Source organism: Phenylobacterium sp., assembly GCF_004799515.1.
GTDB lineage: Bacteria > Pseudomonadota > Alphaproteobacteria > Caulobacterales > Caulobacteraceae > Phenylobacterium.
In genome coordinates this window covers 54,489-109,945 of sequence record NZ_SSMX01000007.1, presented here as the reverse complement: position 1 = coordinate 109,945, position 55,457 = coordinate 54,489, and the positions used below count along the sequence as shown (strand labels likewise).

The 55,457-nt window shown below is 70.3% G+C and carries 54 protein-coding genes (2 of these 54 cut by a window edge); 32 read left to right on the top strand and 22 right to left on the bottom strand.

Going from position 1 to position 55,457, the window contains the following annotated elements:
* Positions 1-792, top strand: the 3' portion of a protein-coding gene (locus E8A49_RS03775; RefSeq protein WP_293376523.1) for an aldo/keto reductase family oxidoreductase. Its footprint begins 93 nt before the window's first position; 792 of the gene's 885 nt are visible here — the last part of the coding sequence; its start codon lies off the left edge, out of view; the stop codon is at positions 790-792.
* Positions 793-876: 84 nt separating this feature from the next.
* On the opposite strand, the gene rpoD is transcribed toward E8A49_RS03775, so the two are convergent.
* Entirely contained in the window at positions 877-2,817 is a 1,941-nt protein-coding gene (rpoD, locus tag E8A49_RS03770) for an RNA polymerase sigma factor RpoD (protein WP_293376521.1), read from the bottom strand.
* A 585-nt stretch (positions 2,818-3,402) separates the two neighbouring features.
* On the opposite strand from rpoD, the gene E8A49_RS03765 reads away from it, so the two are divergent.
* Positions 3,403-3,828: a response regulator transcription factor gene (locus E8A49_RS03765; protein ID WP_293376545.1), complete on the top strand. Its 426-nt coding sequence runs from the start codon at positions 3,403-3,405 to the stop codon at positions 3,826-3,828.
* Positions 3,822-4,055 (top strand): LuxR C-terminal-related transcriptional regulator, encoded by a 234-nt coding sequence (locus tag E8A49_RS03760; protein WP_293376519.1) that lies wholly within the window; start codon positions 3,822-3,824, stop codon positions 4,053-4,055. The genes E8A49_RS03765 and E8A49_RS03760 overlap by 7 nt, the downstream gene beginning before the upstream one ends.
* Here the strand turns inward: E8A49_RS03760 and E8A49_RS03755 are convergent.
* From E8A49_RS03755 to dnaG, 3 genes are all read right to left on the bottom strand, one after another.
* Positions 4,003-5,781, bottom strand: a complete 1,779-nt coding sequence (locus E8A49_RS03755; protein WP_293376517.1) for a hybrid sensor histidine kinase/response regulator — start codon at positions 5,779-5,781, stop codon at positions 4,003-4,005. The genes E8A49_RS03760 and E8A49_RS03755 overlap by 53 nt on opposite strands.
* 2 nt (positions 5,782-5,783) lie before the next feature.
* Positions 5,784-7,544 (bottom strand): hybrid sensor histidine kinase/response regulator, encoded by a 1,761-nt coding sequence (locus E8A49_RS03750; protein ID WP_293376515.1) that lies wholly within the window; start codon positions 7,542-7,544, stop codon positions 5,784-5,786.
* A 171-nt stretch (positions 7,545-7,715) separates the two neighbouring features.
* Positions 7,716-9,623, bottom strand: a complete 1,908-nt coding sequence (gene dnaG, locus E8A49_RS03745; RefSeq protein ID WP_293376513.1) for a DNA primase — start codon at positions 9,621-9,623, stop codon at positions 7,716-7,718.
* A 246-nt stretch (positions 9,624-9,869) separates the two neighbouring features.
* On the opposite strand from dnaG, the gene E8A49_RS03740 reads away from it, so the two are divergent.
* Positions 9,870-10,121 carry a hypothetical protein gene (locus E8A49_RS03740; protein WP_293376511.1) on the top strand — a complete coding sequence of 84 codons (252 nt, stop codon included), beginning with the start codon at positions 9,870-9,872 and terminating at the stop codon, positions 10,119-10,121.
* 3 nt (positions 10,122-10,124) lie between these two features.
* Here E8A49_RS03740 and E8A49_RS03735 read toward each other — a convergent pair whose 3' ends face one another.
* Positions 10,125-10,820: an HAD family hydrolase gene (locus E8A49_RS03735; protein WP_293376543.1), complete on the bottom strand. Its 696-nt coding sequence runs from the start codon at positions 10,818-10,820 to the stop codon at positions 10,125-10,127.
* Positions 10,821-11,023: 203 nt separating this feature from the next.
* Here E8A49_RS03735 and E8A49_RS03730 point away from each other — a divergent pair, with 203 nt between their 5' ends.
* On the top strand, positions 11,024-12,115 hold the full coding sequence (locus E8A49_RS03730; protein ID WP_293376509.1) for a response regulator: 1,092 nt from the start codon (positions 11,024-11,026) through the stop codon (positions 12,113-12,115).
* Here the strand turns inward: E8A49_RS03730 and E8A49_RS03725 are convergent.
* Positions 12,112-12,357, bottom strand: coding sequence for a DUF1272 domain-containing protein (locus E8A49_RS03725; RefSeq protein WP_293376507.1), 246 nt, complete (start codon positions 12,355-12,357; stop codon positions 12,112-12,114). The genes E8A49_RS03730 and E8A49_RS03725 overlap by 4 nt on opposite strands.
* Positions 12,358-12,417: 60 nt before the next feature.
* Positions 12,418-12,858 (bottom strand): DUF1330 domain-containing protein, encoded by a 441-nt coding sequence (locus E8A49_RS03720; RefSeq protein ID WP_293376505.1) that lies wholly within the window; start codon positions 12,856-12,858, stop codon positions 12,418-12,420.
* A gap of 116 nt (positions 12,859-12,974) precedes the next feature.
* Here E8A49_RS03720 and carA point away from each other — a divergent pair, with 116 nt between their 5' ends.
* Together carA and E8A49_RS03710 are read left to right on the top strand one after the other, a co-directional pair.
* Complete coding sequence (gene carA / locus E8A49_RS03715) at positions 12,975-14,141, top strand: glutamine-hydrolyzing carbamoyl-phosphate synthase small subunit (protein ID WP_293376503.1); 1,167 nt, start codon at positions 12,975-12,977, stop codon at positions 14,139-14,141.
* 56 nt (positions 14,142-14,197) lie between these two features.
* Entirely contained in the window at positions 14,198-14,479 is a 282-nt protein-coding gene (locus tag E8A49_RS03710) for a hypothetical protein (RefSeq protein ID WP_293376501.1), read from the top strand.
* A gap of 9 nt (positions 14,480-14,488) precedes the next feature.
* Here E8A49_RS03710 and E8A49_RS03705 read toward each other — a convergent pair whose 3' ends face one another.
* From E8A49_RS03705 to E8A49_RS03695, 3 genes are all read right to left on the bottom strand, one after another.
* Positions 14,489-15,217 (bottom strand): anti-sigma factor, encoded by a 729-nt coding sequence (locus E8A49_RS03705; protein ID WP_293376499.1) that lies wholly within the window; start codon positions 15,215-15,217, stop codon positions 14,489-14,491.
* A complete protein-coding gene (locus E8A49_RS03700; protein ID WP_293376497.1) occupies positions 15,214-15,780 on the bottom strand; it encodes a sigma-70 family RNA polymerase sigma factor in 567 nt (188 codons plus the stop codon). Before E8A49_RS03700 ends, E8A49_RS03705 begins: the two co-directional genes overlap by 4 nt.
* Before the next feature lie 121 nt (positions 15,781-15,901).
* Complete coding sequence (locus E8A49_RS03695) at positions 15,902-16,126, bottom strand: hypothetical protein (protein WP_293376495.1); 225 nt, start codon at positions 16,124-16,126, stop codon at positions 15,902-15,904.
* Between the two features lie 235 nt (positions 16,127-16,361).
* Here E8A49_RS03695 and carB point away from each other — a divergent pair, with 235 nt between their 5' ends.
* The 5 genes from carB to E8A49_RS03670 all read left to right on the top strand — a co-directional run bounded on the left by carB (position 16,362) and on the right by E8A49_RS03670 (position 22,134).
* Positions 16,362-19,652 (top strand): carbamoyl-phosphate synthase large subunit, encoded by a 3,291-nt coding sequence (gene carB, locus E8A49_RS03690; protein WP_293376493.1) that lies wholly within the window; start codon positions 16,362-16,364, stop codon positions 19,650-19,652.
* Between the two features lie 122 nt (positions 19,653-19,774).
* A complete protein-coding gene (locus tag E8A49_RS03685) occupies positions 19,775-20,335 on the top strand; it encodes a hypothetical protein (RefSeq protein WP_293376491.1) in 561 nt (186 codons plus the stop codon).
* A gap of 207 nt (positions 20,336-20,542) precedes the next feature.
* A complete protein-coding gene (locus E8A49_RS03680) occupies positions 20,543-20,710 on the top strand; it encodes a hypothetical protein (RefSeq protein WP_293376489.1) in 168 nt (55 codons plus the stop codon).
* Between the two features lie 126 nt (positions 20,711-20,836).
* Positions 20,837-21,625, top strand: coding sequence for a glucose 1-dehydrogenase (locus tag E8A49_RS03675; protein ID WP_293376487.1), 789 nt, complete (start codon positions 20,837-20,839; stop codon positions 21,623-21,625).
* A gap of 8 nt (positions 21,626-21,633) precedes the next feature.
* The gene (locus E8A49_RS03670; RefSeq protein WP_293376485.1) at positions 21,634-22,134 is read left to right on the top strand and encodes an ATP-binding protein; all 501 of its coding nucleotides are present in this window, start codon (positions 21,634-21,636) and stop codon (positions 22,132-22,134) included.
* 19 nt (positions 22,135-22,153) lie between these two features.
* Here E8A49_RS03670 and E8A49_RS03665 read toward each other — a convergent pair whose 3' ends face one another.
* The gene (locus tag E8A49_RS03665) at positions 22,154-22,786 is read right to left on the bottom strand and encodes a glutathione S-transferase family protein (protein ID WP_293376483.1); all 633 of its coding nucleotides are present in this window, start codon (positions 22,784-22,786) and stop codon (positions 22,154-22,156) included.
* A 92-nt stretch (positions 22,787-22,878) separates the two neighbouring features.
* Here E8A49_RS03665 and E8A49_RS03660 point away from each other — a divergent pair, with 92 nt between their 5' ends.
* From E8A49_RS03660 to E8A49_RS03615, 10 genes are all read left to right on the top strand, one after another.
* A complete protein-coding gene (locus E8A49_RS03660) occupies positions 22,879-23,256 on the top strand; it encodes an ester cyclase (protein WP_293376481.1) in 378 nt (125 codons plus the stop codon).
* 219 nt (positions 23,257-23,475) lie between these two features.
* Positions 23,476-23,949, top strand: a complete 474-nt coding sequence (greA, locus tag E8A49_RS03655; RefSeq protein WP_293376479.1) for a transcription elongation factor GreA — start codon at positions 23,476-23,478, stop codon at positions 23,947-23,949.
* Positions 23,950-23,983: 34 nt separating this feature from the next.
* Positions 23,984-24,949, top strand: a complete 966-nt coding sequence (locus E8A49_RS03650) for a mitochondrial fission ELM1 family protein (RefSeq protein ID WP_293376477.1) — start codon at positions 23,984-23,986, stop codon at positions 24,947-24,949.
* Between the two features lie 109 nt (positions 24,950-25,058).
* Positions 25,059-27,233: a calcium-binding protein gene (locus tag E8A49_RS03645; RefSeq protein ID WP_293376475.1), complete on the top strand. Its 2,175-nt coding sequence runs from the start codon at positions 25,059-25,061 to the stop codon at positions 27,231-27,233.
* A gap of 114 nt (positions 27,234-27,347) precedes the next feature.
* Positions 27,348-28,379, top strand: a complete 1,032-nt coding sequence (gene pseG, locus E8A49_RS03640; protein ID WP_293376473.1) for a UDP-2,4-diacetamido-2,4,6-trideoxy-beta-L-altropyranose hydrolase — start codon at positions 27,348-27,350, stop codon at positions 28,377-28,379.
* 88 nt (positions 28,380-28,467) lie between these two features.
* Positions 28,468-29,640, top strand: coding sequence for a DegT/DnrJ/EryC1/StrS family aminotransferase (locus E8A49_RS03635; protein ID WP_293376471.1), 1,173 nt, complete (start codon positions 28,468-28,470; stop codon positions 29,638-29,640).
* Positions 29,641-29,770: 130 nt separating this feature from the next.
* Complete coding sequence (locus E8A49_RS03630) at positions 29,771-30,781, top strand: 3-oxoacyl-ACP synthase III family protein (protein ID WP_293376469.1); 1,011 nt, start codon at positions 29,771-29,773, stop codon at positions 30,779-30,781.
* 16 nt (positions 30,782-30,797) lie between these two features.
* Positions 30,798-31,022 carry an acyl carrier protein gene (locus E8A49_RS03625; protein ID WP_293376467.1) on the top strand — a complete coding sequence of 75 codons (225 nt, stop codon included), beginning with the start codon at positions 30,798-30,800 and terminating at the stop codon, positions 31,020-31,022.
* Positions 31,022-32,089: a 3-oxoacyl-ACP synthase III family protein gene (locus E8A49_RS03620; protein ID WP_293376465.1), complete on the top strand. Its 1,068-nt coding sequence runs from the start codon at positions 31,022-31,024 to the stop codon at positions 32,087-32,089. Before E8A49_RS03625 ends, E8A49_RS03620 begins: the two co-directional genes overlap by 1 nt.
* Complete coding sequence (locus E8A49_RS03615; RefSeq protein ID WP_293376463.1) at positions 32,086-32,847, top strand: SDR family oxidoreductase; 762 nt, start codon at positions 32,086-32,088, stop codon at positions 32,845-32,847. Before E8A49_RS03620 ends, E8A49_RS03615 begins: the two co-directional genes overlap by 4 nt.
* 3 nt (positions 32,848-32,850) lie before the next feature.
* Here the strand turns inward: E8A49_RS03615 and E8A49_RS03610 are convergent, their stop codons facing one another.
* From E8A49_RS03610 to E8A49_RS03585, 6 genes are all read right to left on the bottom strand, one after another.
* Positions 32,851-33,897: an SRPBCC family protein gene (locus tag E8A49_RS03610; RefSeq protein ID WP_293376461.1), complete on the bottom strand. Its 1,047-nt coding sequence runs from the start codon at positions 33,895-33,897 to the stop codon at positions 32,851-32,853.
* Positions 33,897-34,517: a hypothetical protein gene (locus tag E8A49_RS03605; RefSeq protein ID WP_293376459.1), complete on the bottom strand. Its 621-nt coding sequence runs from the start codon at positions 34,515-34,517 to the stop codon at positions 33,897-33,899. Before E8A49_RS03605 ends, E8A49_RS03610 begins: the two co-directional genes overlap by 1 nt.
* A complete protein-coding gene (locus E8A49_RS03600) occupies positions 34,514-36,214 on the bottom strand; it encodes a hypothetical protein (protein WP_293376457.1) in 1,701 nt (566 codons plus the stop codon). The genes E8A49_RS03605 and E8A49_RS03600 overlap by 4 nt, the downstream gene beginning before the upstream one ends.
* A 75-nt stretch (positions 36,215-36,289) precedes the next feature.
* Positions 36,290-37,240 (bottom strand): hypothetical protein, encoded by a 951-nt coding sequence (locus tag E8A49_RS03595; protein WP_293376455.1) that lies wholly within the window; start codon positions 37,238-37,240, stop codon positions 36,290-36,292.
* Positions 37,241-37,305: 65 nt separating this feature from the next.
* Positions 37,306-38,361: a pseudaminic acid synthase gene (gene pseI / locus E8A49_RS03590; protein ID WP_293376453.1), complete on the bottom strand. Its 1,056-nt coding sequence runs from the start codon at positions 38,359-38,361 to the stop codon at positions 37,306-37,308.
* 49 nt (positions 38,362-38,410) lie between these two features.
* Complete coding sequence (locus E8A49_RS03585; protein ID WP_293376451.1) at positions 38,411-38,608, bottom strand: hypothetical protein; 198 nt, start codon at positions 38,606-38,608, stop codon at positions 38,411-38,413.
* Between the two features lie 33 nt (positions 38,609-38,641).
* Between E8A49_RS03585 and trxB the strand changes: the two genes are divergently transcribed.
* Both trxB and E8A49_RS03575 read left to right on the top strand, forming a co-directional pair.
* The gene (gene trxB / locus E8A49_RS03580; protein ID WP_293376449.1) at positions 38,642-39,667 is read left to right on the top strand and encodes a thioredoxin-disulfide reductase; all 1,026 of its coding nucleotides are present in this window, start codon (positions 38,642-38,644) and stop codon (positions 39,665-39,667) included.
* Positions 39,668-39,779: 112 nt separating this feature from the next.
* Complete coding sequence (locus E8A49_RS03575) at positions 39,780-39,986, top strand: hypothetical protein (RefSeq protein WP_293376447.1); 207 nt, start codon at positions 39,780-39,782, stop codon at positions 39,984-39,986.
* 28 nt (positions 39,987-40,014) lie between these two features.
* On the opposite strand, the gene E8A49_RS03570 is transcribed toward E8A49_RS03575, so the two are convergent.
* Complete coding sequence (locus E8A49_RS03570) at positions 40,015-40,860, bottom strand: MBL fold metallo-hydrolase (protein WP_293376541.1); 846 nt, start codon at positions 40,858-40,860, stop codon at positions 40,015-40,017.
* 156 nt (positions 40,861-41,016) lie between these two features.
* On the opposite strand from E8A49_RS03570, the gene E8A49_RS03565 reads away from it, so the two are divergent.
* A complete protein-coding gene (locus tag E8A49_RS03565; RefSeq protein ID WP_293376445.1) occupies positions 41,017-41,520 on the top strand; it encodes a GNAT family N-acetyltransferase in 504 nt (167 codons plus the stop codon).
* Here E8A49_RS03565 and E8A49_RS03560 read toward each other — a convergent pair.
* A complete protein-coding gene (locus E8A49_RS03560) occupies positions 41,517-42,689 on the bottom strand; it encodes a cell wall hydrolase (RefSeq protein WP_293376443.1) in 1,173 nt (390 codons plus the stop codon). The two genes, E8A49_RS03565 and E8A49_RS03560, sit on opposite strands and share 4 nt — an antisense overlap.
* 235 nt (positions 42,690-42,924) lie before the next feature.
* Here E8A49_RS03560 and E8A49_RS03555 point away from each other — a divergent pair, with 235 nt between their 5' ends.
* The 6 genes from E8A49_RS03555 to E8A49_RS03530 all read left to right on the top strand — a co-directional run bounded on the left by E8A49_RS03555 (position 42,925) and on the right by E8A49_RS03530 (position 50,541).
* A complete protein-coding gene (locus tag E8A49_RS03555) occupies positions 42,925-44,907 on the top strand; it encodes an ATP-binding protein (RefSeq protein ID WP_293376441.1) in 1,983 nt (660 codons plus the stop codon).
* A 170-nt stretch (positions 44,908-45,077) separates the two neighbouring features.
* Positions 45,078-46,163: a quinolinate synthase NadA gene (nadA, locus tag E8A49_RS03550; RefSeq protein ID WP_293376439.1), complete on the top strand. Its 1,086-nt coding sequence runs from the start codon at positions 45,078-45,080 to the stop codon at positions 46,161-46,163.
* On the top strand, positions 46,160-47,701 hold the full coding sequence (locus E8A49_RS03545; RefSeq protein WP_293376539.1) for an L-aspartate oxidase: 1,542 nt from the start codon (positions 46,160-46,162) through the stop codon (positions 47,699-47,701). The genes nadA and E8A49_RS03545 overlap by 4 nt, the downstream gene beginning before the upstream one ends.
* 10 nt (positions 47,702-47,711) lie before the next feature.
* Positions 47,712-48,557 (top strand): carboxylating nicotinate-nucleotide diphosphorylase, encoded by an 846-nt coding sequence (gene nadC, locus E8A49_RS03540; protein WP_293376437.1) that lies wholly within the window; start codon positions 47,712-47,714, stop codon positions 48,555-48,557.
* A 93-nt stretch (positions 48,558-48,650) separates the two neighbouring features.
* Positions 48,651-50,108, top strand: coding sequence for a coniferyl aldehyde dehydrogenase (locus E8A49_RS03535; protein WP_293376435.1), 1,458 nt, complete (start codon positions 48,651-48,653; stop codon positions 50,106-50,108).
* Positions 50,109-50,148: 40 nt separating this feature from the next.
* On the top strand, positions 50,149-50,541 hold the full coding sequence (locus tag E8A49_RS03530; RefSeq protein WP_293376433.1) for a GFA family protein: 393 nt from the start codon (positions 50,149-50,151) through the stop codon (positions 50,539-50,541).
* A gap of 3 nt (positions 50,542-50,544) precedes the next feature.
* On the opposite strand, the gene E8A49_RS03525 is transcribed toward E8A49_RS03530, so the two are convergent.
* Positions 50,545-52,158, bottom strand: coding sequence for an MDR family MFS transporter (locus E8A49_RS03525; protein ID WP_293376431.1), 1,614 nt, complete (start codon positions 52,156-52,158; stop codon positions 50,545-50,547).
* Between the two features lie 266 nt (positions 52,159-52,424).
* On the opposite strand from E8A49_RS03525, the gene E8A49_RS03520 reads away from it, so the two are divergent.
* Positions 52,425-53,216, top strand: coding sequence for a PEPxxWA-CTERM sorting domain-containing protein (locus E8A49_RS03520; RefSeq protein WP_293376429.1), 792 nt, complete (start codon positions 52,425-52,427; stop codon positions 53,214-53,216).
* A gap of 167 nt (positions 53,217-53,383) precedes the next feature.
* On the opposite strand, the gene E8A49_RS03515 is transcribed toward E8A49_RS03520, so the two are convergent.
* The gene (locus tag E8A49_RS03515) at positions 53,384-54,046 is read right to left on the bottom strand and encodes a YbhB/YbcL family Raf kinase inhibitor-like protein (RefSeq protein ID WP_293376427.1); all 663 of its coding nucleotides are present in this window, start codon (positions 54,044-54,046) and stop codon (positions 53,384-53,386) included.
* A 26-nt stretch (positions 54,047-54,072) separates the two neighbouring features.
* Positions 54,073-55,457 carry the 3' portion of a c-type cytochrome gene (locus E8A49_RS03510; protein WP_293376425.1) on the bottom strand. It continues 370 nt past the right edge of the window, so 1,385 of the gene's 1,755 nt are visible here — the last part of the coding sequence; the start codon falls outside the window, past its right edge — the gene reads right to left on this strand; it ends in the stop codon at positions 54,073-54,075.

The following is a 55,457-nucleotide window of genomic DNA, read 5'->3' as shown; positions in this document are numbered from 1 at the left end:
GTCTTCGGCCCGCCGAAGGACCGTGACCAGGCGCTCGCCGTCCTGCGCGAGGCGATCGCCAGCGGCGTCGACCACATCGACACCAGTGACTTCTACGGCCCGCACGTCACCAACCAGATCATCCGCGAGGCGCTGTCGCCCTATCCTGACAACCTGACCCTCGTCACCAAGCTCGGCGCTCGGCGCGGCGACGACGCCTCCTGGCTGCCCTGGAGCGAGCCCGCCGAACTGATCCAGGGGATCGAGGACAACCTGCGCAACCTGGGAGTCGAGGCCCTGGACGTGGTCAACCTGCGGATCATGGGGGCCATCCACGCCCCCAGCGAAGGTTCGATCGCGGAGAAGTTCAGCGTGCTGGCCGAACAGCAGAAGAAGGGCAAGATCCGCCACCTGGGCCTCAGCAACGTCACCTCGGCCCAAGTGGCCGAGGCCCGGGCCATCGCGCCCATCGTCTGCGTCCAGAACCAGTACAACCTCGTCCAGCGCGAAGACGACGCCCTGGTCGACGAGTTGGCGGGCCTGGGCGTCGCCTATGTGCCGTTCTTCCCCCTGGGCGGGTTCATGCCGCTGCAGGTGGAGGCCCTGTCGGCGATCGCGACGGAGCTGGGCGCGACCTCGATGCAGGTGGCGCTGGCCTGGCTGCTGCAGCGCGCGCCCAACATCCTGCTGATCCCGGGCACCTCGTCGCTGGCGCACCTACGCGAGAACCTCGCGGCGGCGGAGCTCAGCCTGTCGCCCGACGTGATCCGCCGCCTGGACGCCATCGCCGCCAAGACGCCCGCCCACGCCTAGGGCGCGAAAAAGCCCGGGACGCCTTGAGGGCTTCCCGGGCTGTTTTCTTCGCCGCCGAGCAAGCCTCACGGCTTCCCGGACCTCCTAGCTGTCGAGGAAGCTCCGCAGCTTCCGCGAGCGGCTCGGGTGTTTCAGCTTGCGCAGCGCCTTGGCCTCGATCTGGCGGATGCGTTCGCGGGTGACGCTGAATTGCTGGCCGACCTCTTCGAGGGTGTGGTCGGTGTTCATGCCGATGCCGAAGCGCATGCGCAGCACCCGCTCCTCACGCGGCGTCAGCGAGGCCAGCACGCGGGTAGTGGTCTCGCGCAGGTTCGACTGGATCGCCGCGTCGATCGGCAGAACCGCGTTCTTGTCCTCGATGAAGTCGCCCAGGTGGCTGTCTTCCTCGTCGCCGATGGGCGTTTCGAGGCTGATCGGCTCCTTGGCGATCTTCAGGACCTTACGGACCTTCTCCAGCGGCATGGCCAGCTTCTCGGCCAGTTCCTCCGGCGTCGGCTCGCGGCCGATCTCATGCAGCATCTGGCGGGACGTGCGGACGATCTTGTTGATCGTCTCGATCATGTGCACCGGGATGCGGATCGTGCGCGCCTGGTCGGCGATCGAGCGGGTGATCGCCTGACGGATCCACCAGGTGGCGTAGGTCGAGAACTTGTAGCCGCGGCGGTACTCGAACTTATCGACCGCCTTCATCAGGCCGATGTTGCCTTCCTGGATCAGGTCCAAGAACTGCAGGCCGCGGTTGGTGTATTTCTTGGCGATGGAGATCACCAGGCGCAGGTTGGCCTCGACCATCTCCTTCTTGGCCTGGCGGGCCTCGCGTTCGCCCTTCTGCACGGTCTGGACGATGCGGCGGTAGTCGTCGATCGGCACGCCGGTCTCTTGCGCCAGCGCCGCGATCTCGGTGCGGATGTCGCCGATCTGGCCGTTGTCGTTCTCGGCGAACTTGGTCCAGCGCACGCCCAGCGCCTTGACCTGGTCGGTCCAGTCCGGGCGCATTTCGGAGCCGAAGTAGGCCTTCAGGAACTCGCCGCGGCTGATGCCGTAGCTGTCCGCCAGGCGCAACAGGCGGCCTTCCAGACCCATCAGGCGCTTGTTGATCGCGTAGAGCTGCTCGACCAGGGCCTCGATGCGGTTGTTGTTCAGCTTCAGGGTCTTCAGGTGCAGGACGATGGCGCCGGTGGCGGCCCCATAGGCGGCGCGGTCCTTGTCGGACAGGTCCTCGCCCTTCAGGCGCTGGGCGACCAGCTTCTCCTGCAGCAGGCGGAAGCTCTCGAACTCGGCGGCGATGGCGTCCAGGGTCGCCATGACACCTTCGCGCAGCTCGGCCTCCATCGCGCTGATGGTCGGGCCCGCGCCGTCGTCGAAGTCGTCGTCGCTCTCGCCTTCCGGCTGGCCCTCGACGGCCTCGGCTTCTTCCTTCTCCTCTTCGGCCTCGGCGACGGCTTCCACCGGCAGGGCCTCGGCGCCGGCGTTCTGGCCGCCGTAGGTCTGTTCGAGGTCGATGACCTCGCGCAGCAGGATGCGGCCCGAGCCGAGCTCCTCGCGCCACACCATGATGGCTTCGAAGGTCAGCGCGCTTTCGCACAGGCCGCGGATCATGGTGTCGCGGCCGGCCTCGATGCGTTTGGCGATGGCGATTTCGCCCTCGCGGGAGAGCAGCTCCACCGAGCCCATCTCGCGCAGGTACATGCGCACCGGGTCGTCGGTGCGGTCGTAGGCCGCCTCCTTGGCGGTCTCGACGACGGCGGTCTCCTCGCGGACCGCGACCTCGCCGCCGCCCTCGGCGTCCTCCTCGGACTCCACGACGTTAACGCCCATCTCGTTGAGCATGGCCATGGTGTCCTCGATCGCCTCGGAGGTGACCTCCTCGGACGGCAGGACCTTGTTCAGCTCATCGACCGTGACATAGCCGCGGGCCTTGGCCTGTTTGATGAACTTCTTGACCGCGGCGTCCGTCAGGTCGAGCAGCGGACCGTCGCTGCTGGTCGGTTCTGGCGTTTCGGCTTCGGCGGTGGTGGTGCTCATCTAAGTCTCCGAAATCGGCTGGCGAGCCATGCAAGGCTCGGGCCGAAAATGGTTTACGGCGGTCTGACGACGCGGCCGCCGCGGTCTATACGACCCGTCGCCCGCCCCAATCGTTCCCAATCTGATCGTGCCTCGCAGTGCGCCGCGTCGTGTTTCCAAGCCCTGAACGTTTCAGATGCTCTACGCATCCCGCCACGCATATCCGCCCGCGAAGGTTTCCCCTCACGGCCAGCGTGGCGTCGTCCAGGGCCGCCGATAAAAAACCGGCGAACAGGCGCGACCACTGGGATCACCGCACATCGAGGGAGGCATCTGAAATCTCTGACGAGGGGCGCGTCCGAAAGATCGCGACGGCCCAATCGATGCCTGTCAACAGCGCGCTAAATCCGCAGGGGGCCAGATGGCGTCGAAGGCGGTCTGTGTCAAGGTAGCTGCGGCGGCGTCAGGGGCGATGGCGACCGGCCCGTCGTATAGGGCGCGTTAAATATCTGAGCCTTAAAGGATAATTTGTCGCACGGCATTCCGGCGCGGACTCGCCGTTCGCAACGGTCCCGGCGGCCTTGGACGGAGCGATTCGCGGTGAAGATGCTGGTGGTCGACGATCACGCGGTGCTCCGCCAAGGGCTCGCGGCCTTGCTGATGGATAGCGGCGCCGCGCGCGAGGTGCTGCACGCCGGCGATCAGGCCGCGGGGCTGGCGCACCTCCTGGCCCATCCCGACCTCGACGCGGTGCTCCTGGACCTGAAGCTGCCCGACAGCGAGGGTCTGGGCGCGATCACCGCCTTCGCCAACGCCGCGCCCACCGTACCGATCATCATCGTCTCGGCCTCCGAGGACCCGGCGGACGTGCGCCGGGCGCTGGAGATGGGCGCGCTCGGCTATGTGCCGAAGTCGGCCAGCCCTGAGACCCTGCTCTCGGCTGTGCGCCTGGTGCTGTCGGGGGCGATCTATGTCCCGCCGCTGATGCTCGACGCCGAGGAGGCGCCGGGCCCGATGCGGGTGGCATGCTGACGGCGCGCCAGACCGAGGTGCTGGCCGCGATGACCGCCGGCTATTCCAACAAGGAGATCGGCAGCCGCTTCGGGCTCTCGGAGAAGACCGTGAAGACCCATGTGGGCGCGATCTTCCGCGCGCTCGGCGTCGGCAACCGCACCCAGGCCGCCCGCGCCGCCCATGCGGCGGGGATCACCCTGCCGCCGGGGCCGGAGCATCCCGGCGCCGCCGAAGCTGACTGGTGACCGCCGCCCGCAGGCGCGCGTGCGGCACGGGCTTGTGCAGCAGCGGAAAGCCCGAGGCCTGCGCCTCGCGGATGCGGTCGGCGGCGGTGTCGCCGGTCATCAGGATCGCCGGGACCTGCGTCCCCAGAGCCCGCTGCAGGCGGCGGATCACCTTGACGCCGCTCTCCCCGCCCCGCAGGCGGTAGTCGCAGAGGATCAGGTCCGGCGCCGCGCGGCCGGCCAGGGCGGCCAGCGCCTCCTCGCCGCCGGCGGCCACGATCACCTCGTGGCCCCAACTGCGCAACAGCTCGGCCATGGCGACGCGGATCTGGGATTCGTCGTCGATCGCCAGGATGACGCCGGCCCCGACCGCCGCCGGCGCCGGTTCAGCCGGCCCGCCGATCGCGGCGCGCCACGCGGCGCGCTCGGCCTCGATGCGGAACACCGAGCCGCGCCCGGGCCGGCTCTCCAGGCTGAGCCGGTGGCCGAGGATGGCGGTCAGGCGCCGCACGATCGCCAGGCCCAGGCCCAGGCCCTTCGCCCGGTCGCGGTCGGGATTTTCGAGTTGGTAGAACTCCTCGAAGACCGCCTCCTGCTGGTCGGGGGCGATGCCCGGGCCGCTGTCCCAGACCTCGATGGCCAAGCGCCCGGCGCGGCGGCGAACGCCCACCAGGATGCGGCCCTCTTCGGTGTAGAGCACCGCATTGCCGATGAGGTTGCGCAGGATGCGTTCCAGCAGGATCGGGTCGCTGACCACCGCCGCCGAGGTGGGCGCGGCGGTCAGGGTCAGGCCCTTGGCCGCCGCCGCGTCGCTCAGGTCGCGCAGGATGCGGCCGATCAGCGGAGCCAGGGGCACGGCGGCCATGCGGCCCTCCACCACGCCGGCGTCCAGCCGCGAGATGTCGAGCAAGGAGGTGAACAGGCTGTCCAGGGCGCCGATGGAGCTGTCGAGGTGGTCGATGAGCGCCACCGAACGCTGCGGCAGCTGATGGCTGCGCAGCGCGCCGACCAGCATGCCCAGCGCATGCACCGGCTGGCGCAGGTCGTGGCTGGCGGAGGCCAGGAAGCGCGACTTGGCCACGCTCGCCAGCTCGGCCACCTGCTTCTGGCCGCGCAGGTCCTCGGCCAGGGCGGCGTTCTCGAACTGCAGGGTGAAGGCGCGCGACAGGCTGGCCTCGTGGCGCCGGGCCAGCACCACGATGGCCGGCGCCCAGATCACGCACAGCAGCGCGAACGCCAGGTGCGCCGCGTCGCCCTGCAGCAGGCTCCAGACCGCGGGGGGCAGCAGCGCGCAGACCGTGAAGACCATGAAGGCCGGGAACCAGGACCCGAACGCCGCCAGGGTGGCGTAGACGATGGAGCTGATCGTCAGGATCACGATCATCTGCAGGTCGAAACGGCCGGGCGGCATGATGGCCACCGCGCCAAGGCCCCAGGTGCCGCCGGCGACCGCCGCGCCGATGGTGAAGCGCCGCGCCCAGGCCCGCCAGCGGGTCTCCTGCGTCGCCGAGCGCTGATAGGCCGCGCGGATGCCCAGGCGCACGGTGATGTGGCTGGCCATGACCGCCAGCCAGACGCCCGCCACCCAGGGCTTTAGAACCCCAAGATAGATGAACAGGCCCGACAGCACGGCGGCCGCAAAGAGGGTCGCCAGTAGCTGGAAGCCGTTCGCATAGAGCAGCCTGACCTGCTGGGCGCGCACGGCGTCGGCCAGCGGCATGGACGCCGGCGTTGGGGCTGGCGTCATGGTCATTCCGCCGCCACCGTCGGGCTGGGCGTGGCCGCGCGGCGAAGCTGGCCGGTCACCGCCGCGCGCAGGCGGGTCGGCGTCAGCGGCTTGTGCAGCAGCGGATAGCCGCCCGCCTCGGCGGCGCGCAGCCTGTCCGGGGCGGTCTCGCCGGTGACCAGGATCGCCGGGATGCGGACGCCGAACGCCGCCTGCAGCCGCGCTATGGTCTCCAGCCCCGTCTCGCCGCCGCGCAGGCTGTAGTCGCAGACGATCAGGTCGGGCGCGGCGCCCGCCAGGGCGGCCAGGGCCGCCGCGCCGCTGCTGGCCGGCACGGTCCGATGGCCCCAGCTGGCCAGCAGCTCGGCCATGGCGGTGCGCACCGCGCTCTCGTCATCGACGGCCAGGATCAGCGCCGAGGCGGGGTTGGCAGGCGCGGGCGCCGCGGCCAGTTCGGCGACCGGCCGCGGCGCCGGCGAACGCGGCGCCAGCACCTGGAACACCGAGCCGCGGCCCAGCTCGCTGTCGAGGGTGAGCGGATGGTCCAGGATGCCGGTCAGGCGGCGCACGATGGCCAGGCCCAGCCCCAGGCCCATCCGGCCGCTGTCGCTGGTCTTGCCGGCCACCTGGTAGAAGTCCTCGAAGATCGCCTCGCGCTGTTCCGGGGCGATGCCGCGGCCGGTGTCCCAGACCTCCAGCGCGATCCGTCCGTCCCGCCGGCGGCAGCCGACCAGCACACGCCCGCGGTCGGTGTAGCGCACGGTGTTGCCGATCAGGTTGCGCATCACCCGCTCCAGCAGCATCGGGTCGCTGACCACCCAGGCCTTGGTGGGGACGAAGGTCAGCCGCACGCCCTTGGCCTCGGCCTCGCTCAGGACGTCGCGGCGGATGCGCGCCAGCATGGGCTGCAGGTCCACCGCTTCGGGCCGGCTCTCGATCACGCCCGCGTCCAGCCGCGAGACGTCCAGCAGGGCGGTGAACAGGCCGTCGAGGCCGGCGATGGAGCCGTCCATGTGCTCGACCAGTTCCGCCGAGCGGGGCGGCAGCGCGTGGCCGCGCAGGGCGCCCACGAACATGCCCAGCGCATGGATCGGCTGGCGCAGGTCGTGGCTGGCCGAGGCCAGGAAGCGCGACTTGGCGAGGTTGGCCTGTTCGGCGGCGCGCGCCAGGGCGGCGTTCTCGAAGCGCAGTTGCAGGGCCTCCACCAGGCTCGCGTTGTAGCGGCGGCCCAGCACCGCGACGGTCGGCAGCCAGAGGATGACGATGGCCGCGCAGACGAGGTGCAGGGTGTCGCCCTGGGCCAGCAGCCAGAGCAGCAGCGGCACGATCGGCAGGATGAAGGTGTAGAAGGCCGGCAGGTAGGCGCCGGCGGAGCTGATGATCCCGTAGGTGCCGCTGACCAGCAGGCCGATCACCAGCCATTGCAGGTCCAGGCGCCCTGGCGGCAGCAGCCACGGGATCCCCGCGCCCCAGGTCAGGCCGCCAGCCATGGTCCCGGCCACGAACCGATGGGCCCAGGCACGCCAGGCCTCCGGCCCCGGCCGCGCCCGAAGGTAGGCCCGCTGCAGGACCAGGCGCGCCACGGTGTGCAGGGCCATGAAGGCCAGCCATATCCCCGCCGCCAGCGGCGCCATGGCGCGCTGCCAGACCAGCAGGCTCGCCAGCAGGACGCTGGCCGCGAAGGTGGTGACGAGCGCCACGCCGCCGTCGGCGTAGAGCAAGCGCACCTGTTCGGCGCCTACCGCGTCGCGCAGCGTGACCTCTCCGGCGCTGTCCGCCGTCATGGCCGGCCCCCTTGGCCAAACCCGAACCTCAGCCCGCCCATCTTCGCGCACCCGCGCCGTCGCCGCCATGCTCAAGCTGGGGCGCTTTTGAATTTACAGCATAAGTGAACACCCTCGGCGGCCGGGGCGGTATCGGTCGAAAGGCCTAGGACCAGGGCTTTGCGGTGCGGCCTAGTGAGGCAGCACCGTCGGGCTCTCCTCGGGATGCGACCAGTCGCTGTTGAGGAGTTTGCGCAGGAAGTCGCGCTCGGTCTTCAGGTTGTTCAGGGTCGAGGAATCGCCGTCGCGGCCGAGGTCGCCGGCCGCCGCCTCCACCGCGCGCTCCAGGCTCTCCAGCCGCATCAGGAGGTCGAAGGCCTGACGCCACAGGTCGCGGGCGCGCTCGCCGGTGGCCGCCAGGAAGGGCGCGCTGACGCCGGCGCGGCCTGCGTCGCGCTCCAGGTCGGAGATCAGGGCGGTGTCGAAGCCGCGGGCCTGCAGGTGGCCCAGCGCGGCGTCGAATTCCATGCCGTCGGCCTCGTAGCGCAGGCGCACCAGCTCCTGGGCCAGCGCATCCAGCTTGTCGTCGCCGAAGCCGCGGGCGCCCACGAGCTCGATCTTCTCGTCGATCACGCCCGGATCGCGCACGGCGGCCAGCGCCAGGGCGGCGGCCAGCGGGCGGGGCGACTGGCGCAGCTTGCGGCTGGCGTCCTTGCCCTCCGGCGTCGCCCCGGCCATCTGCGCGCGGCGCTTGTCCCAGCGCGCCCGCGACATCTCCCGCGCCGCCGCGCCCACGGTGTAGACCGGCTCCCGCGTCGGCCAGAGCTGCTCGAAGCGGCTCAGCAGATCCTCCTTGTAGGCCTGCGACAGGTCGGCGTCGGCGATGGTGGCGGCGAGCTTGCGCAGCCGGGTCTTCAGCGCGGTCTTGCGCTCCGGCGTGTCCAGCGGCTCGGCGTCGCGCTCGCGGATGAACAGCGCCTCGGCGAAGGGCGTGGTGCGGGCGAGCTGCGCCTTCAGCGCCGCCGGCCCCTGCTCGCGCAGCACCTCGTCAGGGTCCTTGCCGCCTTCGACGATGGCGAACTGGAAGCTGCGCCCCGCGCGCAGCAGCGGCAGCGCCCGGTCCATAGTGCGGAACGCCGCCTGCTTGCCCGCCCGGTCGCCGTCGAAGCACAGGGTCGGCTCGGCGTGGTGGCGCCACAAGACCTCCATCTGCTCCTCGCCCAGCGCCGTGCCCATGGCCGCCACCGCCGGGATGCCGCCGCGCTGGCAGGCGATCACGTCCATGTAGCCCTCGACCACCACCAGCGGCGGGTGCTCGTCGGCCGGCGCCGCGGCGATGATCTTGCGCGCCTCGGCCAGGCCATAGAGCTGATGGCCCTTGTGGAAAATCGAGGTCTCCGGACCGTTCAGGTACTTGGCGCGGGCCTGCGGATCCATCGCCCGGCCGCCGAACGAGACGATCCGCCCGCGCGCGTCGCCGATCGGGAAGATGATCCGGTCGCGGAAGCGGTCGTAAGGCGCGCCCCCCTCCTCCGGCGCGATCAAGAGGCCGGACTCGACGAGCTCGCCCGGCCGCGCGCCCTTGGCGACCAGGTAGTCCTTCAGCGCCGTTCGACCGGAGGGAGAAAAGCCTAGACGAAAACGCGCCCAGTCCTTCTCCGGCAGGCCGCGGCGCTCCAGATAGGCCCGCGCCTCGCGGCCCGAGGGCCGGCGCAGCTCCGCCTCGAACCACTGGGCGGCCAGCTCCAGCCATTCGGCCAAGCCCTGGCGGACCTTCTCCTGCTCGGCGGCGCGGGGATCGACGGCCGGCAGCGGCACGCCCGCCTCGGCCGCCAGCCGCTCCACTGCCTCGACGAAGGAGAGCCGCTCGGCCTCCTGCAGGAAGGAGATGATGTCGCCGGTCTTGCCGGAGCTGAAATCGAAGAACTGGCCCTTGTCGTCGTTGACGTAGAAGCTGGGCGTCTTCTCCTTGGTGAAGGGCGACAGGCCCACGTACTCGCGCCCCTGGCGGCGCAGCTTCACCGTCTTGCCGATGACGTCCGAAGGACGCAGGCGGGATTTGATCTCGTCGAGGAAACGTTCGTCGAAGCGCCCGGCCATCGTATGCTGCTACGCGGCTCCCGCGCGCATCACGAGACCCCGCTGGCGACTCCTCGGGATAAGGGCGAGGCGTCTGTGGAAAAGTGTGTAAGTTCTTTATTTGTTCTGAGACGACTCTCGCCGACGGTCAAGCATCTGAACGCACGGCGTGAAGGTTTCTCCGCTGGGTTGAATTGACGTCAGCGTCCGCAAGGCCGATGTTTAACACTTCTGTCGCGTGCTGATTTGGGGGATGGGCGCTTGATCATGTGGCTCCGTCTCGCGGGCGCTCTGCTGGTGACGCTCGCCGCCATTGGCGCCCTCGAATACTTTGGCGTGAGCCGCATTCTGGGTCCCCGTGCGCCGGAGGAGACCCCGGCCGCCGCCTATGCCCCGGCCCGCGAGATCTTCTGGGTGATGATCTTCTTCGTGGTCATGGCGACCTCGCTGCTGGCGGCGGGCCGCCGCTGGGCCGGGCACCTGAAGCGCGCGCTCGCCGGGTCCAAAACCCGCCGCTAGGCGTCACCCCAGTCCGCTCAGCCACCCCGGCAATTCCGCGATCGAGGCCAGCTCGGCGAAGCGCGGATGGCCGAGCGGCGGGTCGGCCAGCTCGTGCGCCCAGGTCAGCGGATAGGGGATGTGCGCGGCGAAGGCCCCCGCCTCGAGGGCCGGCAGGACATCGGAGCGCAGGGAGTTGCCGCACATGGCCGCCTCGGCCGCGCCCGTGCCGTGGCGGGTGAAGACGCGGTCGTAGGTCGAGGCGTCCTTCTCGCTGACGATCTCGACGCCCACGAAGAACTCGCCCAGGCCGCTGGCGGCCAGCTTCTGTTCCTGATGCAGCAGGTCGCCCTTGGTGACCAGGACGAGGCGATAGTGCTGGGAGAGCTCGGCCATCGCCTGGCGGACGCCCGGCAGGGGCTCGACCGGATGGGAGAGCATCTCGCGCCCCGCGGCCAGGATGTCGGCGATCACCCGGCCGGGCGGCTGGCCGCCAGTGATGTCCATGGCAGTCTCGATCAGCGACAGGGTGAAGCCCTTCACGCCGTAGCCGTAGAGGGCGAGGTTGCGCCGCTCCACCTCGGCCAGGCGGGCGTCGAGGAATTCGGGCTCGGCGTAGTCGGCCATCAGGGCCCGGAAACGATCCTGCGTCAGCCGGAAGATCGTCTCGTTGTGCCAGAGCGTGTCGTCGGCATCGAGGCCGACCGTGGTGATAGCCATAAGCGGCATTTACCAGCGCCAGCGGTTCAGTCGAAGCCTGCCTATTCCGGCGGCGCGGCGCCCATTCGGGCGGCAGGCGGCGGTTCGCACAATTGTCCCTTTCGACCTTAACCCCCGCGGACCGCGTCGGGGCCGAGACTCTGGCGCGTTGAGTCGGGGGAGCGATGGCGGCGGAACGGGGCCCGGACCTTTGGCGGCGGATTGTGCGATGGCTGGCGCGCGGCGCGATCGAGGCCATGGCGGCCGAGGCGAAACTGGCGCGCGATCGTCTGCGCGACGCCATCGAGGCGATCCCCGAGGGCGTGGTCTTCCTCGACGCCGAGGGGCGTTACGTCCTGTGGAACCGCAGCTATGCCGAGATCTACCACCGCTCGGCCGACCTGTTCCGTCCGGGCGCGCGGCTGATCGACACCCTGCGCGAGGGTGTGCGGCGCGGCGACTATCCGGCCGCGTCCGGGCGTGAGGAGGCTTGGCTCGCGGAGCGCGAGGCCATGCTGAGCGCCGGGGCCGGCGACCGGCACGAGCAGCAGCTGGCCGACGGCCGCTGGCTGATGATCGAGGACCGCCGCACCTCCGACGGGGGTATCATCGGCCTGCGCGTCGACATCACCGCGCTCAAGGCCCAGGCCGACGCCCTGCAGCGGGCGCTGTCGCGGGCCGAGGCGGCCAGCCGCGCCAAGAGCGAGTTCCTGGCCGACATGAGCCATGAGCTGCGCACGCCGCTGAATGGCGTCAGCGGCCTCGCCCAGGCGCTGGAGGCCACGGACCTCGCCGGCGATCAGCAGGCGTTGTTGACCGACCTCCGCGCCTCGGCGGCCGAGCTGGAGCGGCTGGTCCACGGTCTGCTCGACTACGGCGAGCCCGGCCTCGGCCCCGCCGACGAGGGCGCCGCCGCGCAAGTCGCCGGCGCGATGCGGGTTCTGGTGGCCGACGACAACCCGACCAACCGCAAGGTGATCGAGCTGATGCTGGCGGCGGCGGGTGCGGCGGCGACCTGCGTCGAGAACGGAGACGAGGCGGTGCGGGCCTGGGGCGCCGGCGCCTTCGACGCGGTGCTGATGGACCTGCGCATGCCGGTGATGGACGGCCTGGCCGCCATCCGCGCCATCCGCGCCGCCGAGGCGGACGCCGGGCGGCGGACGCCGATCATCGTGCTCTCGGCCAACACCTCGCCGCAGGACCGCGCGGCCAGCGCCGAGGCCGGCGCCGACGCCCATATCGGCAAGCCGGTGCAGGCCGCCGACCTGGTCGCCGCGCTCAACGCCGCGGTCGGCCTGGAGGAGGTCGCCGCCTAGCCCGCGCAGGCCGCGTGGGCGCCGACGACCCGTTCCGTCGAGGCGGGGAACCTGGCGAGTAGGGCCGCTGGGCGGATCGGCCGGGCCGTGAAGCCGCCGCCGCAGTTGGGGCAGACGCCAGCCAGCCGGGTCTCCACGCAGGCGGCGCAGAAGGTGCATTCGAAGGTGCAGATGCGGGCCTCGGGGCTGTCCGCCGCCAGGTCGCGGTCGCAGCACTCGCAGTTGGGCTTGAGGATCAGCATCGGGCGATCCTGCGCCCGGCGGGGTCTGGGCGAAAGGACAGCTTTCCCTCGTTCGCGCCTTCAGTGACCGAGCTTGTCGTCCGGATTGAGGGGGGCGAGCCGCAGCAGTCGCGAGTCCGCCACCGCGGCGGAGCGGTGCGGCACCACATTGGCGCGATAGTCCGGGTCGCGGACCATGTCGATGAAGGCCTGCGAGCCGGGGTATTCGACGATGAAGGCCAGGTCCCAGGCCTCGTCGTGAGGTCCCGTCACCATCACCTGTGGGTCGCCCGCCCAGACCTGGCGGCCGCCCAGCCGGGCCAGGTGCAGGGCGATGGCGCGGCCGTATTCGCGATAGGCGTCCCGTCCGCTGATCGGCTTGCCGTGGTCCGGGTGGCCCTCCGGATAAGCCGCGGTCTCGCGCAGGCGGATCAGGTTCAGCATGTGGATCGGCCGGTCGCGCGGCAGGGACTTGAAGACATCCCACGCCGCGCGGTCCGGATCGATAAAGCCCTCGGTCATTTGACGTCCTCCCCGGGGTTATATTGCCGCGGCTCGCGTGCCATATGGCGCGATTGACCGCGCAGGCGTGACTCACTACCTACGCGCCCGTTTGCCCGCCTGAAAGGACCCCCGCCATGAGCCGCGATCTGCTGCCCGGATGCACCGGCGTGCTCGCCCTGGCCGATGGGACCATCCTGCAGGGGATCGGCGTCGGCGCGGTGGGCTCCGCGGTGGGCGAGGTCTGCTTCAACACCGCCATGACCGGCTACCAGGAGATCCTCACCGACCCCTCCTACATGGCCCAGATCGTCGCCTTCACCTTCCCGCACGTGGGCAACACCGGGACTACCGCCGAGGACCTGGAGCAGATGTCCGGCTCGGCGGAGACCGCCGCGCGCGGCGCGATCTTCCGCGACCTGCCGACGGCGCCGGCCAACTGGCGGGCCGACTCTGACCTGCCGGGCTGGATGGCCCGGCGCGGCGTGGTGGGCCTGGCCGGCGTCGACACCCGCGCGCTGACCCGCGCGATCCGCGAGAAGGGCATGCCGCACGCGGTGATCGCCCATTCGCCCGACGGCCAGTTCGACCTCGAGGCCCTGGTGGCCGAGGCCAAGGCCTGGTCGGGCCTGGAGGGCCTGGACCTCGCCAAGGACGCCTCCTGCCTGCAACCGTTCGTCTATGACGAGGGCCTTTGGTCCTGGCCGGACGGCTACGCCAAACCCGACCAGCCCAAGTACGAGGTCGTGGTCGTCGACTACGGCGTGAAGCGCAACATCCTGCGGGCCCTGACCAGCGTCGGCGCCCGCGCCACCGTGGTGCCGGCCTCGACCAGCGCCGAAGACATCCTGGCCCGCAAGCCGGACGGCGTCCTGCTCTCCAACGGCCCCGGCGACCCGGCGGCCACCGGCGAATACGCCGTGCCGGAGATCAGGAAGCTGATCGACTCAGGCACGCCGGTCTTCGGCATCTGCCTGGGCCACCAGATGCTGTCGCTGGCCGTGGGCGCCAAGACCGTGAAGATGGAGCAGGGCCACCATGGGGCGAACCATCCGGTGAAGGACCTGACCACCGGCAAGGTGGAGATCGTCTCCATGAACCACGGCTTCACCGTCGACCGCGACACCCTGCCCGAGCCGGTGATGGAGACCCACGTCTCCCTCTTCGACGGCACCAACGCCGGCATCGCGCTGAAGGACCGCCCGGTGTTCAGCGTCCAGCACCACCCCGAAGCCTCACCCGGCCCCACCGACAGCCTCTACCTCTTCGCGCGCTTTGCGGGCCTGATGGACGCGCGGAAGTAGGCGCAACCCCTTGGACAGATGACCGTTTGGTCCGAACGTTGTTCGGAGATTCGATCATGTTGAAGTTCCTTGTCCCGGCGGCGGCCCTCGCCCTGATCGCGGCGCCGGCGCTCGCCCAGTCGCAGCCGTCGTCCGCTCCGCCATCACCCAACGAACAGGTGGGCATCCACGTCGGCGACAACGCCACCAATGGCTCGGCGGTGATCGTCAACGACCGCAATGGCGTCCATCCGGAAGGCTATACGGGGCAGCCCACGCGCAACAACGCGACGTCAGGCGCCACTCACCCGCGACGCCACCACCGCCGGCATCCGGCCGAAACGCCCCCGCAGGGCTAGGGCCGCGCCTTAGATCTTGGCGAGCTTGCCTACGGCGGTGATCGGGCCGCTAGGCGCGTCGACCTTGGGGGAGCCGCCGGGCGGTTCGAGCGAGACGGCGAGCGCGGAGCCCGCGGCCAGCGAGGGCAACAGGCTCTCCGGCATCGGCATGGCCTTGGTCTTGCCCGGCTCCAGCAGGCCCAGCGGCCTGGGCTTGCCGTCGGCCGGGATCACCCACAGCTCGTGGACGTGGGCCGGATCGTTGCCCGGCGTCACCAGCGAAGTGACGATCAGCGCCTTGCGGGTCGGGTCGTAGGCCGCGACGAACAGCGGCACCGGCGCGCCCGACTGGCTGACCAGGCTGGCGTTGAGGAGCTGGCCCTGGGCGGCGGGCGGCGCCTGGACCACCACCGGCGCGCGGTTGGCGAGCATGACGGCTGCGGCGATGCTGGCGGCGGCCAGCGTGAGCGACCCGGCCGTCGCCCCGCGCCAGAAGCGCAAGCCCCGGACCGCGACCGCATTGTCGTTGGCGCCCAGGGAGCGTTCGATCCGCAGCCATAGCGCATGCGGCGCAGGAATGGACGGCAGGGTGTCGGCGATCGGGTTCAAGCGCTCGCGCCAGGCTTCGACCTCGGCGGCGAAGGCCGGCTCGGCGGCCATGCGCGCCTCGGCCTGCCGCCGCTCCGCCGAGCTCAGGACGCCCAGGGCGTGCTCGGCGGCGAAGGCTTCGGAGTCGGACAGTTCGGGAGCTTCGCTCATTGCGACAGACAGCCCTTAAGCTTGGCCAGGCCCCGGCGGACCCAGCTCTTTACTGTACCCAATGGCGTCTCCATGCGGCGGGCCAGCGCCTCATAGGTGACACCTTCGAAAAAGGCGGTGCGGATCACCGTCTCGGTGCGGGCGTCGAGCTCGGAAAGGCAGCGGTGCAGCCGTCCCTCCTCACCCGCGGTGACCAGCAGGCCCTCGGCGCTGACGCCGCCGTCGGGGATGTCCAGCTCCTCGACCTGGTCGGCGTAGGCCATGGGGCCACGGGCGCGCAGACGGTCGATCGCCCGGTTACGGGCGATGGTCGAGACCCAGGTCATGACACTCGCGCGCGCCGCATCGAAACGGTCCGCCCGACGCCAAACTGTGACGTAGACCTCTTGCAAGACGTCCTCTGCTTCCTCCCGGTCGGACAAGATACGGAGGCAGACGGCGAAAAGCTTCGCGGAGGTGGCGTCATAAAGCTGCCGCAGGGCCGCGCGTTCGCCTTGGGCGACGCGGCCCATCAGGGCGGCTAGGGCTTCGGGCGTGGTCGCAAAGGCCAAGGTCGGGCTCAAATCTCGTGCAACTTTAAGGGCGAACCTGCCCCCTCAAACGCAAGGGGGCAACCCTCTACACCCAAGCTTGACGCAACGGAACCATCGGCCCCGGATGGCGGATGACAAGCTGTCGCAGGTCTCAGGCCGCCGCGCGGGGCGGCCGGCGCGCCGCGGCGCGCTTGATCTGGGCCGCGGCGATGCGTTCGGCGCGGCGTTCCTCACTCGCAGCCTCCAGCGCCGGCAGCAGCTCGGCAGCCGCGGCCTTCTGCCGTTCGTCGCCTGCCGCGCTCAGGCGGCGCGCATTGGCGAGCAGGTTGGCGACCTCCTGGTCGCTGAGGGTCGGGATCCTGTCGGCGAGGGTCATGGGCGGGCCCCTTCAAACTTCCGCCGCGAAAAGCGCGGCCGCACAGGAGCTATATGGCCGGAGCGGGATTTGGTTTCGGCGTAACTGAAATAATCCGCCGCGCCGCAGGTGTTTGCCGGGCGCCGGCCACGCGGGGTTGCGCCCTGCGCCCGTGGTCTCTAAACGGGCGGCTTAACCTGCAGATTTGGCCGGGCGGCGCGTTGCAAGCGCGTGCGCCCTCGCGCGCGAGACGAAGTTGCCCAAACGTACCGACATCTCCTCGATCCTGATCATCGGCGCCGGGCCGATCGTCATCGGACAGGCGTGCGAGTTCGACTATTCCGGCGTGCAGGCCTGCAAGGCGCTGCGCGCCGAGGGCTACCGGATCGTGCTGGTGAACTCGAACCCCGCGACGATCATGACCGATCCGGACGTCGCCGACGCCACCTACATCGAGCCGATCACGCCGGCCATGGTCGAGAAGATCATCGCCAAGGAGCGGCCCGACGCCCTCCTGCCGACCATGGGCGGCCAGACGGCGCTGAACACCGCGCTCGCCCTCAACGCCTCGGGCGTGCTCGCGAAGTACGGCGTCGAGATGATCGGGGCCAAGGCCGAGGTCATCGACAAGGCCGAGGACCGCCAGAAATTCCGCGACGCCATGGACCACCTGGGCCTCGAAAGCCCCAAGTCCAAGGCCGCGCATTCCATGGAAGAGGCCCTGGAGGGCCTGGAGTTCGTGGGCCTGCCGGCCATCGTGCGGCCCAGCTTCACCCTGGCCGGCACCGGCGGCGGCATCGCCTACAACGCCAAGGAATTCCGCGAGATCGTCGAACGCGGCCTCGACCTGTCGCCCACCACCGAGGTGCTGATCGAGGAAAGCGTCCTCGGCTGGAAGGAGTACGAGATGGAGGTCGTCCGCGACAAGGCGGACAACTGCATCATCGTCTGCTCCATCGAGAACATCGACCCGATGGGCGTCCACACCGGCGACTCGATCACCGTCGCCCCGGCGCTGACGCTCACCGACAAGGAATACCAGCGCATGCGCGCGGCCTCGATCGCCGTGCTGCGCGAGATCGGGGTGGAGACCGGCGGCTCCAACGTGCAGTTCGCGGTGAACCCGGCGGACGGCCGCATGGTGGTCATCGAGATGAACCCGCGGGTGTCGCGCTCCTCAGCGCTGGCGTCCAAGGCCACGGGCTTCCCGATCGCCAAGGTCGCCGCGCGCCTGGCGGTGGGCTACACCCTCGACGAGCTGATGAACGACATCACCGGCGCGACGCCCGCCTCGTTCGAGCCCTCCATCGACTACGTCGTCACCAAGATCCCGCGCTTCGCCTTCGAGAAGTACCCGGGCTCCGAGCCGTACCTGACCACCTCCATGAAGTCGGTGGGCGAGGTCATGGCCATCGGCCGCACCTTCGCCGAGAGCCTGCAGAAGGCCCTGCGCGGCCTGGAAACCGGCCTTTCCGGCCTCGACGAGGTGGAGATCGAGAACGCTTCGGACCCGGAGATGGGCCACGCGGCGATCCTCCGCGCCCTGGGCCAGCCGACGCCCGACCGCCTGCGGGTGATCGCCCAGGCCTTCCGCCACGGCCTCTCCGTGGAGGACATCCACGCGGCCTGCTCCTACGAGCCCTGGTTCCTGCGCCAGATCCAGGCCCTGGTGGCCGAGGAGGCGCGGGTGCGCTTCGAGGGCCTGCCCAAGACCGCCGAGGGCGTCCGCGCGCTGAAGGCGCAGGGCTTCTCCGACGCGCGCCTGGCCCAGATCACCGGCTCGACCGAGGCCCGGGTGCGCGACGCGCGCCGCGCGCTCGGCGTGCGGCCGGTGTTCAAGCGCATCGACACCTGCGCCGGCGAGTTCCGCGCCGAGACGCCCTACATGTACTCGACCTATGAGACCGGCGCGCTGGGCCAGGCGCCGGACTGCGAGAGCGAGCCCTCGGACCGCCAGAAGGCGATCATCCTGGGCGGCGGTCCGAACCGCATCGGCCAGGGCATCGAGTTCGACTACTGCTGCTGCCACGCGGCCTTCGCGCTGGACCAGATCGGCGTGGAGTCGATCATGGTGAACTGCAACCCCGAGACCGTCTCCACCGACTACGACACCTCCGACCGCCTCTACTTCGAGCCGCTGACGGCCGAGGACGTCCTCGAACTGATCCACGTCGAGCAGTCCAACGGGACGCTGCTGGGCGTGATCGTCCAGTTCGGCGGCCAGACGCCCCTGAAGCTGGCCAAGCCGCTGGAGGACGCCGGCATCCCGATCCTCGGCACCACGCCGGACGCCATCGACCTGGCCGAGGACCGCGAGCGCTTCCAGCAGTTGCTGCACCGCCTGAAGATCGCCCAGCCGATCAACGCCATCGCCCGCAGCCGCGACGAGGCCTTCGCCGGCGCCCACCAGGTGGGCTATCCGGTGGTGATCCGGCCCTCCTACGTGCTGGGCGGCCGGGCCATGGAGATCGTCCGCGACGACGAGCAGCTCGACCGCTACATCCGCACCGCCGTGCAGGTCTCCGGCGACAGCCCCGTCCTGATCGACCAGTACCTCAGCCGCGCCACCGAGGTGGACGTGGACGCCCTGTGCGACGCTGACGGCGCGGTCTTCGTGGCGGGCGTCATGGAGCACATCGAGGAGGCCGGCGTGCACTCCGGCGACTCAGCCTGCTCGCTGCCGCCCTTCTCGCTGAAGCCCGAGACCATCGCCGAGCTGAAGCGCCAGACCGAGGCCATGGCCCGCGCGCTGGAAGTGCGCGGCCTGATGAACGTGCAGTTCGCCATCGAGGAGCCGCACTCGGAGAGCCCGCGGATCTTCGTCCTGGAGGTCAATCCGCGCGCCAGCCGCACGGTGCCCTTCGTAGCCAAGACCATCGGCCGGCCGCTGGCCGCCATCGCCGCCAAGGTGATGGCCGGCATGAAGCTCGCCGAGTTCGACCTGACCGAGACGCCCTACGACCATATCGCGGTGAAGGAGGCCGTGTTCCCCTTCGCCCGCTTCCCCGGCGTCGACACCGTGCTGGGCCCGGAGATGCGCTCCACCGGCGAGGTCATGGGCCTGGACTGGGTCCGCCCCGGCGAAGGACCGGGCCCGGCCTTCGCCCGCGCCTTCGCCAAGAGCCAGCTCGGCGGCGGAACTGTGCTGCCCAAGACCGGGACCGTGTTCGTCTCGGTGAAGGACGCAGATAAGCCCTGGGTGCTGGAGCCGGTGAAGCTCCTGATCGCGCACGGCTTCAAGGTGCTGGCCACCGGCGGCACCTGTACCTACCTGGCCGGCGAGGGCCTGAAGGTCGAGGCGGTCAAGAAGGTGCTGGAAGGCCGCCCGCACATCGTCGACGCCATGAAGAACGGCGGGGTGCAGCTGGTCTTCAACACCACCGAGGGGCGCCAGTCGCTGACGGACTCGTTCGAGCTGCGCCGCACGGCCCTGATGATGAAAATCCCCTACTACACCACCGCCGCCGGCGCGCTGGCCGCCGCCCAGGCGATCATCGCCACGGTGGAGGACACCCTCGAAGTTCGGCCCTTGCAAAGCTACGCCTGAGCGAGTTCTTCTCGTAACGGGTGAATCATCCGGCGCCGGACGGATTCATGGTGTAGCACTGGTATTTGGGCGCGGCCTGGGCCGCGAATGGGGACGTTCAGGCGATGGAATCTGCAAACAAGATGCGGCGTTTTCTGCCCGCGGCGGCCTGTGCGGCCGCCCTGCTGGGCGCGGCGGCCCTGCCCTCGGCGGCTAGCGCCGATATCCACTGGACGGTCAGCGGGACCTTCGACGACACCGGGACCCTCAGCGGCTGGTTCAACATCAACCAGTACGGCTATCTGGACGGCTATGACCTGACCACCACGGCGGGCGCCGCGGAGGCCGGCTTCAACTACACCCCGGCCGACAGCTATTTCGCGAACGGCGACTTCTACGTCGACGCTCAGCCCGGCTACCAGGCCGACCTGCATCTGACCTTCGCCGACACCCTCACCACGCCCGTGGCGAACAACCCCATTGAAGGTGGCGAGGGCGGCCCGTCCTACGAATGCACGGGCTCGTACAGCTGCTATATCCCGGAGGGCGGGACCACGCGCTACCTGGCCAGCGGCGAGGCCAGCGCGGCCGGCGCGGCTCCGGAGCCCGCGATCTGGATGACCATGGTCCTGGGCTTCGGCCTGCTCGGCGGCGCCCTGCGCGCGGCCCGGCGGCAGGGCGGCGCGGTTCCCTCCGCCGCCTGACGGGCCGATCACGTTCTGGCGACTGAAGCTTGGCTTTCGTTGACCCGCGTTAGGCGGGGGCGCACCCTGACGCTCAGAAGCCTGACTCGCGCAGGCTCCGCGGGCCCGCTCCGGCAGCCCGAAACGACAGCCGGAAGACCGCCGCGTGGCGTCTGACGCAGTCTGGCGGGGGCGTAGAACCCCCAAGCAGATTGGGAAGGACGCTTTATGCATTCCGATAACCAGGACGTCAGGCCGCACCGGAACAAGCATGTGGCCGAGAACATGGAAGGCCTGCTCGGCAAGCTGATGGTCGCCGCCATCGTCGTGCTCGCGGTGTTCATGATCTACGCCATCGCCACCGGCGGGGATTCGCCCCCGAGCTGGATGCGCTGAGCCGACGCTAGCCTAGCGGCCGGCGCGGTGTCGCCGGCCCCGCAGTCCTAAGGTTCCCAACCGCGAAGCGCTGGCGGCGCGGCGACGGCTGGGTTAGGCCTCCTTTCAAAGAACGGGAGGACGACCATGGCTGGGCGCGTTCAGGGAAAGGTGGCGCTGGTCACCGGCGGGGCGAGCGGGATCGGGCGCGGCTGCGCCGAGCTTCTGGCCGCCGAGGGCGCGGCGGTGCTGGTCACCGACCTGCAGGACGACAAGGGGGGAGAGACCGTCGCGGCCATCCAGAAGGCGGGCGGCCGGGCGGAACACCTGCGCCACGATGTCACTGACGAGGCGGCCTGGGAGCGCGTCATCGCCCACGCGAAGGACCGTCACGGCCGGCTCGACATCCTGGTCAACAACGCCGGCATCGGCCTGGGCGGCTCGATCCTGGACATGACGCTGGCCGACTGGCGCAAGCAGACCGCGGTGAACCTCGACGGGGTGTTCCTCGGCGTGAAGCACGCCATCCCGCTGATGCGGGTCTCCGGCGACGGGGGCTCGATCATCAACATGTCCTCGGTGGCGGGCCTGAAGGGCGCGCCGAACCTGGCCGGCTACTGCGCCACCAAGGGCGGGGTGCGGCTCTTCACCAAGGCGGTGGCCATGGAATGCGCCAACGCCAAGGACAAGATCCGGGTGAACTCGGTGCACCCGGGGATCATCGAGACGCCGATCTGGCTGGGGATCATCAACCCGGCCACCCCGGGCGTGAACGCCCCGCCGGACCTGGACGCCATCTCATCCATGGCCGTGCCGCTGGGCGTGAAGGGGCTGCCCCTCGACATCGCCAACGGCGTGCTCTGGCTGGCCAGCGACGAGAGCCGCTACGTCACCGGCGCGGAACTGGTGATCGACGGCGGCCTCTCGGTCCGCTAGCGACCGCCATGACCGCGACGTTGCATGTGATCGTTGGACCCTGCGGGGCCGGCAAGACGACCTACGCCCACGCCTTCGCCCGCCGCGAAAAGGCGGCGGCCTTCATCCTGGACGACTGGATGGCGCGGCTGTTCGGCCCGGACATGCCCGAGCCGCTGGAGTACGCGTGGATGCTGGAGCGGGTCGGCCGGTGCGAGGCGCAGATCTGGTCGGCCGCCGCCGCGGTCCTGGCGACCGGGACCTCGGTGATCCTGGACATTGGGCTGATGCGCAAGGCCGACCGCGACCGCGTGCGCGAGATCGCCGAGGCGACGGAGCTTCCCCTCCAGTGGCACGTGGTCGACGCTCCGCAGGAGGTGCGGCGCGCCCGCGTCGCCGGCCGCAACGTCGTGCGCGGCGAAAGCTTCGCCATCGAAGTCCCGCCGGACATGTTCGACTTCATCGAGGGCGTCTACGAACCGCCCGCGCCGGACGAGCTGGCCGGCGCGGTGATCAGCCTCAGCGACTGACGCCGCCGCGGGCGGGCGCCTAGGCCAGCGCGGTGTAGAACTGCGCCGGCCAGGTGGCGTCGGCGGCGCGGTGGAAGGCCTCGCGCTGGGTCAGCCGGTCCCGGTAGTCCAGGAAGATCGGCTCCTCCGGCAGCACCTTCTGGTACACCAGCCGCGCGATCGTGCCGCCCAGCACCACGTCGGCGGCCGAGAACCGTTCCCCCAGCAGGAACTCGCGGTCCTTCAGCACCCCGGTCACCACGCGCACCATGTCGTCGAAGGCGCCGAAGCTGACGTCGAAGCCCGGCAGGTCGATCTTCTGCTGGTGCAGGGTGGCGACGGGATCGACCACTGCGGTCGAGAACACCATCCACTTCAGATAGGCCCCGCGCTTCGGATCGTCGATCTTCGGCGCCAGGGCGCCGTAGCCGTAGCGGTCGGCCAGGTAGATGGCGATGGCCGGGTTCTCGCTCACCACCACCTCGCCGTCGGTCAGGGTGGGCACCTTGCCGGCCGGATTGAGCTTCAGATAGTCGGGGTGTTTCTGCTCGCCCTTGGTGATGTCCACCAGCTTGACCTTGAACGGGACGCCGAGCTCCTCGAGCATCCAGTAGGCGGCGAACGCCCGGCTGGCCCTCGAATGGTAGAGGGTTATTCCACGCGGGCTCGCCATGCCTATCTCTCTCCTGTCGCAGCCCTAAGCTAGGGCGGCGCTTCGTCCGCTGCCAGCCGTCATCCGCCCAGCCCCTCCGCAAAGGCCGCCAAATGCCCGATCGCGCCCGCGCCGAAGCCTTCGTCGCCCTGGTCGAAGCCGCCAGGTTCATCGAGGCCATGGAGCAGTTCTACCATCCGCACGCCTCCATGCAGGACAACCAGCAGGAACCGCGCCGCGGCCTGGACCAGCTCATCGCCAACGAGCGGGCGACCATGGCCATGTTCCCCCGGATGGAGACCGACAAGGTCACCGACCTCCTGGTCGACGGCGACAAGGTGATGATCCGCTGGCGCTTCACCTTCACCCCGGCCGAAGGGCCGCCGGTGATCATGGAGGAGCTGACCCTGCAGCGCTGGGAAGGCGACCGCATCGCCGAGGAGCGGTTCTTCTACGATCCGCGCCAACTTCGCCCACCGGCGGCGAATTAGGGGCTTAAGTCGTCCATCGTGTTGACAGACGGTCCAGAAGATCAAAGGCTGCGGCGTGGCGGCGGACCTCGGCGCCGGCCGTTTTGAACCTGTCGCATATCCGCGTCACCTTGCCTTTTGCGGCGCACAATTCTATCCTCTTTCCCCCTGGACGCCTGCGCCCGCGGCCGGCTTCCGACGGAACTTCCAACTTAGGGCGAACTCGAGTCACCATCTGCCATGGATAAAGTCCCGATGACCGCCGAGGGCTATCACGCCCTCGACGATGAGCTGAAGCGTTTGAAGACTATCGAGCGGCCCGCCGTGGTCGCCGCGATCGGCGAGGCGCGCCAGCATGGCGACCTCTCGGAGAACGCCGAGTACCACGCCGCCAAGGATCGCCAGGGCTGGATCGAAGGCCAGATCGCCGAGATCGAGGACAAGATGGCCCGCGCCCAGGTGATCGACGTCTCCAAGCTTTCAGGCAAGCAGGTGAAGTTCGGCGCCACCGTCAGCGTGGTCGACGAGGACACCGAGGAGAAGGCCCGCTACCAGATCGTCGGCGAGCACGAAGCCGACGTGAAGAAGGGCCGTGTCTCCATCACTTCGCCGATCGCCCGCGCCATGATCGGCAAGGAAAGCGGCGATGTGGTCGAGGTGAACACCCCCAGCGGCGTGAAGGCCTACGAGATCACCAAGGTGGAGTGGGTCTAGCCCACCGCGGATGCCGCCGGGCGCTTCGTCTCCCTTGAGCATCTGGGCCGTCTCGGACGGCCGCGTCGGCATCGAGGCCCAGGCGCTGGGCCTGGCGGAGGCGGTCGCGCGCCAGCGGCCGGCTGAGATCACCTGCAAGCGGATCGTCTGGCCGCTTAGCCTGGGCCGGCTGCCCGAGCGGCTGATCCCTTTTCCGCGCGCCACGGTGCGCGCCGACGGCCCCGTCGCCCCGCCCTGGCCCGACATCTGGATCGGCGCGGGCCGCGCCAGCCTGCCCCTGTCGCGGCGGGTGCGCGGCTGGTCGGGCGGGCGGACCTTCGTCGTCCAGACCCAGGACCCGCGCGGGCGGCTGGCCGACTTCGACCTCGTCGTCCCGCCGGCGCACGACGACGTCGCGGGCCCCAACGTCTTCCCCATCGTGGGCGCCCCCAACCGGATGAGCGCCGCGGGCTTCAGCCGCGACCTGGCCCGGTTCCGCGGCCGGATCGACCCTCTGCCGCATCCGCGGGTGGCGATGATCGTCGGCGGCAAGTCCAAGACCCACGACCTGCCGCCGGAGCGCGCCCGGGCCATGGGCGCCGAGGTGGCCCAGGCCATGCGCGCCAGCGGCGGCGCCCTCCTGCTCAGCTTCACCCGCCGCACCCCGGAGCCGGCCCGGCGGATCCTCACCGAGGCCCTGGCCGGCGTCCCGGGCTGGACCTGGGACGGCCAGGGCGACAACCCCTACTTCGCCTTCCTGGCCGCCGCCGACCGGGTGCTGGTGACCGAGGATTCCACCAATCTCGCCACCGACGCGGCGACCACCGGCAAGCCGGTGCAGGTGCTGGCCATGGCCGGCGGCGGGCGCAAGTTCGACCGCTTCCACGCCGACCTGCGGGCGCGCGGAATCAGCCGTCCGTTCGAAGGCGCCTTCGATGACTGGGCCTATCCGCCCCTTGACGAGACGAACCGGGCGGCGCGCGAGCTATTACGCTGCTTTGACGCGAGAATTTCCGGCTGATGCGGCCTAGAGACCGCTTGCGTCATGGTAAACGAGGCCGCAATTTGGAAAGACTTTCGCAACACCATCGGGGCATGGTGCCGTAAACCTTCCGAGTCGGGGAACTCACGTGGCGAACTTCTTTTTCGATCAGATGACGCAGGCCGAAGCCAACAGCTTCCAACCGGGCGTCGACCAGCTGGTGTTCCTGACGGCCACGGCGTCGCAGACGACCGTGATCTTCAACCCGCTGACCCTGACCGCGGCCCCCAGCATCACCATCATCGCCGAGGGCAACACCCTCAACTTCGCAGAAAGCCTCGCTGGCGCCCCCGGCACGGGCATCAACTTCAACCTGTTCCAGGACAGCTCCGACCTGTTCATCGGCACGACGGGCAACGACAGCGTCATGGGCACGGCGGCGTCGGACGGCCTGTTCGGCGGCGACGGCGCCGACACCCTGAACGGCGGATCGGCCGGCAACGACCTCCTGCAGGGCAACCAGGGCAACGACAGCCTGGTCGCCAGCAGCGGGATCGACACGATCTTCGGCGGCCAAGGCGACGACAGCATTGTCCTGTCGGCCGGCGGCGCCTCGGCCACGGCGACCAATTTCGCCCAGGGCAACCTCGGCAACGACACCATCGTCGGCAGCAGCCACGCCGACACCATCCTGGGCGGCCAGGGCGACGACAACATCACCGGCGGCGGCGGCGGCGACTACCTGGACGGCAACCTGGGCAACGACACCGTCCACGCCTCGAGCGCCGGCCCCGACACCCTCTCGGGCGAAGGCGGCAACGACAGCCTGGTCGCCACCGGCTCGGGCCACGACTCGATCAGCGGCGGCGCGGGCGACGACACCATCAGCGACTCCACCTCGGCCGGTCACGACACCATCGACAGCGGAGCGGGCAACGACCAGATCACGGTCGCCAACGGCAGCGACCAGATCACCGCGGGCGACGGCGTCGACAGCATCACGGTCACCACCGGAGGCCACGACACCATCACCGCCGGTTCCGGAAACGACGTCATCTCGACGGCCGGCGGCGGCGACCTGATCACCCTCGGCGATGGCAACGACCATGTCACCATCACCGGCGGTTCGGGGGACGACACCCTGACCTTGGGCTCTGGCAACGACGTCATCGTGGGTTCCAGCGCGGGTGACGACAGCATCTCCGCCGGCCTCGGCAACGACGATGTCACCTTCGCGGGCGGTTTCCACACAGTCACCCTGGGCAATGGCGACGACTCCATCGACCTGGGCGGCGGCAGCGGCGTCATCGGCGTCGGCAACGGCAACGACAACATCTCCGGCGTCGGCGACGACAGCACCATCACCGCCGGCACGGGCCACGACTCCATCGACATCACCGGCGGCAGCGCGACGCTTTCGTTCGCCGGCAACGACACCATCACCGACAGCTCGGCCTCGGGTCACAACGTGATCACCAGCACCGGGTCGGGCAACGACGACATCCACCTGAGCGATACGACCTCCACGTCCGGCGGTGACACCATCAGCCTGGGCAACGGGACCAACACCGCCAGCGATCTCGGCTTCCATGGCGCCACCATCACCGCCGGCAACGGCCAGGACTCGATCACGACCGGCGCGGGCGACGACAACATCACCGGCGGCAGCGGCGACGACACCATCACCTCCGGCGGCGGCACCGACATCATCAGCAGCGGCGCCGGCAACGACAGCATCCACTTCCTCGGCCAGGGCGGCATCCAGGGCGGGGCGGGCGACGACACGATCAACGGCGCGACCGCGACCGGCAACTCCCTGATCGATGGCGGCGCGGGCAACGACCAGATCACCATGGGCTCGACCGCCGACACCATCACCGGCGGCGCGGGCAACGACACCATCACCGCCGGCGGCGGCGGTACGGGCCACGACCAGATCTCCGGCGGCGGCGGCAATGACCTGTTCGTCTTCTCGCCCGGCCAGTCGATCGCCAATCCGAACACCGCGGAGGTGATCACCGACTGGACCTCCAGCGACCACTTGCAGATCGGGACCCTCGGCGCCGGCGGGGCCGTCTTCGTCGGCACCGACACGGTCGTCGCCGCCAACTTCAACGCCGCGATCACCCAGGCCAACGCCGATCTTTCCGGCACGGACAAGTACGTGGCGATCCAGGTGTCAGGAGTCGGCGTGGTGGTCTTCGCCGACACCAGCACCCCGGGCACCATCGGCACGCCCGACCACCACATCACCGTCGACGACGACGCGATCATCCTGCAAGGGGCGTCGCTATCCAGCATCAGCGGGACGAACTTCATCTGACGGCCCCTCCAGGCCGCAGTTGCGGGGCCGCCCTTCGGGGCGGCCCTTTGCATTTGGGGGCTCGGCGCTTTTGGCCTTGGGGGCCAGCGCGGGATTCCCGTAGACAGGCGCGGAATGAGCGGTCCCAACATCCTTTTCGTGGCCGACGCTGGCGCGGCGGTCGGCGGCGGCCACGTCATGCGCTCGCTCACCCTGGCGGGCGCGCTCGCCGACCAGGGCGCGCACTGCCGCTTCGTGACGCCGCCGGCGGTGGAGGCGATCCTGGCCGCCTTCGCGCCCAACATGCCGCGTGCCCCCGCCGAAGGCCCCTCGCCCGCCGACCTGGCCGCCGCGGCCCGCCGGGAAGCCTTCGACGCCATCGTCTTCGACCACTACGGCCTCAGCGAGGATGACCACCGCGGCATGGCCCGGGGCAAGCCGGCCCTGGTGATCGACGACCTGGCCGACCGGCCCCTGGGCGCGGACCTGCTACTGGATTCGGGCCCCACCCGCCGCGCGGAGGACTACCTCGGCCTGACACCGGAGGGCGTGCGCCTCCTGCTCGGCCCGCAATACGCCCCGGTGCGCCCGGAGTTCGCGGCCCTGCGCGACACCGCCCTCGGCTGGCGTGGCGAGCCGGTGGGGCGGGTGCTGGTCTCCCTGGGCCTCACCGACGTGGACGGGATCACCGGCCGCGTGGTCGAGAAGCTTCGGCCCAAGGTGAACGAGGTCGGCATCGACGTGGTCCTGGGCGCCGAGGCGCCTAGCCTGCCCAGCCTCACCAAGATCGCCCGGCGCGACATCCGCATCGTCCTGCACGTCGACACGCCGCTGATGGCCCAGCTCACCGCCGAGGCCGACATCGCCATCGGCGCGGCCGGCTCCTCGACCTGGGAGCGCTGTGCGCTCGGCCTGCCGACCCTGATGCTTGTGCTGGCGGAGAACCAGCGCGAGGCCGCCCAGGCCGTCGCCGAGCGCGGCGCGGCGCTGGTGCTGGACGCCGGCGCGGCGGGCTTCGAGGCGGCCTTCGACCGGGCCCTGATGCGGCTCACCACCGACGCGGCCCTGCGCCGCCAGCTCTCCCAGGCCAGCGCCGAACTCTGCGACGGCCTGGGCGCCCCGCGCGTGGCCGAGGTCTTCCTGAAGCTGATCGCCGCCCGCGGCTGATCTGCGGCTCCGGACTTCCCGAGCCCTAATCCGACGTTAACTGCAATCGTGTTGCCTTGGACTTTGGAGTTCCACCGGAGGATCAGGCTTGGCCCTGCCCCGCGCCCTGCCGCTCGACACGGTGACGCCTGACGCGGCGCCCGCGTCCCTGACGGCGCCGAAGCCCGCCGCCGCCATCGCCGTGGCGCGACCGCGCATGCCGCCGGCCGAGGCCATCCTGCCCTACCTGCAGCAGATCGACGAGGCGCGCTGGTACTCGAACTTCGGCGCCGTGCTGCTGGGCCTGGAGCGGCGGATCGCCGAGCGCTTCGCCCCAGGCGCCCAGGTCGTCACCGTCGCCAACGCCACCCAGGCGCTCACGCTCACCCTCAAGGCCATGGACCTGAAGCCCGGCGGCTACGTGGTCATGCCGTCCTGGACCTTCGTGGCTACGGCGCACGCGGTGATCGCCGCGGGGCTGAAGCCCTGGTTCGTGGACGTCGACTCGAAGACCTGGATGCTGGACCCGGCCACAGTGATCGCGCTCAGCCCCGAGCTGGCCCGCGAGGCCGTCGCCGTGATCCCGGTCTGCGCCTTCGGGGCCATGCCGGACCTGGCCGCCTGGCGCAGCTTCCGGGAGTTCACCGGCCTGCCGGTGCTGCTGGACGCCGCCGCCGCCTTCGATGCGCTGGATGACGCGCGCCTGCCCGCCGTCGTCAGCCTGCACGCCACCAAGGTGCTGGGCGTTGGCGAAGGCGGCTTCCTGGTCACCGACGACGCCGACCTGGCGCACCGGGTCCGCCTGCAGACCAACTTCGGCTTCCACGGCAGCCGCGACAGCCAGGTGGCGGCCACCAATTCGAAGCTATCGGAATACGCCGGCGCGGTGGGCATGGCCGCCCTCGACGCCTGGCCCGTGGACCGCCTGAGGTTCCTGCGCGCCGGCCAGATGCTGCGCATCGCGCTGATGGGTTGCCCCGAAGTCCGCTTCCAGGAGGGCTGGGGCGCCGACTGGACCACCAGCGTCTGCACCGTCGGCCTGCCGCCCGGCTCGGCCGCCCAGGTGGCGCAGAGCCTGCGCGCCGAGGGCGTCGACACCCGCGCCTGGTGGGGCGGCGGCTGCCACACCTCGACCGCCTTCCTGGACTGCCGCCGCGAGGCTCTGCCGGCCACCGAGGCGCTCGCCGCCTCGACGCTCGGCCTGCCGTTCTTCATCGATATGGACGGAGACGAGATCGCCCGCATCGCCGCCGTCCTCGACCGGGCGCTGGGCGCCGGCTGAAACCCTCCGCGGACCAGCTTTCCGGGGCTCGCGGACCTTCCGATCGTCCCGAAATTAACCACATAGCGATAAGCCCGGCCTAGGCTCCGCGGACGGAGCCACGGTGCGCGCCGGAAACCGAGGAACAGCCATGCGGACGGCCAGGGTCCAGGCGCTTGCGAGCCACCTGCCCGACACCGTGCTCGCCAACGAGGAACTGGCCGCCCTCTACCCCGGTTGGACCGCTGAGAAGATCGTCGAGAAAACCGGAGTGCGCGAACGGCGCATCGCCGCGCCGGACGAAACCGCCGCCGATCTGGCCTGCCACGCCGCGCGGAAGCTGTTCGACCGTACCGGCGTCGCCCCCGGCGACATCGACTTCCTGCTCTTCTGCACTCAGGCGCCTGACTACATCCTGCCGACCACCGCCTGCATCCTGCAGGACCGCCTGGGCCTGCCGACCAGTTGCGGCGCATTGGACTTCAACCTGGGCTGCTCGGGCTTCGTCTACGGCCTGGCGCTGGCCAAGGGGCTGATCGAGACGGGCGCGGCGAACCGCGTCCTGCTGCTCACCGCCGATACGTATTCCCGCTTCATCCATCCGCTGGACAAGAGTGTCCGCACCCTCTTCGGCGACGGCGCGGCGGCGACCCTGATCGAGGCCGTCGAAGCCGAACGCCCGATGATCGGCCCGTTCGTGTTCGGCGCCGACGGCCGCGGCGCGCCGAACCTGATCGTCCCCACCGGCGGCGCGCGCCGCGCCCCCGACGCCGCCAGCGCCATCGCTTCCGAGGACGAGTCCGGCAACATCCGCAGCGCCGACAACCTGCTAATGAAGGGCCCGGAGATCGTCAGCTTCACCCTGAAGGCCGTGCCGCCAGCCATCGACCGCCTGTTGGCCGAGGCGCACCTGACCCTGGACGACATCGACCTCTTTGTCTTCCACCAGGCCAGCGCCTTCATCCTGGACAAGCTGCGCAAGAAGATTGGCATCCCGCCCGAGCGGTTCGTCATCAAGCTGGAGACCTGCGGCAACACCGTCTCCTCGACCATCCCGATCGCCCTGGAAGACCAGTTCGGCGCCCAACCGGAGGAACGGCTGGCCATGCTGGTGGGCTTCGGGGTCGGCTATTCCTGGGCCGCCACATGTGTGAGATTCTGATGCTTGAGAGGTTATCATGAGCGCGCTGTATGAGGGCTTGGCCGAGATCTTCGAAGTCGACGCCGCCGAGATCGGCCCCGGCTTCAGCCTGCCCGACCACAACTGGGATTCCCTGGCCATCGTCTCGACCATCGCCCTGGTCGATGAGGTCGAGGACCTGATGTTGAACGGCGCGGCGCTCTCCAAATGCGTCACCGTCGCCGACCTCGAGGCCCTGATCGCCAAGACGCGGGCGGGCTGATGCCCGAGGCGACGGCCCCGACCGGCTCTTCCCTTCCCGGCTATTCCGTCCCCGGCGTCGCCCTTCGCGGCGTGGTCTCCTGCGTGCCCGCCCGACGGGTGACCAACGACTATTTCAAGACCCGCTTCAGCGACGACGACATCGCCGACGTGATCAAGATGATCGGCGTCGAGGCCCGCCACTGGGCCGCCGACGGCCAGACCACCGCCGACCTCTGCCGCGCAGCGGCGGGGCGGCTGCTGGAGCGGCTGGCGTGGGAGCCGTCGAGCGTCGATGCGCTGATCTTCGTCTCCCAGACGCCGAACCAGCGGCTGCCGGCGACCTCCTGCGAGCTGCACGCGGACCTGGGCCTCGCCCCGGCCTGCCAGGCCTTCGACGTGGCCCTGGGCTGCTCCGGCTACACCTATGGCCTCTGGCTCGCCGCGGCGATGATCAACGCCGGCTGCCGGCGCGTCCTGCTGCTGGCGGGCGAGACGTCCAGCCGGATCGTCGACCCCGCCGACCGTGGCACCGCGCTGCTGTTCGGCGATGCGGGGACGGCGACGGCGCTGGAAGCGTCGCCCGGCGCAACGCCCATGCACTTCGTGCTCGGCACGGACGGGACCGGCGCCCAGAACCTGATCGTCCAGGGCGGCGGCTTCCGCGCGATCGCGCCCGACGCGCGCCGGGCGGAAGGCTACGACCCCGAGCAGCTGTTCATGGACGGCGGGGCGGTCTTCTCCTTCACACTGAAGGCGGTGCCGGCCTTGGTGCGCGACACCTTGAGTCGCGCCGAGGCCACGTCCGACGACATCGACGCCCTGGTGCTGCACCAGGCCAACCGCTTCATGCTGAACCATATCGCCAAGAAGGTGGGGGTCGGCCCCGAACGCACGCCGATCAATATCGACCGCTTTGGCAACACCTCCTCGGCGACCCTGCCCCTGGTGCTGAGCACCGACCTGGCGGAACGCCTGATGAAGGAGCCCATGCGCCTGATGCTGGCCGGCTTCGGCGTCGGCTATTCCTGGGGCGGCGTCTACATGACCGCCGGCCCCCTGGGCTGCGCGGAGACCATCACCCAGTGATCTTCACGCCTGACGCCCTGGCGGGCCGGACCATCCTGGTCACCGGAGCCTCCTCAGGCCTGGGAGCGGCGACCGCGGTGGCGGCGGCGGCCTGCGGCGCGCGCATCGTCGCCACCGGCCGCGACGCCGAGCGGCTGGACGCGACCCTGGTCAGCCTGGCCGGCGACGGGCACCGCGCGGTGGCGGCGGACCTCACCGACATGGAGCAGGTCGGCGACCTGGTCAGCACCGTGGCGCTCGAGGCCGGCGGTCTCGACGGCGTCTTCCATGGCGCCGGAACCGAGCTGATCATGCCGGCCCGCCTGGCCAAGCAGAAGCATGTGGACGCCGTCTTCGGCGCGGCCCTGATGGGCGCGCTGGGGATCGGCCGGGCGGCGGGCAAGACCGGCGTCATGAAGCCCGGGGGCTCCATCGTCCTCCTGAGCTCGGTGGCGGCGAGCTGCGGCCGTCCGGGGATGGCGATCTATTCCGCCGCCAAGGCCGGCGTCGAGGGCCTGACCCGCTCGCTGGCCTGCGAGCTGGCGGCCAAGCAGGTGCGGGTCAACGCCATCGCCGGCGGCGCGATCCGCACGCCCATGCACGGCCGCGCGACAGCCACCATGCCGGAAGCCGCTGTCGCGGAGTACGAGCGCAGCCACCTGCTGGGCTTCGGCGAGCCGGAGGACCTGGCCGCCGCCGCGGTCTTCCTGCTCTCGCCCGCCGCGCGCTGGGTGACCGGCGCGGTCTGGGCCGTCGACGGCGGCTACACGGCCGGCTGAGGCCTAGCGCGCCCGCTTGAGCAGCGGATTGGCGGCGGCCTGATCCGTGATCGCCTGCAGCGTCGTCGCCAGGAACCGGACCCGCTCCTCGCTGGACGCATAGATCCGCTCGGGGTTGTCCAGGTCGTACCGATGGCTGACCCGCCGGCAGATCTCGTGATCCTCGTCGAAGATCTGGTGGTTGGCGGCGATCGTGGCGGTCAGCAGGGTCTCGGAGAAGGTCTCCGTCCCCTCGACCGCGCGGCTGGATAACAGGCGGCTGTAGAACCAGCTGCGGTGCTGTTCCGCCGTCGGGAAGAAGGTCTGCAGGGAATAGGAATAGCCGTAGGTCGACGAGACCATGGCGAAGGGGAAGATGTAGTAGGTGCAATAGCCTTCGAACCCCGCCCGGATGTCGAAGAACCGCCGCAGCGCCGTCAGGCCACGCGCGGTGCGCTGGTTCCCCACCCGCGCGTGGAAGGCGGAATTCAACCCGGCGTAGCTGTCGGTGTCGTCACACAGCGCCATCGGCGCCAGGGTGTCCGGGTGGATGGAATTGACGTGGTAGGCCTCCAGCGCGTTCTCCACCGCCACCCGCCAGTTGGCCTGGAAGTCGATCTTGTAGAGGTCGCGGGGCGCTGAGATGTCGTGGGCGATGTCCGACAGGCGCGTCCCGAAGGCGTCGAGTTGCTGCTCCAGGCTCATCACCGGCGCGACGCCCGCGAACAGGAAGTCGCCGCACCAGGCCGTGACATAGCGATTCAGCACGGCTTTCTTCAGGTCGCAGGCGCTGAACTGCTCGCGCCGCGCCACGCGCACCTCGCCGCCGCGCACGCTCCAGCCGTGGTACGGGCAGATCGCCCGCGCGTTGCCGCGGTCCTCGACGAAGAACCGCCCGCCCCGATGCGGACAGACGTTGTCGAAGGCGATCACCACGCCCTCGTCGTTGTAGAGTACGAGGTCGCCCGCCGCCCAGGACAGCCGCACGAAGTCGCCGGGCTTGGCCAGCTCGCTGCGGTGCGCCACCAGGTGCCAGTAGTCCCGGATCAGGGTCTCGACGGATGCAGACATCAGAGCCTCTTGGCGGGGGCGGCGTACAGGGTGGCGTCGTTGGGCACGTTGCGCATGACCACCGCGCCCGCGCCGATGGTGCAGCGGTCGCCGACGGTCAGGCGCGGCAGCACCCGCGCGCCGGAGCCGAACAGGCAGGCCTCGCCCGTCTTGACCCAGCCCATCAGGTCCACATAGCCGCTGAGCGAGCAGCACCGGCCGGCGGTCGCGTCGTGCCCGACGCCGGCGAAGGCGCCTTGCATCACCAGCTCGCCCACGTGGGCGTCGGCGGAAGTGTGAGCGAAGGGGCCGATCACCGCGCCGGCGTCGATGCGCGCCGAGGCCGAGATCCAGGCCTTGGGATGGATCATGGTGGCGAACACCGCATCCTTCAGGGCCGCCGCCACCGCCGCCTTGCCGGCCGGCGCGCCGATGCCCATGACCAGCTCCACGCCCGGCCCGGGCGCAAAGCCCTGGATCGGGCCGAGATGCTTCAAACGGTGGCCGAAGACAGCCATGGGGTCGTCACCGTCGTCGACGTAGCCGACGAACCCGCTGCCCGATCCCTCGAGGACGGGGAGGAACCAGTCCAGCACCTCGCGCGCCAGCCCGCCGCCGCCCACCAGGACAAAGTCGGTCATGCCGGACGCCCCTCGCCAAGCTCCCAGGCCGCGAACATCCCGCGGAAGGCCGCCTCCATGTCGCGGGCGACGCCGGCTTGGTCGCGGTAGCCCGCTGTGGCGAAGCCCGCCCGGACGCGGGCCCGCAGCGCCTGCAGGCCGTCGAAGTCGCCGGCCAGCGCGATGGCGCGGGCCACATAGCCGTCCCAGTCGGCGGCGACGAGGTCCTCCAATCCGGCGGAGACAAAGATCGGCAGGGCCGCGCGGGCGTAGAAGTTGGGGCCCATGAGGGTCAACACCGGCACGCCCCGGCTCAACGCCTCCAGGGACGTCGTCCCGCCGGGCACCGGCGACGGGTCCAGCGCCAGGTCGACGTCACCGAACGCCGCCACATAGGCCTCGCCGGTGGAATGCCCGCGGTAGTCGATCCGCGCGGGATCGACCCCATGCGCGGCGAACCTCGCCGAGGTCACCGCCTGCAGCACCGGGTCCTGGAAATAGCCGTACTTCAGGGTCAGCCGCGCGTCTGGAACCCCCTTCAGGATCCGCGCCCAGGCGGCCACCGTCTCGTCGGACAACTTGGCCGGATTGTTGAAGCTGGCGAAGGTCGCATAGCCATTCTTCAACGCCGGCGCCGGGGTGATGGACGGCTCGCCGTCAGGCCGGAAGGCAGCGGAGTTGTCGCCGATCCGCCAGACCTTCTCCACGAACGCGCCCTCGATGTCCGGCCCGTCCGCGCAGTCGGCGCAGAGTACGTAGTCCATGGCGGTCATGCCGGTGGTCTGCTGGTAGTTGAGCCAGGTGGCCTGCACCGGCGCGGCGCGCAGGGCGAAGACGCCCAGGCGGTTGCCGGCGTTGTGGCCCCAGCAGTCGATCAGAACGTCGATCCCGTGGCCGCGGATCAGCTCGGCCGCCGCGGCGTCTTCCAGTCCGCCGACCGCCGCCACCGTGATCCCCGGGGCCGCCAGCTCCGCCTGCGCGGGATATAGGAACACCTCGAAGGCGCCCTGGTCATGAGCCTCGATGACCGGCTGGGCGAACTGGCGGTTCTGGAACTGATTGAAGTTGGGCGCGACATAGCCGACCCGCAGCTTGCGGCCGGCGGCGGGCGGGTTGGCGAACGCCGGCGCGGGCCGGGGCGGCGCGTGAAGCTCGGCCCAACGCTTGGCTTCGGCCGTGTGCCGGGCGATGCCGTCGGCCACATAGAAGTGCGGCACGAGCAGGAACTGGTGCAGGCCGGACACCGGATAGACCTCGGTGAGGGCGCGGAAGACCTGTATCGCCTCTTCGGCCCGGCCCTGGTGCTGCAGGGAAAGGCCATAGTTCAGCATCAGCTGCGGATCGAGCCGCTCGAAATCCAGGCCGCGGCCCAGGGCGAGGCTGGCTGGACCCATCAGCTTGGCGGCGTAGGCGCGTCGGCCGAGATCGGCGCAATAGGCCCTGTCGGTCTGCAGCCGCGTCATGTCGGCGCCCAGCTCGCGCAGGACCGTGACCGCATGCAGGACGCGGGCTTCCTCCAGGCTCGCCGCGGCGCCGACGGCGTCGCCCGCGGCGGTGAGCGCGCTGTAGAGCCAGTAGCGGCTCTCGTGGTCCGCCGGCTCGGCTCGTGCGGCGGATTGGAACGCCGCAACGGCGCCCGCCAGGTCGCCGGCGAACAGCATCTCCTTGCCCTCGGCGACGGGATCGCGCGGGGCCAGGCTGGCGAGGGCGGCGGTCATGCGCGGGCGAGGCTCCGGGGACTTAGGCCCCGACAGTCCTCCAGCATGGTTAATGCCCGCTGAAGGCGGGGCGACTTAGGCCTTCAGCACCGTGTTGGCCTTGATCGCCGCCGAGCCGTCGGCCGCCAGGTCCTTGCGGGTGTCGGTGAGGCTCAGGGGGCCGCGCAGGGTCGCGTTCACCCGGTCGAGGCCGACCGGCCCCGCATGCCGGCGCGCCACCAGATAGCGCAGCGAGATCCGCTCGTGGTCGGCGGCGTCCGGCTGGGTGCCGTGCAGGGTGCAGGCGTGCCAAATGGCCGCGAAGCCGGTCTCGCCGGTCAGCACCTTCTGGCGCGCCACGACCTCGCCGTGCTCGCCGTTGCGATAGAGCCAGTCCTTGTCGCCGATGCGGGTCAGGTTGTGCGGGAACATCGAGCCGCCCAGCATATGGCTGCCTTGCAGCAGGTAGAGCGGCGCGTCGGCGCGGCTGACCGGGTGCAGGTAGATGTAGAGGGTCAGGAAGTCGGCCTCGCGGGCCTTGTAGTCGATCAGGTCCTGGTGGAAATCGATGCCGTAGAAGTAGGTGACGTCCCGGTACTGCGGCCGCACATAGGCGCCCAGGTTGTTCACCGGGTTGCCCAGGATGCGCTGGCGCAGCCACTCGGGCACGGCCGAGGCCGGCACGCCGCAGACCACCTTCTTGTTGAGGATCTCGTAGTCCGGGCCGATCAGGGCGGTGATGCCCTCCACCAGCAGCGGGTCCTTCTCGACGAAGCCCAGGCGGTCCTCAAACCGCTCCAGCAGGTTGCGGCCGGGGCGCGGATTGACGCCGGTGTATTGCGGGTCGGCGTCGAACTCCGCCTCGCTGAGGAACAGACTTGCGTCGAAATCGCGGGTGGCGCGGATGCGGCCGAGCAGGTCGGCGCAGGCGTGCTGGTCCAGCGGCCGGTCGAACAGGTGCGCCCCGTCGCGGATGAAGTCCTCGACCACGGTCTCGGCGAGGTCGGCGTCCCAGGCGTGGGCGGTTTGCATCGGCATGGCGGTCATCGAACGGTCTCCGCGTAGGATACGCAAAGAGCCGCGATTTGGCTGAATCCGGCGTTAACGATTGGCTATTCGACCATGTCCCACGCCAGCGGTTCGCCGCGGGCGAGGTCGCGCGCCGCGCGGCGGCCCAGGACCGCGTCCAACTCGGCCGGCGGCAGGCCGAGGCCTGGGCGGACGGAGCGGACGTTGGCGCGGTTGAGGGGCTCGCCCGCCTTGACGTCGGCGCTGACGTAGAGCGAACGGCGGAACTGCAGATTGCCTCGCTCCGAGCCCAGCACGTCGTAGTGGGCGCGGCCAAGCGCCGTCCAGGCGTCCTTGCAGTCGCGCACGAGGCCTGAGAACTCCGCCGGCTCCAGGCTGAAGGCGGAATCCGGCCCGCCGTCGACGCGGGCCAGGGTGAAATGCTTCTCGATGACGCTGGCCCCCATGGCGATCGCCGCGACGGAGGCCGCCGAGCCGCGGGTGTGGTCGGAGAGGCCGATGGGGCTGTCGAACCGGCTCGCCATGTCGGCCACCGTGCGCACATTGGCGTCGGCCAGGTCGGCCGGATAGCTGGAGACGCAGTGCAGCAGCACCACGCCAGCCGCGCCGGCCTCCAGCGCCGCCGTCCGAGCGGCCTCGATCTCCGCCAGATTGGCCATGCCGGTGGAGATGATCAGCGGCTTGCCCCGGGCCGCGGCGTAGCGGATCAGCGGCAGGTCCACGGCCTCGAACGAGGCGATCTTGTAGGCCGGCGCGCCCAGCCTCTCGAGCAGGTCGACCGCCGTCTCGTCGAAGGGGCTGGAGAACAGGGTCACGCCCCGCTCGGCGGCGCGGGCGAACAGCGCCGCGTGCCACGCGTAGGGCGTCTGGGCCTCCTGGTAGAGCTCGTAGAGGCTGCGCCCATCCCAGAGGCCGCCCTGGATGCGGAACTCTGGCCGGTCGACGTCCATGGTGATGGTGTCGGCGGTGTAGGTCTGGATCTTGATCGCGTCGCAGCCGGTGGCCGCCGCCGCGTCGATCAGCGCCAGCGCGCGGTCGAGACTGCCGTTGTGGTTCCCCGACAGCTCACAGATCACATAGGGCGGATGCGCCGCCCCGATCCGGCGGCCGGCGATCTCGATCTCGGGAGGGGCGCTCATGGCGAGCGATTCTAGGTCCGGGCGCTGAAGGCGTCGTTAACCTCGGCCCTCAGAGCAGTGACGGCGGCGGCCCCTCGACAGCCGCGACGCGCTTGCCGCCCACGATGACGCCCAGCGCGATGCCGGTGCCAAGCCCGACCATGGCGAGCGCCGAGAACACCCGCAGGCCAAGGCCCAGGGCCACACCGGCGCCCACCGCGGCGCCCACGAGCGCGACGACGCCGGCCGTCTTCAATTCGTCTTGCATGTGAAGCTCCAGAATCGCACCTACATAAGGGCCATGTCCGATGATCGTTCCGAACCCCGTCCCGAAGCCCATCAGGTCCGCTGCCTGATCATCGGATCGGGCCCCGCAGGCTACACCGCCGCGGTCTACGCCGCGCGCGCCTTGTTGAACCCCGTGCTGATCAAGGGCATCCAGCCCGGCGGCCAGCTCACCATCACCACCGACGTGGAGAACTACCCGGGCTTCGCCGAGGTCATCCAGGGTCCCTGGCTGATGGACCAGATGCAGGCTCAGGCCGAGCACGTCGGGACCGAGATCGTCAGCGACATCGTGCTCTCCGCGGACCTGTCGCAGCGGCCGTTCCGGCTGACCACCGACAGCGGCCAGGAGTGGCTGGCCGAGACCCTGATCATCGCCACCGGCGCCCAGGCCAAGTGGCTGGGCCTGCCGTCAGAGCAGCATTTCCAGGGCTTCGGCGTCTCGGCCTGCGCCACCTGCGACGGTTTCTTCTACCGCGGCAAGGAGGTGGTCGTGGTCGGCGGCGGCAACACCGCTGTCGAGGAGGCCCTGTTCCTCACCAACTTCGCCTCGAAGGTCACCGTCGTGCACCGCCGCGCCGAGTTCCGCGCCGAGCGCATCCTGCAGGAGCGCCTGTTCGCCCACCCGAAGATCGAGGTCATCTGGAACGCCGCCATCGACGAGGTCACCGGGACCACCGATCCGGTGGGCGTCAGCGGCGTGCGGCTGAAGGACGTCCAGACCGGCGAGACCCGCGAGATCGCCTGCGACGGGGTGTTCGTCGCCATCGGCCACGCCCCGGCTTCGGCGCTGTTCAAGGGCCAGCTCGAGATGGACGCCTCGGGCTATCTGAAGGTGAAGGCGGGCACGGCCTCCACCGCGATCAAGGGCGTCTACGCCTGCGGCGACGTCACCGACGACGTCTACCGCCAGGCCGTCACCGCCGCCGGCATGGGCTGTATGGCGGCCCTGGAAGCGGTGCGCTTCCTGGCCGAGGAGGATCACAAGAAGGCCCGCCAGCCGCTCACCCATCACGAGGCCGAGAAGATCGGCGTCTGGTGATACCGCGGGTTTGCGAAGCCGGCCCAACGGCTTAGCTCAAAATCCTGCCCTAATTTGTCGCCAAGGAAACTGCGCCGCGCCCGAAAGGGTTGGGGCCGTGGAAGCAGGCGCGATGAGGGACAGCGAGCGATACGAGGCGCAGGCCCAGGCGGTCCAGCGCATGGCGGCGCGGGCCGAAAGCCTCGCGGAAAAGGACGTGTACCTGTCCATCGCCGATGGCTGGAAGAAGCTCGCCGCCGAGGCCGCCCGCAACGAACGCCGCGCCGCGCGCCGCCCGCTGGAGCCGCGTAGCTTCGGGTCTCAATTCGACGGCGAGTAGGATGTGACGACGGCTAGGATAAGCCTCCTCACACCGCAAACCTGAACGCCACGCCGTCGCGGACGACGTGGCCGGCGGTCGGGGCCGGGAAGTGGGTGCCGATGACCAGGGTCGGCTGGTCGGCCCATTCGGCGAACAGGCGCGAGCGGGTCAGCACGGCAGCCTTCGGGTCGTCATCCCCGAACACCCAGTCGGGGTGCGCCATCTGGCAGGGATGGTGGGCCATGTCGCCGGTGATCGCCGCCCGCTCGCCCTCGGATTCGATCATCACGCTGACGTGGCCCGGGGTGTGGCCGATGGACGGCGTGAGCCGGATCTCCGGCGAGATCACGTGGTTCAGCTCCACCAGCTCGGCAAGGCCGGCGTCGAAGATCGGCTTGACGCTGTCGCCCATCATCGCCTGCTGCTCCGCGTCCTCGTGGACGCTCCAGAACTCATATTCGCGCCGGCCGATGAGGTAGCGCGCCTTCGGGAAGGTCGGCGTCCATTGGCCGTCCTCGAGCATGGTGTTCCAGCCGACGTGATCGACATGCAGGTGCGTGCACACCACCACGTCGACGCCCTCGCGCGACCAGCCCGCCGCGCCAAGATGCTGCAGGAAGGGCGTCGCCAGGGGCTCGTCACCGGTGATCTCGCGGGGCCGGTCGTTGCCGATGCAGGTGTCGACGACCAGCCTCAACCCCGGCGCCTCGACCAGCAAGGCATGGACGCTGAGCTTCAGGATGGCGTCGTCCTCACTGACGAAGTGGGGATAGAGCCACGGCGACTTACGCAGCGCCTCGGGTGTGGCCTGTGGCATGAACTTCGCCGGGACCGGCAGGTCCATCTCGACAATGCGGGTGATCTTCACCCGGCCCACCTGCCAGCTCAGCATCGCGCTCACGCCTCCCCGCGCAAGATTCGATCGATGGAGGTTTTAGCGATCCTTGTTCGCTTCGTCATTTCCGCCTCGGCCGCAGGGTCGCCGCCGCGGTCAATTTTATGAGTGCGCGACCTGGGCCGCCCGGCCTCGGGCCGCTAGGGTCGTCCGATGATCCGCCACGTCCGCCCCGCCGACCACGCCGCCATCGCCCAGCTGGTCAAGGACGCCTTCGGCCAGGCCGATGAGGCCGACCTCGTGGCCCAGCTGCGCGCCGATGGCGACGTGGTGTTCGAGCTGGTCGCGGAGGAAGAGGGCGAGCTCTGCGGCCACATCCTCTTCAGCCGGCTGTGGGCCAACCGGTCCGAGCTCTATGGCGCGCTCGCGCCCCTGGCGGTGACGCCCGCGCGGCAGGGTCAGGGCGTGGGCTCGCGCCTGATGCGCGCCGGCCTGGAGAACGCCCGCGAGTTCGGCTGCCACGGCCTCCTGGTGCTGGGCGATCCAGCCTACTATGGCCGCTTCGGCTTCTCCGCCGAGGCCGCGCGCCAGGTCAAAAGCCCGTTCCAGGGCCTCGAGGCCTTCCAGGCCCTGGCGCTCGAGGACGCGGCCTTCTCAGGCCCCCTGCACGTCGCCTATCCCAGCGCCTTCGCGGCCGACATCGCGGGCCACGGCTAATCCGGCGGATTGCCCTCGGGCTTGGGCCTGGCGGGCGCCGCGGCCGAGGCGTCGAGGCCGTTTTCCATGGCCGCGAGGCTGTCGTTGATCTTCTTGACCTCCTCCGGCGTCGGCTGGCGGCGCGCGGCGTAGAGCGTGCCCATAACCCGCGTGCGCTCGCCGCTGGCCGTGGTCGGGTCGGCCACGGCGTAGGTGCGCACCTCGCCGGCCACCGCCAGCGTGATCTTGCGCTCGGGCGGGATGTGCTGGGCCTCCGGCGCGAGGAAGCCCTGGGTGCGCGCATCGACGCTGGCCAGCAGTTGCGGCGACAGGTCCGCCTCGCGGCCCACATAGCGGCCGGTGAAGGCCGGCGGCTCGCCCCAGGGGCCGGTCCAGCGATAGAAAATGTGCTGGCCCACCTGGGTCATCTTGACCAGCGTCGGCGCCCAGTAGGGCACGACGTAGGCTGCGTGGTAGTGGGTCGCGGAGCCCACCTCCTTGTCGACGAAGCCGGCGAGCGCGCGCCTGGCCACGTCCTCAGCCTGCCTCCACAGCGCCGCCTGCGGCGTCCAGCGCAGCGCCCCGTCGCAGGTGAAGGTGAACTGGCAGCCGGTGGGCCGGGCCGAGCCCTGGTAGACCACCCCGCACACCGACTTCGGATAGGCCGGATGGCGCAGACGGTTCAGCACCACCTGCGCGATGGCCTGCTGGCCCTTCACCGGCTCGCGGGCGGCTTCGAAATAGATCGCCTGGGTCATGCAGTGCAGGGCGCGCGCGCTGTCGTCGGCGCTCGCCTCCAGCACGAAGGGCCGCATGGGCCGGATCGGCAGGCCGGCGAAGGGGCGCAGCTGGTTGACCACCACCGCCCCGTCGCCCTCCTGGGTGGAGAAGCCGAGGTCCGGGACCTGGCGCAGGTCGAGGCTCATCCAGCCGGGCGGGCGGCCCCACGGATCGGGACGACGCAGGCCGGGGTCGTGGCGCCGCGCGATCTCGCGCACGCCGGGATCGAGCCTGGCGGTGGCGGCGATCAGGGCGGGATCGGAAAGCCCCTGTGCGGCCAGGCTCCGGCTGTCCGGGGGCGGCTTGGCGTTCGCCCTGGCCCCCTGGGCGTGCATGACCGCCAGCGCACAGACGCCAAGCGCGACCGCCGCCAGGGCCGCCACCCAGCCGGTGCGGCGCCATCTGTCCAAACTCTCGAGGATCTCGCCGTCTTCCCTGTCTGCGCGCCCGCCTAGATAACGGCCGTGGCGCGGATTAGGCCGCAAACCGGGCCAAAAGATGAACAAGCTTCGCCGAAACGGGACAGCCGCCCAGCGGGGGAGCGTCATATCGCCCGTTGCGCCTCGCCGCCAGCGCTCCCATTCTGGCCGCCACGGGTAAGGCCTGCAGTTTGTGTGCCGTAGACGCCTTGGGAGACGCCTTGGCATGACGCCGTCCGAGTGGCCGCTGCGCTTCGTCCCCCGGCGGACGCCACCGCTCTGGCAAGCCGTCCTGATCACCCTGACCGCCTTCGCCGGCGCGCTGTTGGTCCGCGTGCTGCTGATCGGCCCCGCCAACGCCACCGGGGTCTCGGCGACCTATTTCCCCGCCTTCATCCTGGCCACCCTCTACGCCGGGCCCCGCTGGGGCTGGGGATCTCTGGCGCTGGTGATGATCGCCGGGATCTTCGGCACCCAGGTGGTCTCGTCGGCGTCGCGCAGCGGGGTGCTGATCCAGTTCGCGCTGTCCGGCGCGGCGACGGTGCTGGTGGCCGCGGCCCTGCGCGAGGCCCTCCTGCGGCTCGACGAGACCAAGGCCGCCGAGGCCAAGGTCAAGGCCGACCTCATCGCCACCGAGCAGCGCTTCCGCATGCTGGCCGACAGCGCCCCGGTTCTGATGTGGGTCTCCAAGCTGGACGGCACGCGGGAGTTCGTGAACCGCGCCTTCCAGGACTTCCTGGGCGTCGACTACGAGACCGCGCTGGGCTTCGACTGGCGCGCCTTCATCCATCCCAACGACTTCGACCGCATCACCGCCGAGGAGGCCGAGGCCACCGCCATGGGCCGTGACTTCATCTGGGAGGCGCGCTACCGGCGGGGCGACGGCTCGTACCCGTGGATCCGCTCGGTCTCGCAGCGCCGCTACCTGCCGAACGGCGAGCTCTCCGGCTACATCGGCGTCGGCTACGACGTCAGCGACGCCCGGCGCGCCCAGGCGGACCTCACCCGCATCAACGACCTCCTGGCCGAGCGGGTGCAGGCCGCGCTCTCCGAACGCGACGAGGCCGAGGCGGCGCTGCGCCGCGCCCAGAAGCTGGAGGCGGTGGGCCAGCTCACCGGCGGGGTCGCCCACGACTTCAACAACCTGCTCACCGTGATCATCGGCGCCCTGGACCTGATCCAGCGCCATCCGGACGACGCGGCCCGGCGCGACCGGATGATCGAGGCCGCTCAGGGCGCGGCCAAGCGCGGCGAGCGGCTGACCCAGCAGCTCCTGGCCTTCTCCCGCCGCCAGGCGCTGAAGCCCGAGCTGGTGCGGGTGGATGACATCCTCACCGAGGCCGAGCCTCTGTTGCGCCGCGCGGTCGGCGAGGCCGTGTCGCTGACCTTCGAGACCGGCGCGCCCGGGGCGGTGGCCCGCATCGACCCCAGCCAGTTCGAGGCCGCGGTGATGAACCTGGTGGTCAACGCCCGCGACGCCACCCCGGCCGGCGGCGGCATCCGCGTGGAGACCCACGCCTGCGCGCTGCGCGCCGGCGAGGCGGAGGACGCGCCAGCCGGCGACTACCTCTGCGTCTCGGTCCTCGACACCGGCGAAGGCATGAGCGCCGAGACCGCGGCGCGGGTCTTCGAGCCCTTCTTCACCACCAAGGAGCCCGGCCGTGGCACGGGCCTGGGCCTGAGCCAGGTCTACGGCTTCGCCCGGCAGAGCGGCGGGGCGGTGGTGGTCGACTCGGCGCCTGGCAAGGGCGCGACGGTGCGCATCTATCTGCCGCTCGCCGAGGTGCGCACAGATCCGGCCGCCGCCGCGCCGAAGGCGCCGGCCGCTCAACCACACGGCCCGGCCCGCCGGGTGCTGCTGGTCGAGGACGACGCCAGCGTCGGCGAAATGGTCGAGGCCATGCTGTCGGACCTGGGCCACCAGGTGCTGCGCGCCGACGCGGCCGCCCCGGCGCTCAGCATCCTGGAGACCCCCGGCCACATCGACCTGATGCTCACCGACCTGATCATGCCGGGCGGCATGAACGGGGTTGAGCTGGCGCACGCCGCCGTGGCGCTGCGCCCCGGCCTGCCGGTGATCCTCACCTCCGGTTACACCGGCGAGACCCTGGGCGCCGCGGCCGAAGCGCCCTGGCCCCTGCTCACCAAACCCTATCCGTCCGAGACCCTGGCCGCCGTCATCGACGCGGTGATGGGCAAGGCCGCCTGAGGGCCTTCGAGCCCCGTCACGATTCGTGACTTGCGCATTCGCCCCACAGGCCTATATGTCATGAACCCGTTATGCTCCGTTTGAGCATAACTGACGCCAGGGAAGGGAAAGCCTCTGCTGGCGTCTTTTTAGGCCGAAGAAATGCTCATTTTGAGCATAAGGAGGTCGGCATGGCGGCGGACGGATTCCAGCTCCCCTTCACCCCTGAAGTCGAGCGCGAGACGCGTCCCGTGTGGGACAAGGTCCAGCGCCACGTCACGCCCATGGAATGGCGCGCCCAGGCCCCGCTGATCGCGGCGATCAATCGGCTGAAGGCCGAGAAGGACGCCGTCATCCTGGCGCACAACTACATGACGCCGGAGATCTTCCACGGGGTCGGCGACTTCGTCGGCGACAGCCTGGCGCTGGCCAAGGAGGCCGCCCGGTCGAAGGCCCGCATCATCGTCCAGGCCGGCGTCCACTTCATGGCCGAGACCTCCAAGGTGCTGTCGCCGGACAAGACCGTGCTGATCCCCGACCTGCGGGCCGGCTGCAGCCTCGCCGCCTCGATCACCGGCGCCGACGTGCGCCTGATCAAGCAGCGCTATCCCGGCGTGCCGGTGGTCACCTACGTCAACACCACCGCCGAGGTGAAGGCCGAGACCGACATCTGCTGCACCAGCGCCAACGCCGTGCAGGTGGTGGAGGAAGCCGCCCGGCTGTTCGGGACCGACCGCGTCATCCTGATCCCCGACGAGTTCCTGGCCCGCAACGTGGCCCGCCAGACCGACATCAGGATCATCGCCTGGCAGGGCCGCTGCGAGGTGCACGAGCGCTTCACCGCTGCCGACATCCTCGAGATCAAGGCCGCCTATCCGGACGCCGAGGTCCTGGCCCACCCGGAATGCCCGGCCGAGGTGATCGAGGTCTCCGACTTCACCGGCTCGACCGCGGCGATGAACGACTATGTGCTGACGCGGAAGCCGAAGCGGGTGGTGCTGATCACCGAGTGCTCCATGGCCGACAACGTCGCCGCAGACGTGCGCGAGACCGAGTTCGTGCGGCCCTGCAACCTCTGCCCGCACATGAAGCGGATCACGCTGGAGAACATCTACGAGACCCTGCTGACCGGCCGTCACGAGGTCACCGTCGATCCCGCCATCGCCGAGCGCGCCCGCCTGGCCGTGCAGCGCATGGTCGATCTGCCGCCCCCGGCCACGCCGGCCCGCTACGACCTGGTCAAGGCGCGCCACCATGTGGACGTCGAGCTGATCTGATGGCCGAGCGCCTGACCCATGACGGCGTCCTGATCGTGGGCGCGGGCCTGGCCGGCCTCTCCGCCGCCCTGGCCGCCGCGCCACGCAAGGCGCTGGTGCTGACCGATGCGCCGCTGAACCAGGGCTGCTCCTCGGCCTGGGCGCAGGGCGGCATGGCCGCGGCGCTCTCCGACGGCGACACCCCGGAAAGCCATGCCGCCGACACCGTGGCCGCCGGCGCGGGCCTGGTCGATGCGGGCATGGCGCGCCTCCTGACGCAGGAAGGCCCCGCCGCCGTCCGCGCCCTGGCCGATCTCGGCGCGCCCTTCGACCGCACGAAGGACGGCGCCTTCGCCCAGAGCCTGGAGGCCGCCCACTCGCGCGCCCGCGTCGCCCGCGTGAAGGGCGACCAGGCCGGCGCCGAGATCATGCACGCCGTGCTGGCCGCCGTGCTCGCCGCCCCCCACATCGAGGTCCGGTCCGGCCATCGCCTGCGCGGCCTCCTGCAGGACGCCGAGGGCCGGGTGCGCGGCGTGATCGCCGAACGCTCAGATGATTTCGGGGGCGGCCTGGTCGAGATCGCCGCCCCGGCGGTGATCCTGGCCACTGGCGGGATCGGCGGCCTCTACGCGGTCACCACCACCCCCGCCGAGCTGAAGGGCGAGGGCCTGGGCCTGGCCGCCCTGGCCGGCGCGGTCCTGGGCGACCCGGAGTTCGTGCAGTTCCATCCCACCGCCATCGACATCGGCGGCGATCCCGCCCCGCTGGCTACCGAGGCCCTGCGCGGCGAGGGCGCGGTGCTGGTGGACGCGGGCGGCGAACGGTTCATGGGCCGCTATCACCGCGACGCCGAGCTCGCCCCGCGCGACGTGGTCGCCCGCGCCATCCACGCCGAGCGTGAGGCCGGCCGCGGCGCCTTCCTCGACGCCCGCGCCGCGGTGGGCGAGGCCTTCCCCCACGAATTCCCCGCCGTCTTCGCCGCCTGCCTGGCCGGCGGCGTCGACCCCCGCGTCGAGCCGATCCCGGTGGCGCCGGCCTGCCACTACCACATGGGCGGGATCGCCACGGACGCCGAGGGCCGCACCTCCCTGGCCGGCCTCTTCGCCGCCGGGGAATGCGCCTCGACCGGTGTGCATGGCGCGAACCGCCTGGCCTCCAACTCCTTGCTGGAAGCCGCCGTCTTTGGCGCCCGCGCCGGGCGCGCGGCGGCGGCCGAAGCGCCGCCCCCGCCCGCACGCCTGGTGCGGCTGGTCGCGCCCGAGCTGCCCGGTGAGGCCCTCCAGGCCCTGCGCCAGGCCATGAGCCGCGACGCCGGCGTGGTGCGCGACGCAGCCGGCCTGACCCGCCTGCTCGACGCCATCGACACCCTGGAGGCCGGCCACGGCCGCGCCGCGCCCCTGGTCGCCGCCCGCCTGGTGGCGGCCGGCGCGCTGGCCCGCCAGGAAAGCCGCGGCGGCCACTTCCGCGCCGACTTCCCGGCGGCCGGCGCCGAGCCGCGCCGCAGTTTCGTGCGTTGGGCCGACCTCGCCCCTGCGGCCTGGAAGCACGCGGCGGAGTGATTTGGGCCGAATGACCGAACCCCTGCCCGACCTGCTGGTCGCCCCCATTGTCCAGGCCGCGCTCGCCGAGGACCTCGGCCGCGCCGGCGACATCACCTCGCAGGCCTGCGTTCCGGCGAACGCCCGCCTCTCCGCCGTCTTCGCCGCGCGCCAGCCGGGCGCCGTCGCGGGCCTGTCCTGCGCACGCCTGGCCATCGCCGCCCTCGACCCGCACGCGCACTTCGCCGCCGCCGTCGACGACGGCGCACACGTCGAGGCCGGCGCTGTCCTGGCCCGGGTCGAGGCCAATGCACGCGCCCTGCTCGGCGCCGAGCGGGTCGCCCTGAACCTCCTGGGCCGGCTTTGCGGCATCGCCTCCCTGACGCGGACCTACGTCGCCGCGGTCGAGGGGACCCGCGCCCTGATCGTCGACACCCGCAAGACCACGCCTGGCCTGCGCGCGCTGGAGAAGTACGCCGTGCGCTGCGGCGGGGGGGTCAACCACCGCTTCGGCCTGGATGACGCAATCCTGATCAAGGACAACCACATCGCCGCCTGCGGCTCGGTGGGTGAGGCCGTCCGACGCGCCAAGGCCGCCGCCGGCCACCTCACCAAGGTCGAGGTGGAGATCGACGGCCTGACCCAGCTCGAAGAGGCCCTGAAATACGGCCCCGACGTGGTGATGCTGGACAACTTCAGCCTGGACGACCTGGCCGAAGCCGTGCGCCGCACCGCCGGCCGCGCAGTCCTGGAGGCCTCGGGCGGCGTCAACCTCGCCACCGTGCGCGCCATCGCCGAGACCGGCGTCGACGTGATCAGCGTCGGCGCCCTCACCCACTCGGCCAGCGTCCTCGACATCGGCCTGGACGCGGCCTGAGCGTCGGCCTTAGGCGCCCCTGCCCGCGGCTTCCCGCTTGCTCACCGCCGAACGTCGGTCCACCGTCTTATCAACGATAAGGGAGGATCGGCCATGAGCGTCGCGCCGAAGATCGAGACCGCCGGCGAAGCCCAACGGATGGCGGACGTCCTGCGCCGCCAGAAGGCCGCCCACATCCGCGACGGCGCACCCAGCGCCGAGGCGCGCATCGACCGCATCGACCGGGCCGTGGCGACCCTGCTGAGACACAGTGACGCCATCGTCGCCGCCCTGACCCAGGACTTCGGCGCCCGCGCCGAGGCGGTCAGCGGCATCACCGACCTGGGCGCCTCTCTGGGCCCCATGAAGCACGCCAAGGCCCACCTGAAGGCCTGGATGAAGCCGGAGAAGCGCAAGACCACGCCCGCCATCCTGGGCCTGATGGGCGCCAAGGCCGAGATCCTCTACCAGCCCAAGGGCGTCATCGGCATCATCAGCCCCTGGAACTTCCCGGTGAACCTGACCTTCGCGCCCCTGGCCGGGGTGCTGGCGGCCGGCAACCGGGCGATGATCAAGCCGTCCGAGTTCACCCCCGCCACTTCCGAGCTGATGGCGAAGATGTTCGCCGAGGCCTTCGACGAGGAGGAGATCGCCGTCTTCCCCGGCGGCCCGGACGTGGGCCAGGCCTTCTCCGAACTGGCCTTCGACCACCTGGTGTTTACCGGGGCGACCTCCATCGCCCGCCACGTCATGAAGGCGGCCGCCGCCAACCTCGTGCCGCTCACCCTGGAGCTGGGCGGCAAGAGCCCGGTGATCCTCGGCAAGTCCGCCGACTACGCCACCTCCGCCGCCCGCATCATGGCCGGCAAGACCATGAACGCCGGCCAGATCTGCCTGGCCCCCGACTATGTCATGGCCCCGGCTGACCAGGTGGGCGCCTTCGTCAAGGAGGCCACGGCGGCGGTGACACAGATGTTCCCGACCATCAAGGACAACCCCGACTACACCGCCGTGATCGCCGAGCGGCACTACGAGCGGATCAAGGGCTACGTCGACGACGCCCGCGCCAAGGGGGCCGAGATCGTCGAGATCAACCCGGCCGGCGAGGACTTCAGCCAACAGGAGCACCGCAAGATCCCGCCGACCCTGATCCTCAATCCCACCGACGAGATGAAGGTGATGCAGGAGGAGATTTTCGGCCCGGTCCTGCCGGTGATGACCTATCGCTCGGTCGACGAGGCCATCGCCTACGTCAACGCCCACGACCGGCCGCTCGGCCTCTACTACTTCGGCGCCGACGCCGACGAGGAGGCCAAGGTGTTGCGCCAGACCACCTCCGGCGGGGTGACGGTCAACGACGTGATTTTCCACGTGGCCATGGAGGACCTGCCGTTCGGCGGCGTCGGCCCCTCCGGCATGGGCAGCTATCACGGCGTCGACGGCTTCCGAGAGTTCAGCCACCGGAAGTCCGTCTACCGCCAGATCAAGAAGGACCTCGGCCCGATGAAGGCGCTGCGTCCGCCCTACGGCGAGGGCGTGAAGAAGTTCCTGGCCGGGCAGCTGAAGGCCTAGGCGCGCCGTTCCGGTCGGTTGATTTTCGGGGAGACGCAGCATGGATCGGGTCACGGGTGGTTGCCTGTGCGGCGCCGTGCGGATCGTGGCGTCGGGACGCCCCTACCGTGTCGGCCTTTGCCACTGCCTCGACTGCCGCAAGCATCATGGCGCGCTGTTCCATGCCTCGGCGATCTACCCTGAGGATGCGGTGACGATCGAGGGCGAGACCCGCGACTACGCCGGCCGGTTCTTCTGCCCCCGCTGCGGCTCGTCGGTCTTCGCGCGCACCGTCGACGAGGTCGAAGTGAACCTGGGCGCCCTGGACGCGCCCGACCAGCTGACGCCCACCTACGAAAGCTGGATCGTCCGCCGCGAAGCCTGGCTGCCGCCGTTTCCGCTCACGAGGCGATACGACCGCGATCGCGACCCCTACGGCCGCTCCGAGGCCTAGCGCCTACAGGTGCGCCTCGGCGGGGATCACGGTGTCGCCGTCCTTCTCCGGCGAGGCCTGGGCGCCCATCAGGCTGTGGTCGCGCATCGGCACGTACGGGATCAACAACGTCACCAGGAAGGCCACGGCCACCACATAGAGGCCCAGGAAGAACACCCCGGTGATCGCGTCGGAGATGATCACCTTGACGAACATCGGCAGCACCGGCGCCGCCCCGGCATGCGCCGCCCCGCCCATGGCCCTGAGCTTGCCCACGTCGACGCCCGGCATGATCTTGCCCAGCCCCGAGTTCAGGTTGGCGGTCAGGAAGGTGCCGAAGATCGCCACCCCCATGGTCGAGCCGATCTGGCGGAAGAACTGGCTGGAGGACGTCACCACCCCCAGCTGGCTGATCGGCATGGCGTTCTGGATCACCAGCGAGAACAGGCTCTGGCCCGGACCCAGGCCGACGCCCAGCACCAGCATCCGCCAGGCGAGGTCCAGCCGGCTGGTGTCGGCATGCATGCGGCTGAGCAGCCAGATGCCCAGGAAGGTCAGGATGATGCCGCCGATCATATAGCCCTTGTACTTGCCGGTCTGGCTGACCCGCCGGCCGACGAGGATCGAGGAGCCGAACAGCCCGAACATCAGCGGCAGGCTGGCGAGCCCGCTGGTGGTCGCCGCCACGCCCTGCCCCAACTGCTGGAACAGCGGCAGGAAGGCCACCGTGCTCATGAACGACATGGAGACCAGGAAGCCCGCTAGGTTGGCGGTGGAGAACACCCTGTTCTTGAACAGCTCCAGCGGCAGGATCGGATCGGAGGCGAACCGCTCGGCCACGATGTAGAGGATGAGGCCCGCCGCCGAGGCCGCGAACAGCCCCAGCACCTGCGGCGAGAGCCAGGGATACTGGTGCCCACCGAAGGTCAGCGCCAGCAACAGCGGCACCACCGTGGCGATGATCAGGGCCGCGCCGATGAAGTCGATCTTGCCCTTCGCCTGGTGGGACATCTTCGGCATCTTCACGATGATCATGAACAGCGACAGCAGCGACAGCGGCAGGTTCAGGTAGAAGACCCAGCGCCAGCCGGCGATCACATGCCCCGCCAGGCTGACCGTCCCGTGGTCGGTGAAATAGCCGCCGATCAGGGGGCCGATGGTGCTGGAGAGTCCAAATACCGCGCCGAACATGCCGCCGATCTTGCCCCGCTCGCGTGGCGGATAGAGGTCGCCGATGATGGCGAAGGCGGTGGTGAACAAGGCCCCGCCGCCGATCCCCTGAACGGCGCGGAAGACGATCAGCTGCACCATGCCCCCGCCGATCAGCGGCAACGGCCCGAACTCTCCCGACAGGCCGGACAGCCACGAGCCCGCCAGGAAGATGGTGATCCCGGCCAGGAGCACGGGCTTGCGCCCGAAGAGGTCGCCCAGCTTGCCCCAGATCGGCACCATCACCGTCGACGACAGCAGGTAGGCCGTGGTCACCCAGCTGTAGAGCGCCAGGCCGTTCAGCTCCGCGATGATCCGCGGCATGGCCGTCGCTACGATCGTCTGATCGAGCGCCGACAGCAGGAAGACGATGGCGACGCCCCAGAGCGTGACGCGCTTCTCGACCTCGGTGAATTCCGCCACAGCCACCCCCACCCCGAATCCCCAAGGCTTCATAACCTAGGTACGCGTCCCGGCGCGACAAGACCTGCATGCGCATCGCCCCGCCGCGCAGCCCAGGACGGAGAAAACCGCGCCGCCGGCGGCAATTTCTGTCGCCGGGCGCGAACGGCTCGCACCCTGAGAGAGGTCGCTTGCAGGGAGATCGGCGCGTCTCTAGCCCTCTGCGCCGGCCTCACGCTAAGCGACGGTGAAGGCTGGGATTTTCCTTCACGTCGCCGTCTGGACCGAACCTAATGAAGAGCGTCTTTTGCGCCGCGGCTGCGGCCGCGGGCCTGTTGCTTCCGGCCTGCGCCATGGCCGATCCCATCAACCAGACCTCCTACTATTCCTTGACCGGCGGCCAGATGGTGACCTTCGATGACTTGGCCGGCGGCTTCGTCAACGGCGGGGTCGGCGTCGACTATGACGGCGTGGTGGTCGACAACGGCGTGGCCTTCGCCGAGCGCTTCAAAGGCCAGACCCTGAGCTACAACGGCAATTTCGATGTCCTGTCCGGCAACCCGACCGGGCCGCTGACCCTGGTGGCCGGCGCCCCCAACCAGAACCTCAACATCTTCACCGAGATCAGCAGCAACGTCCTGGCCCCCGATGGCCCCGTCGGCTACCCGAACGACGACGGGATCGGCGAAGGCGCCGTCTCGTTCCTGTTCTCCACGGACCAGTCGCAGTTCGGCTTCCAGCTGGTCGGCGGCAACGGCGGGGACGCGACAGTGAGCTTTTACGCCAACGACGGCAGCCTGCTGCAGTCGATCACCCTGACCAACCTGTCCAGCGCCGCCTACGGCTTCGAGACCGACGGCGGCCTCAAGGACGTTCGCGGCGTGTCGATCACCAACGTCGACCCCTACGGCATCGCCCTCGACAACCTGAAGTACGACGTGCCCTCGGACATCGGCGCGGGCCCGCCGACCGGAGCCAACGGCGGGGTGCCGGAGCCTGCGAGTTGGGCGCTGATGCTGCTGGGCTTCGGCGGTCTGGGCGCGACCCTGCGGTCCGCCCGGCGCCGCGGCGCGCTCATGGCTTGAGGTTCGGACCCCCGGGTCATTACAGCCGCTCGTCCCGGCGAAGGCCGGGACCCAGATGGAAGACCCCGGGCGCGGGTTCTATGACCTCAGAGCCCATCCGATCCGCCACTGCGGTTCGAGATCTGGATCCCGGCCTTCGCCGGGATGAGCGGCCTTAAATCAGGAACCTACTGCTTCGGCGTCGCAGCCGCCGCCGGACGCGGCGCGGGCGGCGGGGCGTTGGGGTCGGCGATGCCGTGGCCCACCACCTCGCCGCTGGCCAGCACGTGGCCGTCCATCGCCTTGGTGATCGCCGCATAGTCGGACTTGCCCTCGTCAGGGATAGTGGTGTCGAGGGCGAAGATCTCGAAGTGGTAGTTGTCGCCCGGGCCCGGCGGGGTGCGCGGGCCGGTGTAGGGCTTGGACGCGCCCATGTAGTTCGGCCCGTAGGACGAGCCGGGCGGATTACCGTCGGGCGCCATGCCGGGAGCCAGCTTGGTGACGCTGGCCGGGATGTTGATCAGCGTCCAGTGCAGGATCGGCGCGCCGCGCAGGATCAGCGTGTTGTCCTGCATGATCAGCACATAGGACTTCGTCCCCGACGGCCCCTTGCTCCACGTCAGGCCCGGGAAGGTGTTGGTCCGGTACTGGGTGTTCTCGAAGGGGATCTGCTCGCCCTCCTTGAAGGCGGGCGTGGTGACGGTGAGCTTGCCCTTGCCCGGCATCAGGTCCAACGCCGTCTTCGCGTCAGGATCGCCGGGGTTCGAGCGGTGGACCTGAGCCAGGGCCGGTGTGGCGGCCAGGCCCAGAACGACGGCGCAGGCGGCCGCGATACGGATCGTCTTGGTCATCGGTGGTTCCCTCCCAGGTCCCTTGATTATTTTTTCTGGTGGCCGACGGCCCAGACGTAGGCCGCGACCGCGTTCAGGTCGTCGTCGGAGAATTGCGCCCCACCTTCAGGCGGCATCGGGCTGCGGTACTGCTTGGGCTGCGGCACGCCCTTGGCGATGAGGTCCTTGATCGAGCCCAGGCTGCCGTCGGTCCAGATCGGGCTGCCGGTGTTGAGCGGCGGACCGATCGAGCCGCCCGTGGCGTCGGCGCCGTGGCAGCCGCCGCAGGAGCCGGCCTTGAACAGCGCCATCCCCTTGGCGACCTGATCGGCCGTGGCCCCGGGCGGGACCGGCAGGCCGGCGCCGCCTTCGGCTGCAGCCGGAGCCTGCGCCGCATAGGTGGGCTCGGGCGCGGGCGTCAGCGGCGCGCCGGGCGGGCCCTGGTAGGTCACCTTCCAGATGCGGCCCTTGGTGTCTTCCGAGATGTAGAGCGCCCCGTCCGGGCCGACCGCCACGCCGGTCGGGCGGAAGATCGCCTTGCCCGAGGCCTTGTTCGGACCGGCGAAACCGTCGGCGAACACGATGTAGGCCCCGCTGGCCTTGCCGTCCTTCAGGGGCTGGAACACCACGTTGAAGCCGTCCTGCGCCTCGGGCGAGCGGTTCCAGGAGCCGTGGAAGGCGATGAAGGCGCCGCCCTGATAGGCCGCCGGGAAGGCCTTGGCCTTGTAGATGGTCATGTCGTTGGGCGCCCAGTGGGCCGGGAAGGCCGCCACGGGCGCGGACTTGCTGGCGCAAACGCCCACCGTCTTGCCGCCGTCGCCGCCGTATTCCGGCGCCAGCACCAGCTTCTTCTGGAAGTTGTCGTAGTAGCAGTTGGGCCAGCCGAAATCGGCGCCCTTGGTCTCCAGCACCAGCTCCTCGGACGGCAGTTCGACGGTCTGCTTAACATCCGGATAGAGCTTGCCCCAGTTCTGGATCAGCTGGTCGCGGCCGTGCTGGGTGGCGTAGAGGCGCCCTTGGGCGTCGAACGACAGGCCCATGCCGTTGCGCAGGCCGGTGATGTAGCGCTCGGCCGGCGAGAACTTTTGGTCCAGCTTGTCGGCGGAATAGAGCCAGGTGCCGCCGCGGGTCTCCTTCTCGACGCAGGGCTCGGCGCCGGGCACGCCGGGCTGGCGGTTCTTCGGCTGGCAGGAGTTGGTGGCCGTGCCCATGTCGACGAACATCTCGCCCTTCGCATTGATCGCGAAAGGATGCATCGGGTGGTCGCCGCCCAGCGGCATGCCCGACAGCACGACTTCCGGCTTGCCGGTCGGCACGTCGGAGCCGGCGGCCAGCGGATAGCGGACGATCTCGTCGTTCATCTCGGCGTAGACGGCGTTCTTGTAGAGGCCGATGCCGGTGCCGCCCTTGGAGCCTTCGGCCGGGGTCATGC

Bases quoted from the DNA above. Each gene is read 5' to 3' on its own strand.
- E8A49_RS03555 (WP_293376441.1), top strand. From the start codon at position 42,925: ATGACGCCGTCCGAGTGGCCGCTGCGCTTCGTCCCCCGGCGGACGCCA.
- E8A49_RS03595 (WP_293376455.1), bottom strand. From the start codon at position 37,240: ATGACCGCCATGCCGATGCAAACCGCCCACGCCTGGGACGCCGACCTC.
- E8A49_RS03520 (WP_293376429.1), top strand. From the start codon at position 52,425: ATGAAGAGCGTCTTTTGCGCCGCGGCTGCGGCCGCGGGCCTGTTGCTT.
- E8A49_RS03620 (WP_293376465.1), top strand. From the start codon at position 31,022: ATGCCCGAGGCGACGGCCCCGACCGGCTCTTCCCTTCCCGGCTATTCC.
- E8A49_RS03535 (WP_293376435.1), top strand. From the start codon at position 48,651: ATGAGCGTCGCGCCGAAGATCGAGACCGCCGGCGAAGCCCAACGGATG.
- pseG (WP_293376473.1), top strand. From the start codon at position 27,348: ATGAGCGGTCCCAACATCCTTTTCGTGGCCGACGCTGGCGCGGCGGTC.
- E8A49_RS03760 (WP_293376519.1), top strand. From the start codon at position 3,822: ATGCTGACGGCGCGCCAGACCGAGGTGCTGGCCGCGATGACCGCCGGC.
- E8A49_RS03680 (WP_293376489.1), top strand. From the start codon at position 20,543: ATGCATTCCGATAACCAGGACGTCAGGCCGCACCGGAACAAGCATGTG.
- E8A49_RS03735 (WP_293376543.1), bottom strand. From the start codon at position 10,820: ATGGCTATCACCACGGTCGGCCTCGATGCCGACGACACGCTCTGGCAC.
- E8A49_RS03685 (WP_293376491.1), top strand. From the start codon at position 19,775: ATGCGGCGTTTTCTGCCCGCGGCGGCCTGTGCGGCCGCCCTGCTGGGC.
- E8A49_RS03725 (WP_293376507.1), bottom strand. From the start codon at position 12,357: ATGCTGATCCTCAAGCCCAACTGCGAGTGCTGCGACCGCGACCTGGCG.
- E8A49_RS03630 (WP_293376469.1), top strand. From the start codon at position 29,771: ATGCGGACGGCCAGGGTCCAGGCGCTTGCGAGCCACCTGCCCGACACC.
- E8A49_RS03515 (WP_293376427.1), bottom strand. From the start codon at position 54,046: ATGACCAAGACGATCCGTATCGCGGCCGCCTGCGCCGTCGTTCTGGGC.
- E8A49_RS03625 (WP_293376467.1), top strand. From the start codon at position 30,798: ATGAGCGCGCTGTATGAGGGCTTGGCCGAGATCTTCGAAGTCGACGCC.
- E8A49_RS03585 (WP_293376451.1), bottom strand. From the start codon at position 38,608: ATGCAAGACGAATTGAAGACGGCCGGCGTCGTCGCGCTCGTGGGCGCC.
- E8A49_RS03695 (WP_293376495.1), bottom strand. From the start codon at position 16,126: ATGACCCTCGCCGACAGGATCCCGACCCTCAGCGACCAGGAGGTCGCC.
- E8A49_RS03675 (WP_293376487.1), top strand. From the start codon at position 20,837: ATGGCTGGGCGCGTTCAGGGAAAGGTGGCGCTGGTCACCGGCGGGGCG.
- carA (WP_293376503.1), top strand. From the start codon at position 12,975: ATGAGCCGCGATCTGCTGCCCGGATGCACCGGCGTGCTCGCCCTGGCC.
- pseI (WP_293376453.1), bottom strand. From the start codon at position 38,361: ATGAGCGCCCCTCCCGAGATCGAGATCGCCGGCCGCCGGATCGGGGCG.
- E8A49_RS03575 (WP_293376447.1), top strand. From the start codon at position 39,780: ATGAGGGACAGCGAGCGATACGAGGCGCAGGCCCAGGCGGTCCAGCGC.
- greA (WP_293376479.1), top strand. From the start codon at position 23,476: ATGGATAAAGTCCCGATGACCGCCGAGGGCTATCACGCCCTCGACGAT.
- E8A49_RS03750 (WP_293376515.1), bottom strand. From the start codon at position 7,544: ATGACGGCGGACAGCGCCGGAGAGGTCACGCTGCGCGACGCGGTAGGC.
- rpoD (WP_293376521.1), bottom strand. From the start codon at position 2,817: ATGAGCACCACCACCGCCGAAGCCGAAACGCCAGAACCGACCAGCAGC.
- E8A49_RS03605 (WP_293376459.1), bottom strand. From the start codon at position 34,517: ATGACCGACTTTGTCCTGGTGGGCGGCGGCGGGCTGGCGCGCGAGGTG.
- E8A49_RS03740 (WP_293376511.1), top strand. From the start codon at position 9,870: ATGTGGCTCCGTCTCGCGGGCGCTCTGCTGGTGACGCTCGCCGCCATT.
- E8A49_RS03710 (WP_293376501.1), top strand. From the start codon at position 14,198: ATGTTGAAGTTCCTTGTCCCGGCGGCGGCCCTCGCCCTGATCGCGGCG.
- nadA (WP_293376439.1), top strand. From the start codon at position 45,078: ATGGCGGCGGACGGATTCCAGCTCCCCTTCACCCCTGAAGTCGAGCGC.
- E8A49_RS03670 (WP_293376485.1), top strand. From the start codon at position 21,634: ATGACCGCGACGTTGCATGTGATCGTTGGACCCTGCGGGGCCGGCAAG.
- E8A49_RS03570 (WP_293376541.1), bottom strand. From the start codon at position 40,860: ATGCTGAGCTGGCAGGTGGGCCGGGTGAAGATCACCCGCATTGTCGAG.
- E8A49_RS03600 (WP_293376457.1), bottom strand. From the start codon at position 36,214: ATGACCGCCGCCCTCGCCAGCCTGGCCCCGCGCGATCCCGTCGCCGAG.
- E8A49_RS03755 (WP_293376517.1), bottom strand. From the start codon at position 5,781: ATGACGCCAGCCCCAACGCCGGCGTCCATGCCGCTGGCCGACGCCGTG.
- E8A49_RS03610 (WP_293376461.1), bottom strand. From the start codon at position 33,897: ATGTCTGCATCCGTCGAGACCCTGATCCGGGACTACTGGCACCTGGTG.
- dnaG (WP_293376513.1), bottom strand. From the start codon at position 9,623: ATGGCCGGGCGCTTCGACGAACGTTTCCTCGACGAGATCAAATCCCGC.
- E8A49_RS03530 (WP_293376433.1), top strand. From the start codon at position 50,149: ATGGATCGGGTCACGGGTGGTTGCCTGTGCGGCGCCGTGCGGATCGTG.
- trxB (WP_293376449.1), top strand. From the start codon at position 38,642: ATGTCCGATGATCGTTCCGAACCCCGTCCCGAAGCCCATCAGGTCCGC.
- nadC (WP_293376437.1), top strand. From the start codon at position 47,712: ATGACCGAACCCCTGCCCGACCTGCTGGTCGCCCCCATTGTCCAGGCC.
- E8A49_RS03765 (WP_293376545.1), top strand. From the start codon at position 3,403: ATGCTGGTGGTCGACGATCACGCGGTGCTCCGCCAAGGGCTCGCGGCC.
- E8A49_RS03660 (WP_293376481.1), top strand. From the start codon at position 22,879: ATGCCCGATCGCGCCCGCGCCGAAGCCTTCGTCGCCCTGGTCGAAGCC.
- E8A49_RS03665 (WP_293376483.1), bottom strand. From the start codon at position 22,786: ATGGCGAGCCCGCGTGGAATAACCCTCTACCATTCGAGGGCCAGCCGG.
- E8A49_RS03565 (WP_293376445.1), top strand. From the start codon at position 41,017: ATGATCCGCCACGTCCGCCCCGCCGACCACGCCGCCATCGCCCAGCTG.
- E8A49_RS03705 (WP_293376499.1), bottom strand. From the start codon at position 15,217: ATGAGCGAAGCTCCCGAACTGTCCGACTCCGAAGCCTTCGCCGCCGAG.
- E8A49_RS03720 (WP_293376505.1), bottom strand. From the start codon at position 12,858: ATGACCGAGGGCTTTATCGATCCGGACCGCGCGGCGTGGGATGTCTTC.